Raw genomic sequence first — 57671 nt, forward strand, 5'->3', positions numbered from 1 at the left:
CGCTGCTAAAGTGGTCCTAAATCGCTATTTACGCGAATTAGAGCAAGCGGCATAAGTAATTAATCAGGTTCGGGCAGAGCCGTAGCGTCTGTGAAGTGAATTGCATTAGCAATCAGCAGCAGAAAGTAGATGATAAAGTAATTTATTATCGCCTGTATTCAGGGATCCCCGTCATTCATGGCGGGGAGCATGTCAAATTGCGTGAATTTGAGCCTTAGGGGCGTACAAAGACATGAGGGAACTTATGCAACAACAATTAGCAAAAACAATACCGCAAGAAGCGTTTGACTGGTATGACTCCTATGCGCATGGCGGGATGGACCGACGTACGTTTATTGCAAAATTAGGCTCGTTAGTGGCGCTAGGCTACTCAATGAGTGTATTAACCTCTGCTTTATTACCTAATTACGCGCTGGCTGAACAAGTGTCGTTTAATGATGCAGATATTAAGGCCAGGTACGTCAATTTTGATTCGCCCTCAGGACACGGTAAAGGGCGAGGATATTTAGTTGAACCGACTCATATTGATAACGATAAAGAAGGGCGCTTACCTGTGGTGCTAGTCGTACATGAAAACCGTGGATTAAACCCCTATATTGAAGATGTTGCAAGACGCCTGGCAAAAGCAGGTTTTATTGCTTTAGCGCCCGATGCATTATTCCCCTTGGGTGGCTATCCAGGTAATGATGATGAAGGCCGTCAAATGCAGAGCACGCTTGATAGAAGCAAAATAGAACAGGACTTTGTCGCAGCGGCTGAGTTTTTAAAAGCCAATTCACGCAGTAATGGCAAATTAGGCGCGGTTGGATTTTGTTTTGGTGGTTACATTGTTAATTACCTTGCAGCTTATAAACCCGATTTATTGCAGGCTGGGGTGCCGTTTTATGGCACACCTGCTGAAAAAACATTAAGGGCTAATATTAAAGCGCCGTTACTCATTCAGTTAGCTGAACTTGATGAACGTGTTAATGCAACCTGGCCAGAATACGAGCAAGACTTAATCGCAGCCAAAGTGCCTTATACCTTGCATATGTATAACAAGGCCAATCATGGTTTTCATAATGATTCTATTGCACGATATGATGAGGAAAATGCAGAACTGGCGTGGCAACGTACCCTCGTATTTTTTAAAAAACACCTCAGTTGATCAACGGACGATAAAGGGCGAGAGCTTGCCCTTTTATCGACTTGCTTATTGCTATTAGCTAATTCCACTCAACCTTAGCCCGATAAAAATGCTGATAAGAATGAGCGTGGCATTAAATATTAAATTACCCATTCCCAGCTCACAATCAATAAAGGTTGATTGATAGTTTACTCATTCTGGTGTTCGTGGTTTACGTTAACAACGTAGAGTATTCGCCATTGTTAACGTAAAACCAATCAGCAATCTCTTTTTACTTATTTATCCTGATTGGTATCACCTTAGTTCGATTCAGCGGGTTTAGCGGGTTTTTCGGTTTCTGTTTCAGTTTTAGGTTCTGCTGGTAAATCGGTTTGGTTTTCTTTTTCAGTGTCAGATGAAGCTTCTTTATCTGTGTCAGATTTGGGTTGTAAATAACTGATTAGCTTTTGCTCTAACACCTTGTAATTTAATGGCTTTAAAATGTAGCCCGACACACCGGCGCTCATTGCCTGTACAATTTGCTCCTGTGAACCATTGGTGCTCATAATAAACACATCTGTATTGGCCAATGCTTCATCTAGTCTAATTTCTTTTAATAAATCGATACCGCTTTTTCCTTCCATATCATCATCTGTTAACACTATTTTAAAGGGTGTACCCGCCTATGCGGCTTCCTTAAGCTGTGTTATTGCTTTTTCTGCACTTAGCACCGCAACCACTTTAGTAAAACCAATTTTATATAAAATATCATCAACTATTGTTTGTACTTCATCTACATCGTCAACAATAAGCACTCTAGGGATCTGTGGTTTGTTCGCGTTTGCAAACTGACTTGCATGGTAATTAGTTAGTTTGTTGTTGATTGAAACAAGCTGCATTAGCCTACTGTCAGTTTCGTCTGAAGCACCAGCCTGGCTATTTTGTCTTTGTTGTTTGATCATTGACTCAAAAATCTCTAAACAAATTTGTACTTCAGATAATGTGAACATTTACTACCTCATACTTAAGAAAAATCGTTGTTATTAATATAAATTTAGCCTAGCAATTGCAACGTGTCACACTCAGTTAGTTGTTATTGTTGCGAACATGACGGTTTGAAGTAATTTTTTTACTCTCAGTAGCAGCAATAATCATTTTATTTCTTAGCCATTTATTGGCGGGCTCTTTGTCGACATTAACGTGCCAGTATAAATGCACGCCAAGTTCGGGCAATTCAACTGGCATAGGGTAAATCGCAATATCGAGCATATTGGCGTACATTTGCGCTGCTGTTTTGGGCAGTGTGAGCAACATATCATTATTTAAAATAACCCGACATGCTGATAACGCATGTTGACAACGCAGGGCAATTTTTCGATGTAGACCAATGCGTGACAGTTCAAAATCTTCCAAACTTGGGCCTGTTGAGCGCGATGAAACTAATACATGGCCAAGCTTTAGGTAGGTTTCTAAATCTAAATCAGGATTAATCGCGGGATGATTTTTTCGTGCAACAACCACAAGCCGGTCAAGCTCTAATTGGGTATGCATGATGTTATTGCTAACCGGTATGAGGGTATCGATGGCGAGATCTATGTCTCCACTGGCGAGTTTATTTTCAAGTTCTGTTCGTCTTACTCTTTTATTGCTACGCAAATTAATGGCCGGCGACTCTAGCGATAAACTTTCTTGTAATATTGGCAAGTAGTATGGCTCCAACGAGCCATGCAATGACAACGAAAAGCTTTTGCGAGACGTGAGCGGTTCAAATTGCCTAGACTGCACTAAACATACCTGTAATTGATGTAATGCTTCACGCACATCGTCAATCACATTTTTGGCCACAGGAGTTGGCCGCATTTCATTACCCTGGCGAATAAATAAGGCGTCATCAAAATGATCCCTTAATTTTCCTAGTGAGTGGCTTACAGCAGGTTGAGATAAGTTCAGTACCGATGCGGCCTTGGTGATATTGCCTTCACAATAAATAGCATCAAAAACCACAAACAAATTCAAATCAATTTTCATACTTACTCCGTGTATCTCACCATGTCCATTGTTATAGCCAATGGCACTCATCAACTATTAAAAATATAAATAGTAGGGTATTAGAACTATTCATTTGTTCAATTTAGATGTTGATATTAGCATAGTCAAGTAGATTTAATTTAGTCGTTAGTATCCTTAGAACAGGTATTAGTCATGGCCTTGTAATGCATTTTCAGTGAGTAACCCGTTAAGGTTAATTACAACAAGGTGATCCCTGTATTTACGCCCAGTTAAGGCATCACATATTCAGTTAGAGACTCTTCATGGCAGCTATTTATTTGATAAGACACGGGCAGGCATCATTTGGCAGTAATGATTATGATCAACTGTCTGAAAAAGGAAGTCAGCAAGCAGCCATATTAGGGCAGTATTGGCGCGCTAGACCTGAGCCGAGTAAATTTTTTTGTGGTGACTTATTGCGTCATGGCCAAACATTAACTGGCTTTATGAAAGGTTATCAAGGCGAGACAACACCGACTGTTATTCACTCAGGTTTTAATGAGTTTGACCATGTTGATATTTTGCAAAAGTACAATGCGCAGTGGCACAACTTTGCAAAAATGAATGAGTCACTCAATCAATTAAGTGATCCGAATAAAGCGCTACAAAAAGAGTTTCTTCAGGCTTTAAATCGTTGGATATCGGGCACCCACGACCAAGATTACAAAGAGAGTTGGGTTCAGTTTAAGGCGCGCTGTATACGGGCGCTGCAAAATGTGATTGAACAGGAGTTGGCTAAAAAACGTCAACCTTCACGCGACAGCCAAACTAGCAAATCAAAAGATATTTTAGTGTTTACCTCAGGTGGGACCATTTCGGTGATTGTGCAGCACATACTGCAATTAAGTGATCAACAAACATTAGCCTTAAACCAGCAAGCAAGAAATACGGGGGTCACTAAATTGTTGTTTTCTGAAAACATGCTAAGTATAGATTATTTCAATAATTATAGTCACCTAGAGCAAGTTGGTGAAGAATGGGTGACATTTAAATAAACATTTTACGTTCAAAAAATATAAAGGAATGAATATGAACAACAGTAATTTATTTGATTTAACAGGGAAGGTTGCATTAGTGACAGGTGCAAGCCGTGGCATTGGTGAAAGTGTGGCAAAAGTATTGGCGCAGTATGGTGCGCATGTGATTGTGTCGAGTCGTAAAATCGATGCATGCCAAGCTGTTGTTGATGAGATTGTAAAAGCCGGTGGTAGTGCACAAGCAATAGCATGTCATATTGGCGAATTAGATCAAATTGATGCCATTTTTGCGGCCATTACGGAGCAACATGGCAAGTTAGATATTCTGGTTAACAATGCTGCTGCAAACCCATATTTTGGCCACATTATCGATACTGATTTAGCCGCATTTCAAAAAACTGTTGATGTGAATATTCGCGGTTACTTTTTCATGTCGACTCAAGGCGCCAAGTTAATGAAAGCCAGTGGCGGCGGTTCGATTATTAACGTGGCTTCTGTCAATGGTGTTATCCCTGGTGATTATCAAGGCATTTATTCAGTCACAAAAGCCGCTGTCATTTCAATGACTCAGGCATTTGCCAAAGAATGTGCCCAATTCAATATTCGTGTTAACGCCTTACTCCCTGGTGGTACCGACACCAAGTTTGCTTCAGCGCTCGTTGATAACCCAGCCATTTTAAAACAGATGATGCACCACGTGCCGATGAAACGGGTAGCCCAACCTGACGAAATGGCCGGTACTGTGTTGTATCTAGCCTCAAATGCATCAAGTTATACCACAGGTACTGCCATCAATGTTGATGGTGGTTACTTGATTGGTTAACGATTCAAAACAAAAACAAAAAACGAATATCACGCATAGGAATTTATGATGACTAGCACTCAAAACACCAGCATCAACAAGCTATTTGAAACGTTTTCAAATAAATCGTTATCGCTTAAAAACAAAACGGTAATGGCGCCAATGACTCGCGCGTTTTCGCCTAATTATGTCCCAAATGATGAGGTTGCTGGTTATTACCGCCGCCGTGCCGAAGGGGATGTGGGCTTAATTATTACTGAAGGCACTTTTATTTCGCATAAAGCCGCCAACGGCTATGAAAATGTACCGGCCATTTATGGCGAAGCCGCATTAGCGGGCTGGAAGCATGTTGTTGATGAAGTCCACGCAGCTGGCGGCAAAATTGCGCCACAGCTTTGGCATGTTGGCGCGGTGAGAAAACCCGGTGTAGGGCCAGACAAAGAAATGCCTGCATACAGCCCTTCTGGATTGTATAAACCCGGTGCACCTAATGGTGTTGCCATGACACAAGCTGACATTGATGAAGTGGTTGCTTCATTTGCCCAAGCAGCACTTGATGCCAAAAACATAGGTTTTGATGCGATTGAAGTGCATGGCGCCCATGGTTACTTAGTGGATCAATTTTTTTGGGAAGGCACCAATCAACGCGATGATAAATACGGTGGCACGCTTGAAAACCGTACTCGCTTTGGCGTTGAAATTGTTAAAGCCATCCGCGCAGCAGTGGGCGATGACTTTACCATTATCTTCCGTTTTTCGCAGTGGAAACAACAAGATTACACGGCAAAGCTGTGTCAAACCCCAGAAGAACTCGCCATCTTTTTAGGCTTATTAAGCGATGCTGGTGTGGATATTTTTCATGCGAGTACCCGCCGCTTTTGGGTTCCAGAATTTGAAGGTTCTGAGTTAAACCTTGCTGGTTGGACTAAAAAACTGACTAACAAACCTGTGATCACCGTGGGTAATGTGGGCCTTGACGCTGACTTTATTGGCGAAGGCAATGCTGATTTATCGGGCACTTCAAACCCTACTGGTATTGATGAATTATTGGTGCGCTTAAATAACGACGAGTTTGATTTAGTCGGTATTGGCCGTGCGTTATTGGTTGATCCTCAGTGGGTGAACAAAATTAAAACCAATGCAATTTCAGAAATTAAACCGTTTAATAAAAAGTCATTAATGTCGCTTAGCTAAGTTGTTGATTAAGAGATGGTAAACCATGCAATCGCGCCAATGATGACGCACTAGGATCCAATACAAGGACAGCATATGAATTTTGAATACAGTGAAAAAGTTCAAGGATTAATCGACCAGGTTAATGCGTTTATGGACTTACATGTTTATCCGGTTGAAGAAGAAATGCATCGTCAAGTTGAGCGCGATCCGTGGTCAACGCCCCCATTAATGGAAGAGCTTAAGGCCAAAGCAAAAGCGCAAGGTTTATGGAACCTGTTTTTACCTGTGGCATACGGCAAGTACAGTGGTGGGTTGACCAATTTAGAATATGCGCCATTAGCTGAAATTATGGGTAAAGTGATGTGGGCGCCTGAAGTATTTAACTGCGCGGCGCCCGATACCGGCAATATGGAAGTATTAGCCAAATACGGCAGCGAATCTCAAAAAAAGCAGTGGTTAGAGCCACTGCTTGAAGGCAAAATTCGCTCGGCATTTGCCATGACAGAACCCGAAGTTGCCTCAAGCGATGCAACCAACATTGAATTAAGCATTGTCCGTGATGGTGATGAATATGTCATTAATGGCCGTAAGTTTTACATTAGCGGCGCGTGTCGTAAACAATGTGAAATTATGATTGTGATGGGTAAAACCGACCCTCATAACAGCAACCGCTATATTCAACAATCTCAAGTGCTTGTACCCATGAAAACCCCAGGTGTTAAGGTGGTTAGGCCAATGAAAGTATTTGGCTACGATGATTCACCAGAAGGCCACGCAGAAGTGACCTTTAACGATGTGCGTGTACCAGTAGACAACATTATTGTGGGTGAGGGTAAAGGCTTTGAAATCGCCCAAGGTCGCTTGGGGCCGGGGCGCATTCACCATTGTATGCGTTCAGTTGGGATTGCACAGCGTGCGTTAGATTTAATGTGCAAACGTGTGAGTGAGCGCATTGTGTTTGGTCAACCTATGATTAAACAACAATCTGTACGTGAAGATATTGCCAAATCGGCCTGCCAAATTGAACAAGCGCGTTTAATGACGTTAAAAGCCGCGCAAAAAATGGACACCGAAGGTAATAAAGCCGCTAAAGACCTCATTGCCATGATAAAAATCGTGGCGCCTAGTATGTCGCTTGATGTAATAGACCGTGCCATTCAATGTCATGGCGCTGTTGGTGTGAGTCAAGATACCTTTTTAGCCCATGCCTGGGCAGGCCAGCGCACTCTGCGTTTAGCTGACGGCCCTGATCAAGTTCATATGATGCAACTTGGCCGTGATTTAGTGAAAAAAGTAACGCAATAACCTTGCAGGCAGGCCAATAATTTCTGGGGTGAGTTGGCCTGCCATTATCATTTTATGACTGTCATTAATCTAATCCAATCTATTCAATAATAAGAGTATTTAGAAATGCCACATACGTTTCCTATTGATAATGAAAAGCTGAGTGCTTATTTGCAGCACCATGTTGAGGGCTTTCAAGGGCCAATTACACTTGAAAAGTTCTCGGGTGGGCAATCTAATCCTACTTATAAAGTGACCGCTCAGTCGGGCGTTTATGTTTTGCGTCGTCAGCCACCCGGAAAATTACTCAAGTCAGCTCATGCAGTGGACCGAGAATATCGCGTGTTACATGCATTAAATGGCACAGATGTGCCGGTTGCAAAGGTGTATCACCTGTGTGAAGACCTGAGCATTATTGGCTCTATGTTTTATGTGATGGAATATTGCGACGGCACTGTGTATTGGAGCGCGTCATTGGCTGAAATTGACACCAACGAGCGACGTGGGGCCATGTACAGCGAGATGAATAGAGTGCTTGCAGCGTTACACAGCATTAATGTAGATGACATTGGGTTAACTGATTACGGCAAAGCCGGTAATTATTTTGAGCGTCAGTTAGGGCGTTGGACCTCGCAATATCGACTCACCGAACTTCAAAATATTCCTGCTATGGATGTACTTATTAAATGGCTAGAAGACAACTTACCCGTCGATGACGGTCGTGTGTGCCTGGTTCACGGTGATTTTCGTTTAGACAATATGATGTTTGCAAAAGATAAGCCCAGTGTTATTGCCTTGCTTGACTGGGAGTTATCTACCTTAGGCCATCCTTTTGCCGATCTTGCCTATCAATGCATGCAACTGCGTATGCCTGCTGGCATGGGAACCATTGACGGTTTAAAAGACATTGATAGAGCCAGTTTAGGCATTCCGAGTGAAGAAGACTATGTGGCGCAATATTGTCAACGCATGGGCATTGACCGAATCGACAATTGGCCATTTTATCTTGCTTTTAGTTTTTTCCGTTTAGGTGCAATTGCACAGGGCGTGGCTAAACGCGCAGCCGAAGGCAATGCTTCAAACGAAAATGCCAACAAAGTAGGCGCTTTTGTTGCACCGCTGGCGCAAATGGCATTGCAAGTGATTAACAACGCAAAATAATCAATGACAAAAACAATACAACAAGACCATCAATTACAGGAGTTACTCGCATGGATCCATTATTAGATTTTACTGGCAAAGTTGCTGTTATTACTGGCGCTGCACAGGGTTTTGGTCAGTTACTAGCACAAGAATTGGCAAAGCGTGGCGCAAAACTCGTCATCAGCGACATTAACGAAGCCGGTGTTCATCAGGTGGCTGACGATATCGCGGCTACTGGCGCTGAAATTGTCGCTATGAAATGCGATGTATCAAAAGATGAATCTTGTAAAGCCATGGTCGACACCGCGCTTGAGTATTTTGGCCGCGTTGATATTGGGGTTAACAACGCAGGTATTGCCCATGAATTTATGCCGCTGCACATGATTGACGAGTCAATCATGGACCGCCAATTTGCGATTAACGTTAAAGGGGTTCAATTTGGCATGCGCCATCAAATTGCCCAAATGCTTAAGCAAGGCGAGGGCACCATTTTAAATGTCAGTTCAATGGCTGGTTTAGGTGGGGCAGCTAGAGGCAGTGCTTATGCAATGGCAAAACATGCGGTGATTGGCTTAACCAAAACCGGTGCAGTGGAATATGGCCGCGACAACATTCGCATTAATGCCATTTGCCCGTTTTTTACCTTAACTCCTATGGTCACCAATTTTGCCGATGAAGAAAAGCAAAAGAAAATGGCCCGTGGCACACCGATGAACCGCCTTGGTGAGCCCAAAGAGATTGTTGCTGTAATGCTGATGATGTTGTCGCCAGCAAATACTTACATGACAGGGCAATGTATTGCCGTTGATGGTGGTGTGTCAGCCTTTTAAAGGCAGGTAATTTAGCCATCACCATTGGGTTACGCATTAAAAGATAAGAAGAGAATATTATGCCAGCAACATTAATGAATGAACGCGATCTTGAATTTATGCTTTATGAGCTATTTGACAGTGAAAGCTTAGTTAATCGGTCGCGTTATCAGGATCACGATCGCCAAACCTTTAATGAAGTGGTTAGCACAGCAAAAACCATTGCCGAAAAGTACTTCCTTCCGATCAGGCAAAAATTAGACACGCACCAGCCCACGTTTGATGGCAAAAAAGTGCATATCATTCCAGAGCTTAAAACCGCAATCGATGCAGTTAATCAATCAGGTATAGGCTCTGCTACTGCTGATTATGATTTGGGGGGAATGCAACTGCCGCCAATTATTGCCAGTGCTGCGGCATCTTATTTAACCGTAGCTGGCGGTGTGGGTATGGGTTACAACATGCTCACCACAGCCAATGCCAATTTATTACAAGCTCATGGTAGCCCTGAGTTAATCAATACCTGGGTTAAACCCATGCGTGAAGGCCGATTTATGGGCACCATGGCGATGACAGAGCCAGGCAGTGGCTCGTCATTAGGTGATCTCATCACTAAAGCCGTAAAAGCAGATGATGGCACGTATCGCATTAGCGGTAATAAAATTTATATCTCAGGTGGCGATCACGATTTAAGCGAAAACATAGTGCATTTAGTGCTTGCGCGCATTCAGGGTGCACCAAAAGGGGTGAAAGGTATTTCGCTATTTGTGGTGCCAAAGTTTTTACTCAATGAAGACGGTTCTACTGGTGCAGATAACGAAGTGGCCCTTGCAGGGTTATTCCACAAAATGGGGGGCCGCGCTCAAACCTCTACGGCGTTGAGTTTTGGTGAAAAAAACGGATCAGTGGGTTATTTGGTCGGTGAAGAAAACTGCGGCTTAAAGTACATGTTCCACATGATGAATGAAGCCCGCATTATGGTGGGTACTAGCGGTGCGGTACTGGCTGTGGCGGGTTATCAATACTCTGTTGATTATGCAAAAAATCGCCCTCAAGGGCGTTTACCCTCATGTAAAGATCCGCAATCACCCATGGTCAATATCATTGAACATGCTGATGTAAAGCGAATGCTTTTAGCACAAAAAGCCTATGCCGAAGGAGCTTTAGCATTGGTGCTATACGGCACGCAGTTAAGTGACGATGAACATACCGCCGAGACCGAAGAGCAGCGTCAACACGCCCATACCTTATTAGACTTTTTAACCCCAATCATTAAAACCTGGCCGTCAGAATATGGGCCTAAAGCCAACTCGTTGGCAATACAAGTGATGGGTGGGCACGGTTACATTAATGAGCATCCCGTTGAAATGTTTTACCGCGATAATCGGTTAAACCCAATCCATGAAGGCACTACCGGGATCCAATCGTTAGATTTGCTCACTCGTAAAGTGCCGATGAATAACATGCAGGGCTATAAAGCAACCCTACACGAAATCGCAAAAACCATAGAAAGTGCTAAGCAATACAATAGTTTACAGGAATACACTCACAAACTCAGTGATGCACTAAACACACTTAACAGCACAACCGATGCGGTAATGACCAGTATGGCAACCAAGAATATTGATTTAGCCTTGTCTAACTCGGTTAAATACCTTGAGCTATTTGGCCATGTGATTATCGCCTGGTTATGGTTAAAACAAAGTATGGTTGCCACTGATGCCTTATCGCACCAACCTCACCAGGACGACTTTAATTTTTATCAGGGCAAGTTACAGGCAGCTCAGTATTTTTACCGATTTGAGTTACCTGAAATTGAATTGTGGTCTAGGTTACTTATTAACACTGACAGCACCAGTTATGACATGCACAGCGATTGGTTTTGATAACTTACCCTGAGTTGAAGTTATCACAGCCAACTTTTTCAGCAACGCTGAGTTGCGTAGGGGCATTTAGCTCAATTATGTAGCTCAAACATGCAGATCAATGATCTAAAAAATAACCAGCATCATTTATGTTAAATGGTGCTTTTTTTTATTTTTCACCCCACCACTATTCATTTGGTTAATATCCAGGTATCAAAACTATTCATTTGTTTAATTAACTTAGCCCAATTAGCATGAGTTATCGCTTAATTTTCATTCATGGATTGTGTTGCGAAAGCAAACGAGGACAGGATAATGCCAACAGTGATTAATCGAAATAACATTGCAAATTATATTGGCCATCAAGCCGCACCCACTCAGTGGCATCAAATCAACCAACAGCAGATTAACCAATTTGCTGATTGCACCTTAGATCACCAGTTTATTCACGTTGATGAAGAAAAGGCAAAAGCCACGCCTTTTGGCTCAACCATTGCTCATGGCTTTTTATCGTTATCTATGCTGTCGCATTTTGCGGAAGAGTTTAGCGTTATTATCGACGGTTTTTACATGGGGCTGAATGCTGGGTTCGATAAAGTACGATTTTTGCAGCCGGTAACGGTTAATAGTCGCATAAGAGCCCATGCCAAAACCTTGTCGATAGAAGAAAAAAAGCCTGGTCAATTTCGTATATCAACCGAAGTCACCATAGAAATCGAAGGTATAGATACGCCAGCCTTGGTTGCTGAGTGGATATCGGTGCAAATGGTCAAATAACGAGGGTTTATAGGGTGTAATAGTCATTAATAGTAAATGCCACACTTAGCCCTATTAACTATTAGCTATTCATTTGGTTTCATTTTAGTCAGTAATCACACAACTAATAAAACTGCGACAACAAAGATAACAATAAAATAATCAGCACAGTGAGAGGTTCAATATGACTATCAGTTTTGCAGGGCAAGTTGCCATAGTTACAGGTGCAGGTAATGGATTAGGCCGCTCACATGCGTTGGAGTTGGCTAAACGTGGCGCTAAAGTCGTGGTCAATGATCTTGGCGGTGCACGCGATGGTAGCGGCGCTTCTTCTGCTGCCTCAAAAGAGGTGGTTGAATTAATTCAAGCCATGGGTGGAGAGGCCATCAGTCATGGTGCAAATGTAGCCAATTTTGATGAAGTCCAAGACATGGTGCAGCAAACCATGGACAAATGGGGGCGTGTTGACATTCTCATTAACAATGCTGGGATTTTGCGCGATAAGTCGTTTTCTAAAATGACCTTAGATGATTTTAAACTGGTGATGGACGTGCATGTAATGGGCTCAGTTAACTGCACTAAAGCCGTTTGGGAAATCATGAAACAGCAAAATTATGGCCGAATTGTTATGACAACGTCATCAAGCGGCATGTACGGCAATTTTGGACAGTCCAATTATGGTGCCGCAAAAATGGCAGTCATTGGGTTAATGAACACGCTAGTACTTGAAGGTGCAAAAAATAATATTCACATTAATGCATTAGCGCCCACCGCTGGTACCCGTATGACAGAAGATTTAATGCCAGAAGAAATCGTTAAAGCCTTTGCGCCAGAGGCGGTTACTGCAGGCATGTTGACCCTGTGTGATGAAGCCGCACCTAACCGATTTATTCTATGTGCAGGCGCTGGCGGTTATTCAAGCGCAAGCATTTTTGAAACAGACGGCTGCTTTATTCCAACTGCTAAACAAAGCCCTGAAGCGGTACGAGAAAATTGGCCTAAATTAACGGCGCAAGACAACCAACAGGCGCTGGTATCGGGCGCTCAACAAGGTGAAAAATTTATCATGAAAGCCATGGCGTTCATGAAATCACAACAGGCATAACACGTTACCTGTTCATGATAAATCATTAACCGGCCGTTGTATTAGCCCTAATTTTAAACAATAAGAATAAAAGGACCTTGTCATGAGAGAAGCCGTTATTGTATCTGTCGCACGAACTCCAATAGGCAAAGCCTACCGTGGTGCATTTAATGATTTATCTGCGCCAACCTTGTCAGCAGTGGCAGTTAACGCCGCCGTTGAGCGTGCTGGGATCGACCCAAATGAAATTGACGATTGTATTTTTGGCGCGGCATTAACTCAGGGCAACCAAGGCATGAACTTTGGACGCCAGGTCGCAATGGCAGCTAACTTACCTGTTTCTGTGCCAGGCATGACAGTTGATCGCCAATGTTCATCTGGCCTAATGTCAATTGCCATTGCCGCAAACCATATTGTGGTTGACGGTGCCAAGGTGGTCGTCGCTGGCGGGTGTGATTCAATCAGTTTGGTGCAAAACGATAAAATGAACATGCACCGCGCCGTAGACCCAAGTGTAAAAGCTTATCGTCCTGCGATTTATATGCCCATGCTTGATACGGCCGAAATTGTGGCAAATCGATATGATATTTCCCGTGAACGCCAAGATGCCTATGCGCTTACTTCACAACAACGCACTGCAGCAGCACAAGAAGCCGGTAAGTTTGATGATGAAATTGTGCCGGTTTCCTGCACTAAATTAGTCATGGACAAAGACAGCGGAGCAATCAGTAAGCAGGAAGTCACTCTGACTCAAGATGAGGGTAATCGTCCATCAACTAACCTTGAAGGCTTAGCCGGTTTAAAAGCGGTAAAAGATAACGGTTCTATTACTGGTGGTAATGCATCGCAATTGTCTGATGGCGCAGCGGCCGTCGTTGTAATGGAGCGATCATTAGCCGAACAGCGCGGCCTTAAACCCTTAGGCGCTTATCGAGGCATGGTGGTTGCTGGTTGTGAGCCGGACGAAATGGGTATTGGGCCAATTTATGCCATTCCAAAGTTGCTTGAACGCAATGGCTTAACCATGGATGACATCGGCTTATGGGAAATCAATGAAGCCTTTGCGGTACAGGTGATTTATTGTGCCGACAAACTCGGCATTCCCGCTGATAAATTAAATGTCAATGGAGGTGCTATATCGATTGGGCATCCTTATGGTATGAGTGGCACACGCATGGTGATGCACGCATTAATTGAAGGCAAACGCCGTGGGGTTAAATACGTTGTCATCAGTATGTGTATTGGTGGCGGGCAAGGCGCAGCTGGTTTGTTTGAAGTCTTGTAAAACTAAGTGTAGGTTAAAGCATTGTAAAAAAGAAAAACAATAACAATGACAGTAGCTAATTAAATGGCTACAGATCATTTTGTCAACATTGGGGAGAGTATTATGGAAAGGATTTGGCTAGAAAAGAGTTATCCACCTGGGGTTGAGTTTGAAATAGATCCCGATAAATACCGCTCTTTAGCAGAATTATTTTTTAAATATACCAAACAATACGCAAGTAATACGGCATTCATTAACATGGATGTGAGTATCACTTATCAACAGCTTGAACAGCAAGCTACTGATTTTGCAGCCTACTTACAACATAATTTAGGGTTAGTAAAAGGCGATAAGTTTGCCATTATGATCCCCAATACTTTGCAATATCCTATCGCTTTATTTGGTGCACTCATCGCAGGGCTAACCGTTGTTAATGTCAATCCATTGTATACAGCCCGTGAACTAGAACATCAATTAAAAGACTCTGGTGCAAAGGGCATTCTAATTCTTGAAAACTTTGCTCATGTATTGCAGCAAGTTATCAATAAAACGGATGTAAAGCATGTTATTACTACTGGTGTAGGCGACCGCTTAGGGCTTATCAAAGGCGCGTTAGTTAACGGTGCAATTAAACACGTTAAAAAGCTTGTCCCTGCGTTTGATATCCCAAATGCGGTTAAATTTAATGATGCCATGGCCAAAGGCAGCAAACACACTTTTACACCTGTAGACATCAATGGTGAAGATTTGGCTTTTTTACAATATACCGGTGGCACCACAGGCCCATCAAAGGGCGCAATGCTAACTCACCGCAATATGGTTGCTAACCTCGAACAGTCCAATGCTGTGACCAAAAATGTGTATGAAGTCGGCAAAGAACTCATTGTTACTGCACTACCGCTTTACCATATTTACGCATTGACCTCTAATTGCCTGGCCTTTTTACCCTTTGGCGGCATTAACTTATTAATCACTAATCCGCGTGATATGCCAGGCTTTGTTAAAGAGTTAGCCAAGTATAAATTTACCGTTATTACTGGGGTAAATACGCTATTTAATGGTTTGCTTAATACGCCAGGGTTTGATCAACTCGATTTTAGTGCATTAAAAATGGGTTTTGGTGGCGGAATGTCAGTACAACGCCCTGTAGCAGAACACTGGGAGCGCGTGACCAAAAGCCGTTTACTGGAAGGTTACGGTTTAACAGAATGTGCGCCACTGGTAACCATGAGTCCCTATAATCAAAAAAGTTACAATGGCTCAATTGGCTTACCAGCATCATCGACAGACGTTCGTTTAGTGGGTGCAGACGGTGAAGATGTGGCTTTAGGTGAACCAGGTGAAATGTGGGTTAAAGGCCCTCAGGTGATGAAAGGTTATTACAATCGCCAAAAAGCCACCGATGAAGTATTAAGAGACGGTTGGCTAGCCACGGGCGATATTGCCACCATGGATGAAAACGGCTTCTTTAGGATTGTTGACCGTAAAAAAGACATGATTATTGTGTCTGGTTTTAATGTATTCCCTAATGAAATCGAAGAAGTGATTGTGGCACATGAAGGCGTACTTGAAGCCGCTGCGGTGGGTGTGTCTTGTGATGCAACCGGTGAGCGGGTAAAAGTGTACATTGTGCGTAAAGATCCTAACCTAACCGAGCAAGATATCTTTGACCATTGCAACAAAATGCTCACTAACTATAAACGCCCTAAAACTATTGAATTTATGGATGAATTACCAAAAAGTAATGTGGGCAAAGTATTGCGTAAAGACTTACGCAGCAAGGCATAGTTAATCCTTAGTACTGAGTCGGTGCCATGCCGACTCAGTGTATCAATCAACTTCAGTTAATCTCTTTTCTATGGCGAATCGTCATGTTTTTAATTTAAACATGGCATTTGAGTAGCTGTTTGAGTATGAAATAAACAATTTATGTTAGAAATTTATGCCGGTGATACGGCGTTAAAAACAATACAAAGAGATGGATTTTCTCCTGATCTATTTAACGCTTTTTTGGGTGCCAGTGGCGGCCCGAAATGGTTTACCTTGTTTGGTTTAGATAAATATTTATTTGGCGAATTTTTTAATGGCAGGCAACAACCTTTAAACTTAATTGGGTCAAGTGCAGGGGCTTTTCGTGCTGCCTGTTTTGCCCAAAATGATCCCGTAGCCGCAATAGAGCGTTTGGCAAAAAACTATAGTGAGACAGTCTATTCAGACGATAAAAAGCCTCAACCTGTTGAAATCACCACTAAAGCCTTTGAGTTACTTGAAGCCTTATTTGGCAATACAGGGGCAGATGAAATCATTAATAACCCCGTATTTAAAGCCCATTTTATTGTGGCAAAATGCAATGGCTTGGTCGCTTCAGAAAACAAATTTAAGCAGGGTCTTGGTCTAACCAAAAGTTTTATTAACAATGCATTACGTCGGCCATTACTCAAAAAACAGTATGAGCGGTATATTTTTCAACATAATCAGAGTGATCTGTTATTAACCGATCCAGATAACTTACCTACAACCTCAGTCAGTTTAACGACAGATAATATCAAACGAGCATTGCTAGCGTCGGGCTCAATCCCGATGGTAATGCAAGGCATTAACGACATTCCTGATTGTCCTAAAGGCATGTATCGTGACGGCGGCATAATTGACTACCACTTTGATTTTAATATTCAAAATGACGGCTTAACCTTATATCCGCATTTTAGTTCAACGTTAAAAGCAGGTTGGTTTGATAAAAATTTGTCTCGTAATGTCAGATTACAGCATTACGATAAAACCGTGTTGCTGTGTCCATCTGCCGAGTTTGTTGCCTCTTTGCCCTATCAAAAAATACCCGATCGCAAAGACTTTGTGGAACTAGCGCCACAGCAACGAATTAAATACTGGCAACAAGTGTTTGTAGAAAGCGAAAAATTGGCCTTGCACTTTAAACACTTTTATAAACACCAACGCATTGATCAAATTAAAAATATTAAACAGTTAATGTAAAGCAATACGATAAATACAACGCCATTGACGGCGAAACAACTAACCACTGAGAGAGAAAACCATGAGCACATTTACCGCAATCAATCTTATCGCTCGTCCACAAGGCGGCCCAGTTGGTCCTGAATTATTTGAAGTAGTGCAAAAGCCAATGCCAATCGTAAGCGATGGCCAATTTCTGGTGAAACAAAGCCATATGTCCCTTGACCCAGCCATGTTTGGTTGGATGAGCCCCGACACTGAAAGTTACATTCCGCCAGTTGAGTTAGGCGAGGTGATGCGCAGCTCTGGCATTGGCGAAGTGGTTGAAAGCAAACACCCAGATTTTAAGGCCGGTGATCGCGTAATGGGCATGATGGGTTGGCAAGAATATTTTTTAAGTAATGGCCCAGGGTTAAACAAAGTCACCGCGCCTTTACCCGACGAAGCTATTTTATCTGTATTTGCATTACCAGGGTTAACCGCCACCCAAGGGCTTTTTAATGTGGGTAAACCTAAGCCAGGCGAAACCATTGTGGTGTCAGGTGCTGCGGGTTCAGTGGGCTCTATTGTAGGGCAACTGGCTAAAGCTGATGGTTTAACGGTGATAGGTGTTGTTGGTAGCGATGAAAAAGCAGATTGGATTGTCAATGAGTTAGGTTTTGACGGAGCGATAAACTACAAAACCGATGATATTGCCGCCAAGCTCGCTGAGTTAACGCCAAAGGGCGTTGATATTTATTTTGAAAACACCGGTGGTCCTATTCAACACCATGTATTTGCCAGAATGAATGCCCACGGGCGTATTGTGGTGTGCGGCATGATTGCAGATTATCCAAAATCAGTACCTGATCTTGGGCCAAACTGGATCCAAGTAATAAAAAAACGCTTAACCATTCAAGGTTTCACCATGCCAGATCACTTTGGCGACGTACCGGCTTTATTACAAAAACTAACACCCTATGTCATGAACGGCCAGATTAAACATCGCGCGCATGTGTTAGAGGGGCTTGAATCAGCGATGACAGGGCTTAATTTGTTCTTTACCGGTGCGAACAAAGGCAAATTAATCGTTAAAATTTAACCCTTAATCCATCAGCACAATTGCTACCGATTGTGCTGTTTTTACATCTGGCCAAGCAGGTAAACAATATGAGCGAAATCAAAAGCCATTATCGAAATTGCAATATCTGTGAGGCCATGTGTGGCCTAGACATTAGTTACCAAAACGGGCAAATTATTGCCATAAAAGGCGATCAACTTGACCCATTCAGCCAGGGCTATAACTGCCCTAAGGCGTTGGCTTTAGAAGATTTTTATACCGATAAAGACCGCTTAAAAACCCCAATAAAACGTACCGCTGAAGGTTGGCAAGCCATCAGTTGGGATGATGCGTTTAGCGAAATCGTCGACAAATTCAAACATATTCAGCAACAACATGGCAAAAATGCATTAGCGGTGTATTTGGGTAATCCAAATGCCCACAGTTTAGGTAATGCGTTATTTCTCAAACCGTTTATGAAATCCCTTGGCACCCTTAATCGGTTTAGCTCAGCTTCTGCCGACCAATTACCGCATCATGTTGCGGCTAATTTTATGTTTGGCGCAGGTATGTTAATTCCGGTGTCTGATATTGACCGCACCGACTTTATGCTCATTATTGGCGCAAACCCTGTGGTGTCAAATGGCAGTATGATGACAGCCCCTAATGTGATAGGTCGCTTAAAAGCCATTCAAAAACGCGGTGGTAAAGTGGTGGTGGTTGATCCGCGCAAAACCCGCACCGCCAAAATAGCCGACCAACATGTGTTTATTCGCCCCGAAAAAGACGCTTTTTTATTGCTGGCATTAATCCATTGCGTGTTTGCGCATAACAAGGTCAATATACGCCATTTAAGCGATAAAGTTGATGGGTTAGGTGACATCGAAAATCTAGTAAGAGATTACTCGCCACAAGTTGTTAGCCCATTGGTAGGCATTGAGGTAGAAGTCATTGAAACCTTATCAGCGCAAATGCTTGCAGCCGACTCAGCAGTTTGTTATAGCCGCATGGGTGCATCAACCCAGAGCTTTGGCGGCATTTGTTTATGGCTCACCAATGTGCTCAATATTATTACCGGCAACTTTGATAGAGCAGGCGGAGCAATGTTTCCGCAACCGGCATTTGATTTATTGCGTAATCACCAGGCGGGTCATAAAAGCTCATTTGGCCAACACCAATCCCGTGTGCGCAAATTACCGTTTTTTAATGGTGAGTTTCCGGTTGCAGCATTAGCAGAAGAAATTCAAACCCCAGGAGAAGGGCAAATTAGAAGCATAATTACGATTGCGGGTAATCCTGTGTTATCAGCGCCCAGTGGCCATAAATTGGCTGAAGCATTTAGTGAGCTTGAGTACATGGTATCGATTGATATTTACCTCAATGAAACCACTCAATACGCTGACATCATTTTACCGGGCACCACGGGCGTCGAAAACTCGCACTTTGATATTTTCTTTAACTCGTTCTCAGTGAGAAATACGGTTAAATATTCAGCGCCATTATTTGAAAAGCACAGCGAGCAACGCGGTGATTGGCAAATATTGAAAGAGATTGCTGCGCGCATGCTTAATGTGCCAGCAGATGACCCAATGCAACAAATTACCCCTGAAATGATCTTGGATATGGAGCTTAAAAAAGGACCATATGGTAAGCAGGGCATGAGTTTGCAAACGTTAATTGATAATCCACACGGTATTGATATTGGCCCATTGATGCCGTGTTTATCAGAGCGGATTAAAACCGCGAATGGCAACATTGATTTATTCCCGCAGGTTTATCAAGACGATTTACCGCGATTGCAGGCGTTTATGACTCAAACTACACGCGATAATCAATACCCATTTGATTTAATCAGCAGGCGCTTAGTGAAAAGCCACAATACCTGGACCCAAAATTCAGAGCGGCTCATTAAAGGTAAAAACCCGTGCACCTTAGAAATGCATCCGCAAGATGCACAAAAGCTTGGCGCGCACACTGGCCAGCAGGTAATAGTAAGCTCAGCGGTTGGTGAAATTAAAATAGACATTGTGATTACCGATGATGTACAACCCGGCGTTGTTACCATGCCGCAAGGTTGGGGCCATAATCAACCTGACACCAAAATGTCGGTAGCCGCCACTCAACCCGGTGTGAGTATTAATGATTTAACAGATGCTAAACGAGTTGATATGCTCACAGGTAATGCGGCTTTTAATGGCACACCGGTAGCGATTAAACTTGCTTAATAATTCAACGCATTATCAAAAACAACGAATAAATATAAAGGTTGACCATGTTTAAAAGTACCAACAACTACATTGCCTCAAATGAACTCACACTCGCGGTTAATGCCGCCATTGCGCTCGAAAAACCCTTATTAATAAAAGGGGAGCCAGGTACAGGCAAAACCCAGCTTGCTGAAGAGTTAGCTCGCTCGCTTAACTGTAAACTGTACCAATGGCACATCAAGTCGACCACCAAAGCCCAACAAGGGTTATACGAGTACGATGCAGTATCACGCCTGCGTGACAGTCAATTAGGCGATGCCAGAGTGCATGATATTGGCAACTACATTGTCAAAGGTAAGTTGTGGCAGGCGTTTGAAGAAGAACAACGTCCCATTTTATTGATTGATGAAATCGATAAAGCCGACATTGAGTTCCCTAACGATTTGCTGCAAGAGCTCGATAAAATGGAGTTTTATGTGTATGAAACTCAACAATTAATCAAAGCTAAACAGCGCCCCATTATTATCATCACGTCAAATAATGAAAAAGAACTGCCCGATGCTTTTTTACGTCGTTGTTTTTTCCATTACATTAAATTCCCAACCAAAGATGAAATGGCAAAAATCATCGACGTGCATCACCCTAACGTTAAGCAAACCCTGTTAACTCAGGCTTTAGAAGTATTTTTTGATCTGCGCGACGTTAATGGCATTAAGAAAAAGCCGTCAACATCTGAGCTCATCGACTGGTTAAAACTACTGATCTCCGATGATATTGCCCAAGACACATTACTTGATAAGCAATCTGATATTATTCCGCTGTTTGGCGCATTATTAAAGAATGAACAGGATGTGTCCTTAATTGAAAAACTGGCCTTTATGAGCCGCAGAAACAGGTAGTATTGCTGTGTTTATTGATTTTTTTCTCACCCTAAAAAAACACAAAGTACCCTGTAGTTTGCGTGAACTACTGGATTTAATTGCATTATTAAAAGCTGGGGTCGTGTTTGCCGATGTGGACGCGTTTTATAACTTAGCCAAAATTGTCATGGTGAAAGACGAGATCCATTACGACAAGTATGACAATGCCTTCGCCGAATACTTTAAAGGCATAGAAAGCATTGATATATTTGATAAGATCTTGCCAGAAGATTGGCTTCGCAAAGAGTTTGAAAAACACTTAAGCCAACAAGAGAAAGACCAACTTAAGGCGCTTGGCGGGCTAGAAGCATTAATGAAAGCGTTAAAAGAGCGCCTAGAAGAACAGCAAAAACGCCATGCCGGTGGCAATAAATGGGTCGGAACTGGCGGCACATCGCCTTTTGGTGCTTACGGTTATAACCCAGAAGGCATAAGGGTTGGTCAGGATAAAAACCGCAATAACCGCGCGGTGAAAGTATGGGACAAACGTGAGTTTAAAAACTTCGACCAGGACCGAGAACTGGGTACCCGTAATATCAAATTAGCATTAAAAAAATTGCGAAAATTTGCCCGCACAGGTGCCAGCGAAAAACTCGATATTAATACCACTATTCGTTCTACCGCCCAAAATGGCGGCTTACTTGATGTGCACATGGAGCCAGAGCGTCACAACGCGGTAAAAGTGCTAATGTTTTTTGATATCGGCGGCTCAATGGATGATTACATTCATACCTGCGAAGAGTTATTTTCAGCCGCACACAGCGAATTTAAACACCTACGCTTTTTTTATTTTCATAATTGTGTGTACGACAAAGTTTGGCAAGACAATCGTCGCCGTTTTGATAACATGATCGATTTAGAAGAAGTCATAAGAACCTTTGGCTCAGACTATAAAGTGATATTTGTAGGTGATGCCACTATGGGCCCTTACGAGATCATCGCCAAAGGCGGCAGTGTTGAACATTGGAATGAAAAGCCCGGCATAGATTATATGAATCGGCTACTCGGTCATTTTCATAAAGTCGCCTGGCTTAACCCACAGCCAGAGCAATATTGGCATGTACATCATTCAATTTCGATTATTCAAAAGCTGGTTGGCGACAAAATGTACCCGTTAACTGTAGATGGCATAGGCCGGGCCATTAAAGACTTAAGTTAGTCTCGTATTATTTTAGAATTGTTAATTCATATTAAGGACAGCGATGTTATATCAAGGAGTGTCACTTATTTTATCGCCACTGTTGATTGCTCAAGGGCTCAAAGTGCGTCGCACAACACCAAAGTTGCCAGAGCCAGAAGGCGAACGAGTGGGGCAAACCGGGCCAAACCCAACATTAAATTTATTGATTTTAGGCGACTCAGCCGCCGCGGGTGTTGGGGTTTCTAATCAAAGTGAGGCACTTCTTGGCCAGGTTATTGAGCAATTAAGCCCAACACTAGATGTGAATTACGCCTTGTTTGCCAAAACTGGTGCGACAACATCTACAACCTTGGAGGCGCTCAAGCAGCAGTGTACACCGGCACACCCAATATTAGGGCAATCAACATTTGATGTAATTATCACCTCACTTGGTGTAAACGACATCACCTCATCGGTAAGTTGCGATAAATGGTTGCAGCAACAACAGCAATTTTTTGAACTTATCCGTCAGCGTTATCAGCCAAAACTCATACTCGTTACAGCATTACCGCCACTGGGATTATTCCCGGCTTTACCCCATCCTCTGCGGTGGAGTTTAGGCCAACGTGCTAATCAGTTTAATGAGCGCTTAGCGCAATTAATCCATAAACTTAATCAGCAAGGCAATCAAACAAGCCGTTTTGCTATAATTAAATTACCATTAGATAACCCGCAACCCGAATTAACTATGCTCGATTTTATGCGACAAGTGATGGCCAGTGATGGGTTTCACCCAGGAGCACCGATTTACAATGCATGGGCGAGTTTAGCGGTAGAGCAGATCCTTGATGGTGCTGTTGCTCCAACGTTTGTTTAGCCACTAACACGTAAGGTAAGCATGAGATTAATCGGTATAGATTTAACAGGGCTGTATTACTGTTTGATACTTTCTAAAAATTGAATAAACTCTGCTGCCGATACATACCAAATATCATCTTTGTTTGAGACCGTCCGAATAAGCTTTTCGGCGTAATCCCAATTATTATTTTTGGTATTTTTATCAAACTCCCAAGCGTGGCCCCATATCATCATCACGGTCAGTTTTTCGCTTTTAAGTGCGATATATTGTTTAACTAATGGCATCGCTTTTTCATGATGAACTGTAGGGTTCCACTCCATATGGTTTTTGGGTAGTTCAAAATCAAGGGTATCGTTTGTGGTTCTTGCGTTGGTCAATCCTGCTTGTTTAACTAATTGCATGGCGGCGTTATCGTACGAACCTAAAGGGTAAGCAAATGATTTTAAAGGGCTGCCTTTAATCGGTGCTAAAATTTGCTGATCGCGAGACAGTTGAAATTTGAGTTCCGCTTCGTTTAACCCAGCAAAACCAGGATGTGAGTAACTGTGACTTGCAATTTCATGGCCTTTATAAAGCGACTTTATTTCATCAAGGTTAATGTATTCACCTTGTTTACCAGTGAAGGCTTCCATCCAAGGTAGTTTTTTACCAAACAACCCTGAATTTAAGTTAAATGTGCCCACCACATGATATTGGTTAAATAATTCAACCAATTTTCTATCTTGAATAACACCATCATCATAACTGAATATAACGGCTTTTGTTGCCCCGTTTGGATAGCTGTGTATGGGTTTTTCATCTGCAAGGCATAAATTTATCGCCAAAAAATAGAGTATAAAAATATACTTCATTTTAACTCTGCCATTATTGGAGCCAGTTGCTCCGCCCATAGTGCGTAGCCTGCTTGATTTAAATGTGTCCCATCGGTAGTTAGAGAGCTGTTCATTGTGCCATTTGAGGACAAAAATGCAGAATGTAAATCGATATAGGTAAAACGAGCGTGTTTAATCGTTTTGATTTGTTGATTAACGGTTTGCACCATGTCAGTGATAAAATCTCGATGATCAGGCAGAATACTTTGCACAAAAATAGGCGTATTGGGCAGGGCTTCGTTTAGTTGTATCACGATGTTTTCGATGTTTTCACTGACAGATGATAAGTTTTTTATTTGTTTAATATAATAAAAATTAAAAATATCGTTTACACCTATTTTTAAAAATATCGCCTTAGGTTGTGCCATTTTCAGTTCGTCTAAGCGAGCCAAAACACCATAGGTCGTGTCACCGCTAATACCACGGTTTCTCACTCGCAGGTCGTTAAACCTTATTGCCCAATTTAGCCCTTGCTCAGTAATACTGTCGCCAATAAATACAATATCACCAGATCTCAGAGGCTGTATTGTAAAATGAGCAATTCGTTCTGCGTAATGATTTTTTAACCAGTCAGATTGATAAGGGATTGGTTCTGAACCGTATGCATTCCCCCCGACAAGAGCAGCCCACATAAAAACAAAAAAATGAACCGTCGCGGTGTATTTGTGTCGGAGTTTGTTTTGTTTAAAACCCATAAAAACCTGTACTTGTAGATATTCGTTTTTACAATGTATCGATTAATACCATTTTATGTAATGTACTGCATTCGTATTCAAGCACTAAAAAATTTAGTGGTGTCAGGTTAACGTTTATTAAACAAGTTCAAAACTTGCCCCTTTAGCTAATATCTGTCAAAAAATGCATTAAATCTTTTAATGACAAACAAGGTTAAATCGAAGATATCCATACAGCTGATGTCATCGCGGCTATGACCTAGAGCGCCCATGGATTGGTCGAGCTACATGGATGTACTTGCGCGTGTTGGTAAGTGAATGCCATGTTGACGCCAAATAAAACCTTACAGTTACATGCTTTACAATTGGCGAGGCACCACGACGTTAGTGCCGCAGGCCATAAGTACAAAAGTAGAAGCAAACACCTGGATCCCGGCTCAAAAGCATTACCGGGACGACGTTAAGTTGCCATATTTTAAACACAATCTGTGTACATGGATAAGTTACGTATATTGCTTGCAAACAGCCCAAATTCAACTCTGAACTTGAGGCCGTTGAAGACATTTTACAAAAGAATACGTGACCTGACCAACGCATGCACCTCACTAAACTATTCTTTAAAACTTGCTGATAAGACAAACATTGACAGCTTCATCATGGTGGTTTGCGAGCCGACCGTCCGACCCACGGACGGGTCGGTCGAGCTACATGGATGTACTTGCGCGTGTCGGTAAGTGAATGCCATGTTGACGCCAAATAAAACCTTACAGTTACATGCTTTACAATTGGCGAGGCGCCACGACGTGAAAATTAGGACGACGAGAAAATAGCTAACAAGCTTCTATCCAAAAATGCGTTAGATCTTCCCATTACAAACAAGGTTAAATCGAAGATAACTATACGGCGGATGTAATCGCGGCTATGACCTTCGAAAACACGGATGTTTTCGCAGAGCGCCCATGGAGGGGTTTACCGCGTGTCATAGAAGTGATTTCATTGAGTATTGCCACCTCACCCCCTAGTTTTGTTTAGTTAGATAGCCTCAACCATTCTTGATCTGGTGTGGGCGCAGACCATAAAAAGTACAAACACCTGGGTCCCGGCTCAAAAGCATTACCGGGACGACGTGAAAATTAGGACGACGTGAAAATTAGACGATGAGAAAATAGCTAACAAGTTTTTGTAAAAAAATGCGTTAGATCGTTCAACCACAAATAAGGTTAAATCGAAGATACCCATACAGCTGATGTCATCGCGGCTATGACACAGAGCGCCAAGGGATGGGTTTACCGCGTATCAAAGAGTTGATTTCATTGAGTATCGTTGCACAGTGGTTAAGTTAAACCTTAACGCTACTGGGTATAACTCACCCGATAAATTGCATTGGCAAAGTCATCTGATATCAAGATAGAACCATCTGCCAGAGTCATTACATCAACTGGACGCCCCCAGCTTTGTTCGCCATCAAGCCAACCTGTGGCAAAGGGTTTGTAATCTATCACCTTATTGCCTTCAAGTACGACTTGCATTACACGGTAACCGACTTTGTTTGTGCGGTTCCACGAGCCATGTTGTGCAATCAAGATTGAGTGTTTATAAGCGGCAGGAAATTGCTTGCCTTGATAAAACTCCATGCCTAATGCGGCAACATGAGCGCCTAAAGCTAATACTGGAGGCGTGTTGAGTTTGGCAATGGTAGGGTTAGTAAAATCGGGGTCATTGATGTCAGAGTTGTGAATAAAAGGAAAACCGAAGTGTTGGCCAGTTTGAGTGACATGATTAAGCTCATCATCAGGTAAATCATCGCCCATCATGTCGCGGCCGTTGTCGGTAAACCATAAATCGCCGGTAACGGGATGAAAATCAAACCCAACGCTATTACGCACACCTTTAGCCACAATCGTGGTTTGTTTAGTGTCGACATTGAGTTTTAAGATGGACGCAAAAGGTAAATCACTTTCACATACATTGCAGGGTGCGCCAACGGGAATATATAAATGGCTATCGGGTCCAAAGGTAATAAATTTCCAACCATGGTGGGCTTTATTAGGTAGCTTATCGAAAACTAATTCTGGTTTAGGGATGCTAGGTAAGGTGTTTTCAATGTTAGGGTAACGCCAGATTTTATCGACCTCTGCAACATACAAACTGCCATTATGAAATGCTAATCCTGATGGCATAAACAAATCTTTCGCAATAACGATCTGTTTGTCGGCTTTAAAGTCATTATTACTGTCTATAAGCGCATATACATTACCAGCCTTGCGACTGCCCACAAATACCGTGCCTTTATCGCCCAGTGCCATTTGGCGTGCGTTTTCGATATTGTCAGCGTAAATATCAATACTAAATCCCTGAGGGAGTTGTATTTTATCTAACGGTAACGCGAACACAGAAAAACTTAATCCCAAGCCACAGGTAAGGGCGGTTAACAATGTCGTTGGCTTTAGCATTGCACACTCCTTTTATTGCTATTTAATCAACACCGACTATTGCTGTTACCAATCTTTAATAATCTCTTTGACCATGGCAGCAGTGTTTTCGGGCTGTTCTAATGGAAACATGTGGCCGCCCTTAGGTAACGTCATTAAATCGATGTCGTTTAATTTAGCAAAACGCTTAAAATGTTTAATTGGAAAGATAGTGGTTTTTTCACCGTAAATGAGTTTAGCGGGTACCGTTAGTTTATGTTTAAACTGAGATAAATTAGTGGGTAAGTGCCTAAAAATATCAGCTTCTACAGCGGGCGAAAAACTTAGCTCTAACCGATTATTACGCTGCACTGCACAAGATGAGGCGTAGTCTTGCAAGCAACGCGGGTCAAAATCTTTAAACAAACTTTTCTGTGAAAAATAATCAACCAAATTTGTGTTTTCTGGCCAATGGCTTTGCCGTGTTTTTGCTTTTCCAGCCGGTGAAAGCTTGTCTATATATGGAGTTCGTTTGATAAAACTCAGTAAATGTGAAAAAGCACCGGTGACAACAGGCGGGTCTAGCATGACTAAACCGCGAAACAACTCAGGGTGTTGGCAGGCGGCAATAAATGAAATAACGCCACCAAATGAATGGCCAACACAAATGACTTTTTCATCTTGTTTCTTTATAAATTCAGCAAGTTCTGTTACCAGATGCTGCCAGTTACTGTGAATTGGATATAAGGCATTATGGCCAAACTGATTGTGGGCAACGGTTCGGTAATCGTTTTCAAACTGATGTAAAAATGTTTTATAGCTGCCAGCAGGGAAGCCATTAGCATGCACGAGATTAATTAATGGTTTTGTCATAATTTGCTCTAAGGGCTCAGCGTCAATTACTGTTAAAATAATTCATCCAGTGCGGTTTACGCAAACCCATTACTTATATCTATCAGAATAAAAAGTGATCATGCTTACAGGTTAATATCGCTTATAACGTCGTTAAACATGTTGAAGGTAGAACAAGGAGTACGCTGAAATTTCTACCTTATTTTAAACGATTTACACTCTATACGATTTTCATTAGGCAATCGCTGATCACTTATTTTCCTGATTGATATTAGAATATTTTTACAGGGTCGATGGGTGTTAACTCTTCAAATTCAGGAGCGCGATTTTGCGCCTTAGCATTAAAGACTTCCATCATGTCATTTTGCGGTTGAAACATACCGCTTTGCCAAACCGACATATATTGTAGACTGTCGGCGACACTGTGATCGCGGGCATAATTAATCATTTCTTTACAGCCGGTAACCGCCAGCGGCGAGCGCGCCGCAATCTCTTTTGCAATATCAAATACCGCAGCAAGCATTGTTTCATGGTCTGGATACACCTGATTAACTAAGCCTGAATCTTTAGCCTCAGCAGCGGTCATTCTGCGGCCTGTGAAGGCTAACTCTTTCACTAAGCCCATGGAAATTAATTTGGGTAAACGTTGTAAGGTACCGACATCTGCTGTCATACCGAGTTTGGTTTCTTCGATGCTAAAAAATGCATCATGAGTGCAGTAGCGGCAATCAGCGGCGCTGATCATGTCAAGCGCACCACCAATACAACCACCATGAATGGCCATGAGTACCGGCATTCGGGCAGTTTCAAGTACAGTAAAGCAATCTTGAAGTTTAAGGACTAAACGGCGTAAATGATCGTGCTTGCGGCCCAATTCAATAGTGTTATCAGCGCCTGTGGCTGTAAACACGCCTAAGTCCATGCCGGCGCAAAAATGCTTACCAGTAGATGAAATCACAATGGCACGCGCTGCAGATTGATTGTTGATGTCATGTATGACACTAGGAAATTCATGCCAAAAGTCGACATTCATTGAATTCAATTCATTTGGTCGATTCAGCACAATGTGAGCCACTTTGTCGGTAATGTCGACCGTTAAGGTTTGGTAGGTTTTGTGCGATAGCATCGTGATGTCCTTATAAATTAAGTGTGATGTGCTTATCTTGCTCTATCGCCTCATCCAATGAGGCGAGTATCGACTGTCGCTCTTTTAATTTGGTGCCTAAATGTGCTGGCATATTAAGCGTTTGCATGTGTTTAGCCACCATATGAGCTGTGTTCATGAGTTGATCAGGCTCAACCACTTGATCAAGAAAGCCTGCTAACACGGCTTGTTCGGGGGCAAATAATTCGGCATTGATCACCGCACGCGTTAGGTAATGTTGCGGGATGCGATTACGAGCAATTTCAATGCCTGCTTGGTGCATAGTCATGCCAATAGCCACTTCATTAAGGCCGATTTTAAAAGGACCATGACAGCCAATGCGATAGTCGCAACTGAGCATTAAAAAGGCACCTTTCGCAATCGCATGGCCAGAGCAGGCGCCAATTATCGGTGTAGGAAATGACAACATTCTGCGAGCTAATGTTGACCCCGCAGTCACAAGTGCAATGGCGGCTTCAGGGCTGTGCTTCATTGTTTTAAGATCGTAACCGCCAGATAAAATCCCAGGTTGCCCAGTTAAAATAACCACGGCATTTTGTTGCTCAGCCTCATCTAATGCACGATTAATTTGGCTAATCACCTCAGGAGATATTGCATTGACTTTACCGTTATTAAGGGTAATGACATGCACGTTGTTTTCGATTGTTACACTGACAAGTTCCATTTTTTACCTTTGTTATTATGATGAGTTAGGCTAATTATTTTGCAGTAGCACCTGCAAGCTGTTTCGATTTTACATACTTAGAATTTAACATACCCGCTAGAATCCCTGCGGTAAAGAACATTGTGAGAGTGTATATTGCTGGCGTAAAAGACATTTTGTAATTACCTAACAATGTTAACGCCATAAACATTGATAAGGTGCTGTTTTGTAAGCCACATTCTATTGTTATTGATGTTCTTTGTGCAAAGTTAAGCCCAAACCATTTACTTGAGTAATAACCCAACAGCATGGTTGATAAATTAAGAATAATCGACACTGGACCTGCGGCTATTAGTGCAGGGATAACAATATCTTGTTGGATATAAGTAAGAAAAATCATCAACAAGGTTAAAAACAAAATACCAAATCTAGATACATGAACCTGAGTGCTTGCAGCAAGGTTAGGGGCAAAGCGTCTTATTAACATCCCTATACAAATGGGCACTATGGTGAGCTTCATTAAACTTATCATGGTCGCAATAATGGGTAATTTAAACTCACTGCCAGCACCCATAAAATGAATTAGAGAATAATTAAGCACCACAGGAATGGTAAATACGGTAATTAAACTGGCCACCGCTGTCATAGTAACCGATAGCGCTACATCGGCTTTGGCTAAATGTGAAAACATATTGGAGGTGGTGCCACCAGGACACAAGGCTAACAACATCACACCTACAGCATACTCAGGCTCTAACGGCATGATATTGGCCAAGGCAAAACCAATAATGGGTAGCAGAATTAATTGATTTGTGAGCCCTATTGCTGCCGCTTTAGGGTATTTAAAAACTCGTTTAAAATCATTTACGACCAGTGATAGACCCATACCCATCATAATCAAAAAAATACACACTGGGATAATTTGAGTATTCACTAAGGTAATCAATTGCATATTGTCCATAATAACCTCTTAAAATAGGTAATGTGCTTAAGGTAAACATCCATTGTTAAGCAACATAAGTTAGCCATTTGGGTGAACAACGATGCCGACAGATGCATTGGCTTGTCCGGCAAGTACCGCTTGGTATGCAGGATCTATTGCTTCAAAATCATTAATGTGTGCAATCGAAATGCTGTTTTTACAAAAATCGATATAACCTAATAATGCCGTGTTAATGAGTGTCATTGTGGCCGTTGCGCCATGTTCTTTGCTGCGTTTGGCAAGCTGCGAGGGCGCAAAGAAAAAACTCGGGACAGGACCAGGAAGAAGGGTGTTGTTGTCATTGATGTCAATGTCTTGATGATGAGTTAGGCCAATGCGACAAGAGTATTTAAGTTGCTCGCTAAAGTGATGATGGATCAAAGCCAGTGTGGTTTTGCTGCCCGCCATATCCACTAAAATGGTCGCGGCAGTGTCTAATTGGCTCACTTGGTCATAACTAATCACCTTGTCATAACAGCCCAACGAGGCAACAAACGCTTTATTTTCATTTGATGTCACGCCAATAACTGGCCTTTGTGCTTGCTGCTTAATGCAAAAGGCAAGGGCGATACTGGTTTTACTTGAAGCGCTGGTAATTAGGTATTGCTCAGCACCAAAATACTGATTGTCGCTCATGTAATCATTGATTAACCATGAGGTAGTAAACAGGCCTCTCAGTAAAATGTCATAGTCTTCGTTTTGGGGCAGATAAAAAGGATTAGCATTTACACGATCAAATCGGCTGTATAAAGGGGATAATCCCTCTCGGCATGGGCTAATATCACTGAAGCTATTTTGTGAGACATTGCCAGCCACAATCATAAAATGGCTCGCCATTGGCATGAAACCCCAAACTCGCTCACCCACCAATATTTGATCATTTTTAGATTTAATCACTTCGGCATAGCCCATAACAGGCAATCGCCCCCAATGAACGGGATCGGTAGAGGGGAAAAATCGCCAATACCCTAATGAATCGCCCATAATGCCGTAGCTGATGTTGTTAGCTGTTAATGCAAATTTATCTACCCGTAATAACACATCGTTATGAGCCATGGGCGCCGTAAACGCGAGTGGGTTTACGCGGGTGTTTTGTAAGCTATGTTTATTGACTTCAAATACGGTTGCACTTTTTGGTATCGCATCATGCGAAGCTTCATCGGTTGTCATGCTATATCGCCTTTTTGGTTTTTATTGTAATGACGTTAAAAATTCACTGATCGCGTTATTAACCTCGTTTGGCCGCTCATGTTGGATCCAGTGGCTTGTATTAGAAAATCGTTTGATGGTGCAATCTGTTACGTAATCAGTTAATCCATCTAAGTTTTCATTTACAAAGGCTAAATCTTGCTCGCCCCAAAGCACTAGCGTGGGAATATTAATGCGAATATTGGGGATTTTTAGGGCCGAAACCGGTTTAACCTGATGACTTAACCTAGTATCGCCGTGGCCTACATTATCGTTTGTGTCATCATGGGCCAGTTGTGGCATGGCGCGATAATATTGCAACATGCCATTTATCGCCCCTGGCTGTTGCCAAACCTGGCGATACGAGGCTAATAACTCATCTGTAAACAGAGCAGGTAACTGGCTTTGCATCAATTTATCGACCAAGTATTGGTAGTTATTTTGGCTGAGTAGGCTATTTGCCCCAGAAGATATCAGTTGATGAATATAAGCACTTTTAGCTCGCTGATTTGGATTATTAATCATTTCACGGGTAAAGGTGCTAGGGTGCGCAGCATTTAAGATAACTAGTCGACTTAATAACGAGGCGTTAAATGCGGCTAATGGCCAAGCAATGGCGCCGCCCCAATCGTGGGCAACTAAAGTGACTGGCTTATGTGGGCTAATGGCACTAATCAATTTTGCAATAAATGCGATAAGCTTGGGTACAGTGTAAAACTCAAGATCTGTAGGTTTATCGCTGAGGTTATACCCAGGTAAATCGGGCGCGATGACTCGATAATTAGGGGCAAAAAATTCAAGTTGTTTATGCCAAGTACCCCAAAACTCAGGAAAACCATGTAAAAATACTAAGGTTTCAACCTGAGTTGGCTTACCCATTGGCACAGACTCAACATAATGAATATTAGTGTGTTCTATATTGATATAATGATGGGTGAGTGTCATTGGCATTCTCAGTATCGCAGGTGTTCGATTGCGTTAGTCAAAAAAGGCAACAGCGTTATCGAGTGACTCTCGCTCAGTGCGAGTTTGATTAACCGGTGCGTTTTCATCGGCATAACCAAACGACATACCAAATAAAATTCCACGCTCTTCTGGTAGGGCTAAAATTTCACGAACAGGATCAGGGAATTGCCCCAGCGCGCCTTGCATGCAATTTGCTACGCCGTGCTCTGCCATAACTAATGACAATGTTTGCGCATAGATGCCTAAATCTACTGCGCCCATAATGTCTAAGTATTTATCCATAGTAAAAAACACCGCATGTGGCGCATCAAAAAACTGCCAATTACGTACCATCGCCATTTGACGGGCTTTTTTGTCTTCACGAGCGATACCTACCGAGCTATAAAGCGCATTAGCTGAGCCAAATTGACGGTCGCGGTGCACCCCTTGATATTGTGGCAACCAATTAAAATCGGGGTTAGGTGTGGCGCCGCTCATTAAGGTTTCGATAAATTTGGCTTTTAATTTGTCTTTAGTTGCCCCCGATACCACGCACGTTTGCCAGGGTTGCACGTTACAGTTTGAGGGGGAAAGTTGCGCACTAGAAAAGATTTGTTTGAGCACATTTTCTGGTACAGGTTTAGGCTGAAAGGCACGAACGGAATAGCGATTTTTTAAGATTGATTCTATAGACATAGTGACGACTCTTATTGTTATTCATCAGGCTACACCTGATGTTGAGAATGTAAATCAAGCAGTAACGCCAGCAATCTACTGCCTGGCGTTACTATTGTGGTGATTAAAATTGGTACGACACGTTTGCACCAAAAGTACGTGGTTGATTAGGGTAGCCGTTAAAGCTGCCAGACTGGATTGGTGGTGGGAAAGCCGACAATAAATACTCGTCATTGGTTAAGTTACGTACCCAAAGCTGAACACTCACACCATTATCAAAGGCAAGCCCTGTACTGGCATTAACGGAATTGACTTCACGCGTTAATGACTCTGGTGTGTTTTCAGCCACTTTAACGTCGCTTTCATATAAATAATCAGCACGTACATAACCATCTGCGCCGTTAAATACCTCAAAGTTATACACCACTCCAGCAGTAATACTCACTTCATGAATACCTGCAGGTTTTTCACCAGACAAGTCTGTAGGGCCGTCTATACCTGATGCGCCTTCAAACGAATCGTAAATAGGATCAAGGAAGGTGCCTGCTAATGTAAATGACCAGTCATCGGTTAAGTTGTAATTTGAATCAAATTCAAATCCTTGGGTACTTTGCTTACCTGCATTAGCCAGTACATAGCCGGTGCCGATAAAGATTGATGATTGAAAACCTTCAATGGTTTGGTCAAAAATCGTGGCATTAAACGAGCCGTTTTCAAATTGGGTTTTAATACCAATTTCATACACCATGGCTTCTTCAGGAGAGGCATAGCGGCCACCGTAAACTTGATTGGGTTCTTCAATGCCTGCTGTGGCGAGTGCGGCTTGATCGGCAGCAAATGGGCTAGAGTATCGCGATAAGTTCCACGATGAAGCCTTAAACCCTGTTGCGGCAGTAGCAAACACGTTAATGTTGTCGTTAATTTCGTAAGATAAACGCAACGACCAAGTGGTTTTACTGTCATCGGTTTTGTTGTCTTCAACGCCATTTGGTAAACCTAACATGGGCGGTAAAAACTGTAAGCTTTTTAATGTAGGTACAGCCGGCGCTAAAGTGGGAATACTGCCAATAGGCACACCAAATAGCGTAGACTCAGTGTCTAAGTCTAAAGATGAAAATACATCGGTGTTATTTTGCGAAATCGTGATTTCTTTTTGGTCGTTGGTATAGCTCACTCCAAAAATAGCGGTAAATTGATCTGTAATGTGATAATCAAAACTGGCGAATAATGAGTAGGCATCATTGTCTTGTTCAAAGTCTGAACTCACCGCAGATGTATTAGGGCTTGTTGATCTTTCGTGATGGATTATTAGACAGCATGATGGGCTGGTATAATTACTTTCGCCAAAAACTAACCATGACAACCCATCATGCCAAGAACAATGTTAACAGACGAGTACTGGTCAAAGCTAATCAGATTGATGCTTAAAACGGGCCGCGTATATGACAAGCCCGAACACAGAAATACTTTCGAAGGCATTTTGTATCGGATGCGGGTCGGTTGCCCTTGGCGCGATGTGCCAGAAGCTTTTGGAGATTGGAGCGCCATCTACCGGCGTTTTAACCTGTGGTCTAAAAAAGGCATTCTAATGCAGCTATTCGCAGAGTTAAGGCAATTGGCTGATTTAGAGTGGGAATTTATAGACGGCAGCATCGTCAAAGCGCATCAGCATGCGACAGGTGCTCGCTCAGAAGATAAAGAAGCGATTGGGAAAAGTCGTGGTGGTAACACGACGAAAATCCATATGGCAGTGGATAGTTGCGGCTTGCCAATAGATTTTATTGTGACAGGCGGTGAGGTTCATGACAGTAAAGCTGCCATAGAGTTACTAAAACAGCTGCCTGATGCCGAACACGTTATCGCTGACCGGGGCTATGATAGCGAGAAGATACGAGAGCAGATCCGAGAGAAAAAGGGCGTCCCTAACATACCGCGCAAGCGTAATTCGAAGATTGGGAATGGCGATATTGACTGGTGTCTGTACAAATATCGCCATCTGGTTGAGAACGTGTTTGCCAGGCTAAAACATTACCGCTCAGTAGCAACAAGGTATGATAAATTAGCCCGGAATTATGCAAGTACACTGGCCTTGGCTTGCTGCCTTATATGGCTGCCAATGTGGGTTGGCTGAATTATGAACAGCAAAGATCAACAGGCCCTAGAAAAGAAAGTACCTTGATCTAAGCCATAAACCCCTTCAACGCCACTGAGTAATCCTGCAGCGCCACCAGCCGCCATTAACATATCAAAATAGTTTCTGATATCGTCGCCATAGTACAAAGTGTCACCTGTGGTTACTTCCTCATGAAAAAGGTAAGCACCGAACATCCATTCTAGGGTGCGATCACCCGTAGATGTTAGACGAAACTCTTGTGTCATGGTGTCAATATCTGTGTATCCACCTTCAGTGAGAATATCTAGAGTGGTGTAATCAACATCGTTCATAAAGTCAGATTCGTTGTTACGTATCGCACTGATTGAAGTAAATGAATACCCATCAAAATCGATATCGAGCTGCAACGACACGCCACCGTCTTTAACGTTGTTGATGGGGTCTGAATTTAAAGCCGATTGATAGGCAAATGAACTGGATTCATCGATGTCTGTGCCGCCCAGCGCGCGAACAACAGCAGTGGTTGGGCCGTTTACAGAGTTCTCGACGGTACAGCAGGCCTCTTCAATTTCGCTGTAATCAGCAATTAAGCGTAATTTAACCGCGTCTGTGGGCTCAAACAGGGCTTGACCGCGTACATTCCAACGATCTTTGTCGTTAACATCATCTAATCCAGAAACCGACTCGGTATAACCGTCACGAGTATTAAAACCACCCGATACACTAAAGGCTAAATTATCTGTAATGCCATTGGTGTAATAACCTTTCATCACTCTTTGATTAAAGTTGCCAATACCTGCTTCAATTTTACCTTCTTGATAATAAGCTGGCTCACGGGTTGTCACACTTATCACACCCGCAGAAGCATTTTTACCAAACAGAGTACTTTGCGGACCACTTAATACTTCGACTTGCTGAAGTCTTGGTAAATCACCTATTTGAGCCGCAGCACGCGAGCGATAAACACCGTCAACAAATACCCCAACAGAGGGTTCAATCCCGGTATTGTTAGTCCCGTTACCAAAACCACGAATGGCAAAGTTGGTATTGGTTGAGCGTTGTAATGGAGTGACTCGCAGCGTAGGAACTAAAGTTTGTAGATCGTCAATGTCCATCACCTTTGCCTGATCAATGGCTTTACTGCTGACCACAGTGACTGCCACGGGCGTTTCTTGTAAACCCTTAGGTCTTTTAGACGCTGTAACGACAATACGTTCCATATCTTCATCTTGCTTGACGGGTTTTGCATCATCTGCATAAGCGGCTGTACTGAGTACACCTAGTACCGCAAATGAGACGATAGAGTACTTGAAAATTTGTGATTTATTATTCATTTATTTCCCCAGATAAAGTCGAATCAAAATTAAACAAGCTAACTAATACGTTGAATTACCAATGATATATACGACGATTAAGCGTTCTTGTTTGTACAGTGTAAATATCGATCTTTGTAAAACAGCTATATTCAATAACGACAAGGGGATTCAACAGCACATCATTTTCGCTATGAAAATGTATCCTGAAAATACGAAATGACCACTTATAGTGAACAATTAACCGTAAAATCATGCTAGGACGAGTTACAACATTAAACAAATCAATTATTTTAATATGCAACTATTCGTAATACGAATAAGGCAAACATAAACTAGTGTTTTTACTCAAATTTTGTGTCGCGATTCAGTATAAATGCGCTTTATGATCATCAATGGTTGGTCACTCACCAAAGCGAAAACGGCTAAATACACCCAGCACTATTAATAATGCGAATGTGAACATATAAGTAATATGCATTTGGATAATACTTGCAGTTAACTTAGCATCAGTAATCTGAGATGAATTGCTTTATCTAAATAAACACTTGATAGACGCTGAAAAGACATGGAGAGTAACAACAATGCCTGAATATAAAGCCCCCATACGTGATGTAAAATTTGTAATGCAAGAACTGCTTGATTGTGAAGGGCACTATCAACGCTTGGGTTACCATGACGCCAGTATTGATATGGTTGATGCCATTATTGCAGAAGCGGCTAAATTAACCGAACAGGTCGTTGCTCCATTAAATCAAATTGGTGATCAGCAAGGATGTACCTTCAAAGACGGTGTTGTCACTACGCCAGACGGATTTAAAGCCGCATACGACAAGTATGTAGAAGGCGGATGGCCAACGTTGTCTCAAAGTGAAGAATTTGGCGGTCAGGGTTTACCACATTCATTAAACATTAGTATTGCAGAGCTTTTCTCAAGCGCTAACCACAGTTTTGCCATGTATCCAGGCTTAAGCCACGGCGCATTAGCCACCATTGAAGCCCATGGTACCGAAGCCCAAAAACAACAATTTATGCCAAACCTTGTTGAAGGTAAATGGACAGGTACCATGTGTTTAACTGAGCCTCATTGCGGCACAGATTTAGGCATGTTGCGTACCAAAGCAGAATTACAGACCGACGGCACATATTCGTTAACTGGCACAAAAATCTTTATTTCTGCCGGTGAGCACGATTTATCTGACAACATTGTGCATATCGTTATTGCACGTATTCCTGGTGCTCCTGAGGGTAACAAAGGCATATCGTTATTTATTGTGCCTAAATTTAACGTTAATGCAGATGGCAGCATTGCCGACAGAAACGGGGTAACCTGTGGTTCAATCGAACACAAAATGGGAATTAATGGTAACGCGACCTGTGTAATTAATTTCGACGGCGCAACAGGGCACTTAATTGGTGAGCCAAATCGTGGTCTTAAATGTATGTTTACCTTTATGAATGCAGCGCGTATTGGTGTTGCCAGTGAAGGTGTTGCCGCCGCAGAAGCCTCATTCCAGGGGGCGTTAGCGTATGCTAAAGATCGCTTGCAAATGCGCTCTATCAGTGGCGTTAAAAATCCTAATGGCCCAGCCGACCCCATTATTGTGCATCCCGATGTACGTAGAATGCTGTTAACTCAAAAATCTATTGCTGAAGGCGGACGTGCACTGATTTCGTATCTTGCCCAGCTTGTAGATATTGGCCATGCAGAAAAAGATGAAGCCATTAAAGCCGATGCCGAAACCAAACTGGCTTTATTAACCCCAATAGCTAAGGCATTTTTATCTGAGCTTGGCTTTGAATGTACAAGCCACGGTGTACAGGTTTTTGGTGGCCACGGCTTTATTAAAGAGTGGGGCATGGAACAGCTAATGCGCGATACTAAAATTAGCTGTATTTATGAAGGCACAACCGGTGTGCAGGCCTTGGACTTATTAGCCCGTAAAATTATTGGCACACAAGGCGAAGTATTAAAGCCGTTTTCTAAAGATGTCACTGCATTTTGCCAGCAAAACATGGACAACCCTGCTATGGCAGAGTTTATTAAACCGATTATGGCCTATGCTAAAGAGTGGCATGACTTAACCGTGCTCATTGGCGGAAAAGCCATGAAAAACCCAGATGAAATCGGCGGCGCATCGGTTGACTACCTAATGTACGCAGGTTATGTCACGCTGGCGTTCTTTTGGGCCAAAATGGCTAAAGTGGCGCAAGATAAACTGGCGGCAGGTACCACAGAAGCAGCGTTTTATGAAGCTAAAATCAAAACCGCGCAGTTCTACATGCAGCGAATGTTACCTAGAGCAAAAGGCCATGCAGCGTGTATCGCAAATGGTGTTGACTCTATGATGGCGCTAGACAGTGAAGATTTTGTCTTTTAATTTTACTACCGTTTTATCTTTGTAAAATAATAGTAATTTAATCTTAATCCTCAACCCAAAACCGCAACCAAACGTTGCGGTTTTTTATTACCTAGCTTCAGTCTAATTTTAAGTAATTCCAAGCAGGATAAATAAGTGTTCAGAGATTGCGTGGGAAAAATCGCTTAGATAAGGCAGAAATTGCAGCTAGCGAGTTGTTCTAACTTCAACATTTCTAACGATGTTATAAGCGGTTTTAACCAGTAAGCATGATCATATTCTTGTGCTGGTTGGTATAAAGTACCCATGATAATTATTGGTTACAGATTAGTTAATCTCTTGATAATCACTTTAGCGGATGATTCAGCTATAGTAATTGCTTCATATCAAAAAAGGATTTAGCTAATGTCAGGTAAACTGCTCACTTGTGTGATCCCATTGCTGGCTGTTGTTCCATTTGCATCTTCTGCTCAAACCTGGGTTGAGATCAGTAATGAATACACTAACAAACAAATTAATATTAACAGTCAATTTCAACCCGAAATGGCAAGCTCATTTGGTATTGTTGAAGCCGATAAGCGATGTAGCAACATTACAAAGGCACAACAAGATAAGTATTTAAACACCCTTAAAAGCAGTAAACAGACGTTATTAAAAGCACTAGATACTGAAACATTGCTGCCAGTACGCCAAGACTTAAACATCATTATTGACGATATAGATCAAACCATTGCCAGTGCAGCACTAGAAGACAAATACATGCTGCCCTGGGTAGATGTGCCTTTAATCATATTCAGAGGTGTATCGGCACTGCTTGATGATCAAATGTCAGATACGCGCAAGCAAGACGCAAATAACCGCCTTGCATGTTATGTCGGTAAAGCCGGGCAACCTGCATTAACCGAGCAAGCCAAAGCCTTATATGAAGCCGCGTTAGCCAACAAGTCGTTAATGGGACCAACAAAAGAAGAAGTAGAACAGGCGCTTGCAAGAACCGACACCCTAATACAAGGTTTGCAGCAGTTATTTGAAAAAAATGATTTTATCAAAGCAGATGACAATTTAGCGCTGTTAACACAACAAATTACAGATTACCGTCAATGGGCTGAAAAAACGGTCATTCCGACAAGTCGAGAAGATTTTCGTTTACCGCCAGAAATGTATGCACTAAATCTTAAAACTGTGGGTATCGATATTGAACCAGAGTTATTAATTGAGCGGGCCAAAGCAAGTTACATGATAACAAAGGCCAACATGCAAGCTTTAGCGCCATTAGTGGCTAAAAAGTTTGATATGCCATCAAGTGATTATCGAGATGTTATCAGAGAACTTAAAAAAGACTCGTTAACCAATGATAAGATTGAAGGCCATTACCATGCCATCAATAAACAACTCGAAGCCTTAATCAGTAAACAACAGGTGGTTAATTTACCTGAACGCGACATGATAATGCGTCTTGCAAGCGACGCCGAAGCCGCTGGAAGTCCTGCACCTCACATGTTACCGCCACCGTTTATTGGTAATACAGGTGAACAAGGCCAGTTTGTGCTTACCACCGGCAACCCCGCGTTAAAGGGTGATGCCGCTTACGATGACTTTAATTTTAATGCGGTAGCTTACACCTTAAGCGCTCATGAAGGCCGCCCAGGGCATGAACTGCAATTTTCGGTCATGTTAGAGCAGGGCGTGTCACTGGCACGAGTTTATTATGCGTTTAATAGTGTAAACGTTGAGGGTTGGGCACTGTACGCCGAAGCAGAAATGCTGCCGTATTTACCTATTGAAGCACAATTGATTGCACTGCAGCACAGGTTATTACGTAATGCCCGTGCCATGTTAGACCCAATGTTAAATCTTGGACTTACCACCAAAGAAAATGCATATGCATTATTGCGTAATGAGGTGGTGTTTTCTGAGGCGGCGGTAAAACAAGAAGTAGACCGTTACACCATGAGAATGCCTGGCCAAGCGGGCAGCTACTTCTATGGATTATCACGTTTACTCGAAATCAGGGCCGAGGTAGAAATTGCCTTAGGTGATAAATTTGACCGCTTAGCGTTTAATAACTTTGTATTAGAGCAGGGGTTAATTCCACCCAATTTAATGGCACAAGCGGTTAAAGAACGGTTTTTAACGCCAGCGGTAAAAACAAACTAAGCCATTATTATTAAAGCCTTAATTAATATACGTAAACATCCCATTGAAATCTAATTTGAATGGGATGTTTTTATTTGGTAATGACTATAAAAAACAAGGTTATTTTTTTGCGTAAGGTAAGCGCGCTAATTTATTCGTTGTGTGATAGCTATCAAGCCCAGAGATAGCCACAGTATCAATGGCATGTAAATCAATAAAACCATCATCTTCAACGGCGTTATCATCAACATACACATCAATGATTTCACCTATTACCAATTCGGTTCCATTCACGGCTAGATGTTGTTGTTCAACCAGTTTGACAGAATACTTAAGGCGGCTTTGTTTAACAAAAGGTGCATAAAAACCCGTTAGGTATTCAACAGTTAACCCCGTGGCATCAAATTCTGATTCATCTCTGTCATATCGAGCCGACGTTTGGTGCGCTTGTGAAAAAATAAACTGATTTACCTGATTAATGGTGTAAAAACCTGTTTGTAGAATATTTTCAAAGGTGTGCCTAGGCACACTGTGAGGTCGTATTATCATGCCCACAAGTGGCGGATTAGCGCCTAAGTGGAACACCGAACTCACTATCGACAAGTTGGTCTGGCCTTGAGCATCTTGCGTACCAATAAGATTGGCATTTTTAAACCCCGACAACGAATTAATAAAATGTGCACGTGTGCGTGTATCGAGGGCGTCGATACGCTCTTTAGTAAAATGCATAGGGATCCTTTACCTTGCCTGATTAACCTGATGTAAAATCTTCAGTTTAAATGGAAATATCCCTGTTATTACGTGACAGGCAATTGAATGGATCTGCTTACTAATCGATTAGCACATTATATTCATCTAAGGTGGTGTGGCCTCTTGAGGCTAAAAAAGATAACAAAGCCGCAGGGTTACGATTTAATAATCGATCTAGAGGAAAATCGACCGACTCAATGACCTCAATGGATTTATCAAACTCGCCTAGGCTAAATGCCACATGAGAGTCAGAGCCCATCACCAATAATCCGCCTGCATTTTTTACCGCTCTGGCGATGTCAGTACAGTTGTGTAGACTGCCATTACGTGATGTTAAAAATGACGAATTATTAATTTCAAGCGCAACATTATGTTTTGCTGCAGCCTGCGCCACTTTATCTATGTCGATAGGGTATTTGGGATTGCCAGGATGGGTAATAATATCCACGTGGCCACTTTCGATACAATTGATTAGCGCTTTTGTATGCGCCTCTTTGGTTGACGGGGGAAACACCGGCTCGTGAAAACCAGCCAGTACAATATCGAGCTCTTGTAAATAACTGCCAAAATAATCTATCTCGCCGTATTCATTTTTAATATTGGCTTCAATACCTCTAAGCAGCCCAATACCATCAACTATTCTGGGCAGTACTCGCATATTCACAAAGTGCCAAAAATGCGGAGCGTCGGCCATATCTGGGCCATGATCGGTTATGGCAAATAACTTCATGCCCTTTGATTTTGCCACAGATAAATAATCGTGAACTGTACTGTATGCGTGAGTTGAAGCTATAGTATGGGCGTGAATATCAACAGTGTATTTCATAGTTTGCTCACAAGAGGACTCATACCAATTAGCACAAAAATGTGATCATGCTTACTGGTTTTCATCGCTTATCACTTTGTTAGAAATGTTGAAGTTAGAACAACTAGCTCGCTGCACTCTCGGCCTTATTTTAAACGGTTTTTGCTTCGTAATCTCTGAATACTTATTTATCGTGTTTGGTATAAACAGATCGAAAGTTTATGCATAGCTTTTGAAAATATAGCCATTAAAAAATGGTCATTAGCTTGCCATTACGCTCTCAAAATAACATATCGTTCCCGCGATAGAAAACCCATCGACTCATTAATGGCTTTACGCTTCGTTATGATGTTGATTTAAGCCTTAACATTAAACCTAATCGTTAAAAAATGGCGTTGATAAAACTGGTTTTGCAATAAAAGGGCGCCTTTGCATAACGTTACCTTGTTACCCCAAACGGATACAAGCAGCGTCAATAAGCGGGATAGAGTAAATAACTGTAAGCCGTTACTGCACCAGCAAAAGAAAAGCCATTGGGTAAGCAATGGCTTGATGTGGTGTTTAACGCAGGTTAAATATTACTCAATATAAAACGGATTAAGCTAAAAGATTGTATTGATTTACAAACTGAGCTAAAACCGCTGTAAAAACACCATTTAACATCAACCTGCCAGAGTATTTATTTGCTTGCTTTTAGTAAGTAAGCATCTAAAAATTCGAGATATTTATTAGATGCACTAATTCGATTATTCTTTTTAGAAAAACCATGGCCTTCATCATCAAAAAGCAGATAATCAACATAGGTACCACCCGAGCGAATGGCTTGGACCATTTCATCACTCTCAATTTTAAGTACCCGTGGGTCATTAACACCTTGCACAACTAAAACCGGGTTATTAACTTTTTCACCAAAAAATACTGGTGAAATACGGTGTAACCTTTCTTTATCTGTTGCGGGATCGCCTAATTCATCGTACAAACTTTTTCTAAAAGACTCCCAATATGGCGGAATACTTTCGAGGGTACGCACCCAGTTCGTCACACCAAAAATATTAATACCAACCTTAAACTCATCGGTAAATGTCATTGCAGCCATAGTCAGGTAACCGCCGTAACTGCCACCCATCACCCCAATTTTTTCAGCATCTACCCAATCTAATGTTTGAAGATACTTTTTGTTATAAACGACATCTTGTAAGTCATCTTCACCATGGCGCTTATCATCCAAATGGAAAAAGGTTTTTCCATAACCACTTGAGCCACGATTGTTAATCATGATGATGGCATAACCGTTATTAACAAGATGTTGGATCGTTGCACTGTATCCTTTACGTGACTGTCCACCAGGGCCACCATGAATAAACACCAATGCAGGGACTTTATTTATCATGCTCGCTTGCTTGGGTTTATACAAAATGGCTGGAATGACTATGCCATCAAAACTCTTAAACCGCACCACCTCACCAGTAACCAAATTTTGCTCTTTTATGTTGGGATTACCCGAGTTAGTCAAGCGCGTAATCGAGTCTGAACCCAGTGTGTGAACATATAAATTTGAGGGAGAAGTATCTGAGTTGAGATAGAACACCATAGATTTAGAATCATTACTAAAATTAACACCACTTAAATCACCACTAGGTAATGCAGGTAATGTCAGCTCTGACTGGGTTTTTAAGTCTTTAATAATTAATTGTGTTTGCGCATCAGCATTAACACCAATAATTTGGTATCTGCCGTCTTTTGAAAAATAACTAAAGCTAACATCCCAGTCAGCTTTATAATTTAACGTACTTTTACCCGTGTCTAAATCGTAGGCCCAAGCCTGATTAAACTCACCAAACTCATCTGTTGCATATAACAACTGTTTATTTTTTTTTGAAAAGGTATGAACATAATATGAAACATCGCCACTATGCGGGGTGATCAATGTTGGCTTTGCCATTGTTGACTGTAAATCAACCAAGTAGAGATCTGAGTTACTATTTGAATGTGTTTTGCTCAGCGCAATAAATTGCCCATTCGGGCTGATATTTTCAACATTAAAACCTGAATCATTTTTAAACACTAATTCACGGCTATAATTATCAGCATTGTATTGATAAACATCAAAAAACTTTGGATCTCGCTCATTAGTGGCAACAAAAAATGAGCGGTCATTTTCATGCCAAGTTAACATTAAGGCTTTTAAACCTTCACCTGGGGTTAAATCGAGCTGTGAACCATCTAATTGTTGAACATAAAGATGGTCTAATTCATCACCGCCTTTGTCAGCGCTAAATAAAAACCGCTCATCGTTAGGAAACCAAGACGCAACAAAAATTGATTCTTTGGTCGAGAAAGTAAGTTGTTTTGCAGGTCCGCCATCTACCGGAACGCGGTAAGCATTAAAAATCCCACTGGCATCATTACTCACTAACACAGCATCACTTGAATGATTTATAGAAGAACCGTACACACTCGTTGTTTTATAAAACTCTTCAGCACTATAGGTTTCAAAAGCAACTGAACTCACTGGCGCAGACAGAGCAGTTACAGCATTGGGTTTATCCACCGTCGAACAAGCGCTGAGTACAGCGAATGCAACGACAGTTGTGACGACAAACTTATACATAAAAATATCCTTTTTTTATTGATCATATTAATCGAGAACGCCCGCAAACACAGACGGGAGCAACGTCATCCCAATCACCCAGTAAAAATCCTTAATAATAGGCAAGTTCAGCCTGTTATTAATGTTGATTATTACCGTATTCAAGCTAGTCGTAAAAACGGATATTAACAAGGAGGGTCGCACCACGAAAATTTGGACCTAGCAAACTTAAGGCGGCCAATTGGGGCTGATAAGATTTTTAACACTGTATGTTGTAAGTGTTAAAAAGTCTTTTAGAGTGAAAACGCAGAACTTTATGATGTTAATTTTGTATCTGCATGTAATTATTGGTGATTTCACAAATATGTGGCAAACTAATTTCAATTACAGTTTGTTGCTGTGCTAGAAGGAACTAGAATTCATATGAGCATCAATAAAGCCAAGCTTACCGAAACCGATATCATCTCCAAATACAGTTCCAACTTTAGATGTTGCAGCATTTGAAACGTTTAGAGGTTTTTTTGAGTTCATTACGGAAATTATCACTCCTGATACGGCACATTAATGGAATATCAACAATTTAAGCATAGGTATTGTATGGAAACATCTGAAAGAATTGAAATATGGAACGCATTTCTAACTGAGTGTTCATACCCTGGTTTTGCGCGTGACCATATCATTGCAATAGGCGATAACCCACCAGAAGTTATACAATTTGTTGGGGCTGTAGGTAATGCATACCACAGACTTTACACACCTTTGATGTCATATAAAGATGAACTTCAGCTCTTGAAAGGTTAATTTAATTGGAGCACCTTGATGACAATGCCAAGACCTGTTCGTTTGTTCCATATTACTGCGTTAGATAATTTGGCTATGATATGCCAGCAAGGGGAATTAACCAGTAAAGCTAAAAACGCGGGTTTAGGAATTAGCTATCACAATATTGCTCATACAGGCGCGCAACAGACTCGATCTTATAAAACTGTAATTAATCCACCTGGTGGTGGTATTCATGAATTTGTGCCGTTCTATTTTGCGCCTCGCTTACCTATGTTGTCGGCCATTCATCATGGCCGTGTAGTAGGGTGTAACTATGCTCAAATTGATATTATTTACTTTGAACTCACTATTGAAGGTGCTTTAAAGCAAGGGCTTAGTGAATTTGTTTTTTATGATCGAAATGCCACAAAAGCGTATAGTCAAGCATACACAGAGTTAACCCTATTACATTCTGTTATCGATTGGCAGACGCTAACTGAAGCCCCCACATTAGATGGATTTTGTAAGTATTTTCAAGATGTTCACAGCAACCCACGCTACATAGACCGAATGGAAAAGCGCCAAGCTGAGTTTTTAATAAAAAATGAAGTTCCACTCACTTGGATAACCCGGATAGGCGTTGCAAATGAAGCCAAAGCACAACAAGTTCATGCTATTTTGCAACAATTTGGGGTAAACTTGCCGGTAATGATAATGAAAGATTGGTATTTTTAGGAAATAACATGGTGATTAAATCAGTAGAAGGTGACTTACTACAGCAACAAGACGTTGATGCCATTGTTAATACCGTTAACTGTGTTGGTGTGATGGGCAAAGGCATTGCGCTGCAGTTTAAGAAAAAGTGGCCAAATAATTTTAAAGCTTATGCAGCCGCTTGTAAGGCGGGTGAAGTCAAGCTAGGGCAAATGTTCACTTTTGAGTTAGGCCCAATGGCGACCCCTCAATTTATCATTAACTTTCCCACTAAAGGCCATTGGCGCAGCGCCTCACGGATTGAGGATATTGAAAGCGGGCTTGCTGATTTAGTTAATCAAATTACATTACACAATATTGGTTCAATCGCTATACCGCCATTAGGCTGTGGCAATGGCGGTTTGCTTTGGGCTGACGTAAAACCCCTGGTTATACAATATTTATCAGCGTTACCTTCATTAGAAGTGCGTTTATTTGAACCAACAGGATTAATTAAACCCACATCACTAATTATTAATACCTCTAAACCTAAAATGACAGCGGGTAGAGCAGCCATACTTGCACTACTGGAAACCTATAAAAGTCTCAATTACGGTTTGTCTAAAATTGAAGTGCAAAAGCTTGCATATTTTCTACAAGTCGCCGGCCAAGATTTAAGACTCAAGTTTGTAAAACATCACTATGGTCCTTATGCAGATGCATTAAGACATGCGCTAGAACGTATGGATGGACATTTTATTCAGGGTGTCGGTGATGGTGTTGTTGAGGCTGAAATTAAACCTGATGAACAAGCGCTGCAACAGGCTAAACAATTTTTACAAGATGCTGACTCAACAATCAATTCACACATTGAACGAGTTGCGAATTTAATTGATGGTTATCAATCTCCCTATGGAGTTGAGTTGTTGTCAACTGTGCATTGGGTTATTAAAAACGAAGGCGCGCAAACACCAGAGCAAGCATTTCATTTGATCCAGCAATGGAATGCGCGTAAAAAACAATTGATGACACGACAACATATCGATGCCGCTTGGAACCAATTAGCAGATCAACACTGGATTTAATAAGTAACAATTGCAGTTAGTTATTAATGAAAGTGTATTTAGATATTCCACGAAGTGAGACAAAACTCATTTGGTATGAGAAACCACACACAGGTGATTAACCAATAAAACACAAATAGCGTATTTAACATAATATACATTGTGCGCATAATTGGTTTTGGTTATACATGCGCACATTTGTGGCTATGTTAATTAGCATGACTGATTGGTATTTATGTCTGTTTGATGGTTTTAGCCCATTACACCTTGATTATCGATTAAATCATAAGCTTTAAATCGTGCTGACATTGCATGCTTTTGGTTTTTAGCACTCATGCCAGCCAATTATTCAATTTGAGCAAGATGATTTAACGGTTTGTTTGCTGCACTTTGATGACGTTCGGTTTGTGTGGTGTGTAAATACTGTGACGTGGTGTCGATACTTTCATGGCCTGCATCTGCTTGTACATGTGACAATGGCCGACGGTTGATGTTGATATCGTGTGTAATACCGGTGTGACGAATATTATGTGCGGTGAGTTTTCTCATGAGTTGACTGTCGTGTTCAAAGCCATCCTTTGCGGCGTTGTCGGCGGCCAGGCTTATTAACTTGTCTATTTCATCTCGTATTTGTCTAATGCCTAAGTTTGCATTAACAATACCGGATTCTCTGCCATGAGCTGCGGCTTTATGCCGAATAAAAATAGGATGCTGGTCATTAATACTCGGTAAATCTGATAGGCCCAAATGCTGTCGGTATTGGATAAGGCTTTGCAGTAGCACTTTTGAAATGGCGATATTGCGAGCTTTTCCACTTTTAGAAAATGGCACATGAAAATACCAAACCCCGGAATGTGGATCTTGCCTAAATTGACTCATTATGGGTGCGTAACCAGCGCGAGCGCTGATCTCTGATATACGCAAATAGCAGCTATATAATAGTGTGATTAAAAATAAACTACGCTGATGTTGTTCTGGTTGCTGTGTTGCTAATGCCTCAACGGTACTGACAACATATGACCATTGTAACTCGGTAAAGGCATGATGGTTGTTATCTTCATCTAGAGTAAACTTGCGCTTTATCGCAAAGCGACTGTGTTTGAGCCACAGTTGTGCTGGGTTACGTTCTGTGTATTCTTCGCTAATGAGATAACCATAAAACGATGATAAAATAGCGATTTTGGTTTTTAATGCATTATCACTTAGCTGATATGGCAAACATTTACCGAGGTTTTTTTTACCAATAAATGGTCGCCATTGGCTATTGGGGTTCCGTTCGCCGCTGGCTTTGTCTAGTTTAAATTGTGCAACGTTGAAATATCCAATTAACTCTTGTGGTGGCGATTGGCAGTAGTCGATGTACTTTGCAATGTCTTTACGTGTGACTGCACTTGGCGATAATGCCACTACGTCAAAGCACCAATGTAAGTATGTTGTGAGCTCACTGCGGTAGGCTTTGTAGTTGTTTTCAGACTGTTTTTGCTCAAATAACCAGTCTGCACAATGTTCAATTACCAGCCCTGCGTCGGTTACTTTGTTGATTGAAATACGAGTAATGTATTGATTAACAATTGGATTACCTTGCAATACGTATTGAGCTGAATCAAATAATGGTAATACTGGTGGCAGTGGTTCTGTGATCATGACCTTAAACTTATACTATTGATTATACTAATATTATAGCTAAATATGTTTAATGCCGATAACGTTATTTATCGGCATTAAACCAGGTGAAAATTGGTTAGCAAATATCTTTGTCGTGGATCACTTGATATGCTGGTTGCTTAAGCCCAGCATAACTGCAGGTTTGCTGACACTGAGATTTTTGACAACCAATGCGATTTTGGCAACTCCAAAGACACAATTGCCACAGGGTTTGTTTACTGCTTTTATCTAAACAATGTAAATCTGCGGCACATAAATGCCCTGCTCTTATCAGCTGAGCCACTTTATGACTGTCGATAGCTACATTTATTTTGGCCATGTTACCTTCCCATTCAAAACTGATATGAGATCAATAATACATTGTTGAGAATGATTATCAATTAGGTTTTGTTTATGACCAGCCTTTTTGTGCGCTAGCACTCGTTTGTTGGGTCTGCCCTATCTTAGGCTCATAAGATTAGCTGATAGAAAAGTTGAGCTTAATCCAATCATGTAAGTTAGCACTACAATGTCCTTAATTAACGATAGGTGAACACGATGCCCTGCCCGTCGACACTCAAAGGCCAATATTTATTCGGGGCTGTCGGCTAAAAAGTCGTACGTTAGCGTTCGTGTTTGCCCTTGATAATCAAATGAAACAAATGCACGCCAAACCATGTAATTACTGCTGCATGATCCATAAATCAGTGTGCCTTGTGCTTGATTGTTCGCCGTTGAGGATAATGCAACCGGTATGATGCCCATAAACATATCTCGGCCTTCTACCCTCATCGCAATATTAGTGATCGCTTGTGAAAAGTTAAGCGTAATATTAAGTGGTTTTTCACTTGGTGTACGAACCGGATCTATCATCAAGCCGACGGTTAAATCGGCAACTTTTTGGTAACATTGGCCGGCTGAAAATTGACATAAGCTGGGGTCTTTTTCAAATGTGGTTTGTTGACTGTTTTTTGTATTGTCACATGCTATTAAAAAGATTGAAGAAATTACTAAAATGAATATTTTGGTTATTTTGTGCACAATAATTAACCTTTACCCTGTTGTTGATAACATTATCTTGCAGACCTTGATCTAGATCAACTTTGATGCATGTTGCGAAGTATCTTTTTTGACTCAGCTCAAGTATCATTAGTCCGCCTCGTGATAGAGAGCATAAAAACGAGGTAACACCTTGACAAACTGTTGTAAAAATAGCCTTTATGGTTGGTTTTGTAACCATTTGTCAACTTAACTGGTAAAGCTCGCTTTACTAAATATTAAAAGTATAAGTAATAAGCCGTGGAAGCATTATGATGAACCATTCCCAGTCTACAGGCGCTGATTACAATTACACTATTGTCCGTCAATTCGCACTCACCACAGTACTGTGGGGAATCGTTGGTATGGCAGTGGGTGTATTGATTGCGGCTCAGTTAATCTGGCCACAACTGAACTTTGAAACTCCGTGGTTAACGTTTAGTCGTTTACGACCTTTACATACCAATGCGGTGATTTTCGCGTTCGGAACATCAGCTCTTTTCGCTACATCCTACTATGTTGTGCAACGCACTTGTCAAATCCGTCTATTTGCGCCTAAATTGGCCGCATTTACGTTTTGGGGTTGGCAAGCAGTTATTATTGCAGCTGCAATCACTTTACCAATGGGTTACACCCAGGGCAAAGAATATGCAGAATTAGAATGGCCTATTGATATCGCAATTGCGGTGATTTGGGTCAGTTATGCAATTGTCTTCTTTGGCACAATCGCTAAAAGAACTACCTCACATATTTATGTGGCTAACTGGTTCTTTGGTGCCTTTATTATCACTGTTGCTGTACTGCACATTGTTAACTCAATGGCTGTACCTGTAAGCTTATTTAAGTCTTACTCACTGTACTCCGGTGCCGTGGATGCGATGGTTCAGTGGTGGTATGGTCACAATGCTGTAGGCTTCTTACTTACCGCTGGTTTCTTAGGGATGATGTATTACTTTGTACCTAAGCAAGCTGGTCGTCCTGTTTATTCTTATCGTTTATCGATTGTTCACTTTTGGGCATTGATTGCGCTGTATATTTGGGCCGGTCCTCACCACTTACATTACACTGCCCTTCCTGACTGGACTCAGTCTTTAGGTATGGTGATGTCATTAATCCTATTCGCACCTTCATGGGGCGGTATGATTAACGGTATTATGACCCTCTCTGGTGCTTGGCATAAGCTACGTACTGACCCAGTATTGCGTTTCTTAGTTGTTTCATTGTCTTTCTATGGTATGTCTACCTTCGAAGGCCCAATGATGGCAATCAAAACGGTAAACGCGTTATCTCATTACACTGACTGGACCGTTGGTCACGTTCACTCTGGCGCGCTAGGCTGGGTTGCAATGGTCTCTATTGGTTCGTTATATCACCTTGTACCTGTGCTTTTTGGCCATGGTCGTATGTTTAGCACTTCGCTAGTTAACGTACACTTCTGGTTAGCCACTATTGGTACTGTGTTGTATATCGTAAGTATGTGGATTTCTGGTGTTATGCAAGGTCTTATGTGGCGTGCAGTAAACTCTGACGGTACCTTAACGTACAGCTTTGTTGAGAGTTTAGAAGCATCTTACCCATTCTACTTTGTACGCTTTCTTGGTGGTTGTTTCTTCTTAACCGGTATGTTGATTATGGCTTATAACGTGCTTCGCACTGTGAAAGCGCCTAAAGATTCATTACCTGCGTTAGCAGAAGCTTAAGGAGCAGATTCGATGAAATTTAATCATGAATTAATTGAAAAGAATGTGGGCCTGCTAGCCATTTTCACCGTAATCGCTATTAGTTTTGGTGGTTTGGTGCAAATTACTCCGCTAATTTTCCAAAAAGACACTACTGAAGCCGTTGAAGGTTTGATCCCTTACACTGCACTGCAGATTGAAGGTCGTGACATTTATGTTCGTGAAGGTTGTTACAACTGTCACAGCCAAATGATCCGTCCTTTACGTGCTGAAACTGAACGTTACGGTCACTATTCTGTAGCGGGCGAATCAGTTTGGGACCACCCTTTCCAATGGGGTTCTAAGCGTACAGGGCCAGATCTTGCTCGTGTTGGTGGTCGTTATAGTGATAAATGGCATGAAGTGCATTTAATCAATCCACGTGATGTGGTACCACAATCAAACATGCCTGCTTTCCCATGGTTAGCTGAAAACACGCTAGACGGCAAATTGACTGGTGACAAGATGTCTATCCTACGTAACCTTCATAAAGGTGGTTACAAAGGTGGCGACTTATACACCGACGAAGAAATTGCTGGCGCTCAAAAAGCGGTTGAAGGCAAAACTGAATTACAAGCACTAATCGCGTATTTGCAATCTTTGGGTCATGCACTCAAGTAGGAGCAATGATGGATTACGGTACTTTTCAAGGCATTTTAACCATTATAGTAATGGTGACGTTTGTTGGAATTTTTTACTGGGCATACAGTAAGCACAGCAAGTCTAAATTTGACGAAGCGGCTAACTTAGTATTTTCAGAAGAAGAACTGGCAAAAATGTCTAAAGACTCGGGAGATCAGAAGTAATGATTATGAGTAACTTCTGGAGCATTTGGATTTCTGTACTGACTATTGTGGTCATTGTTGGTTGTTTTATTCTTCTTAAAGTGGTGAACAAAAATTACACCGGTGTTGAAGAAGGTAAATCAATGGGCCACGAGTTCGATGGTATTGAAGAACTTAACAACCCACTGCCAAAGTGGTGGGCTTACATGTTCTACCTAACCATCGTGTTTGGTGTGATCTATTTAGCTCTTTATCCAGGCCTAGGTAACTACAAAGGTCTGTTTGGTTGGACAAGCTCTAACCAAAGCATTGGTACTGAAAAAGGCCTAAAAGCCGACTCAGCTGCAGCATTAGAAGCGGCAAAAGCAGAAAATCGTTTATCTCAGTATGACCGCGAAGTGGCTCATGCTGACGAAAAATACGGTCCAATTTTTGCCGCGTATTTAGCAACTCCTTTAGAAGAGTTAGTTAAAGATGAAGAAGCATTGAAAGTGGGTGGCCGTTTGTTTTTACAAAACTGCGCTCAATGTCATGGTTCTGATGCACGTGGCTCAAAGGGCTTCCCTAACTTGACTGACAGTGATTGGTTATATGGTGGCGATTTAGCCACGATTAAAACCACATTGATGAATGGTCGCAACGGTATGATGCCGCCTAAAGGTGGTTTACCTATCGAAGACAGTGAGATTAAAGGTCTTGCTGAATATGTGATCAAACTGTCTGGTGGCGAGCACGACGAAGCCTTAGCTGCACAAGGTCAAGGTTCATTTATGAAAGGTTGTTTTGCGTGTCATGGTATGGACGCAAAAGGTAACAAGTTCATGGGTGCACCAAACTTAACTGACAATGTGTGGTTATATGGTGGCAGCCGCGGCAGCATTGAAGAGTCAATCATCAATGGCCGTGCCGGTGTTATGCCAGCATGGAAAGACATTCTTGGTGAAGAGAAAGTTCATGTAATTGCAGCTTATGTTTATAGCTTATCAAACAAATAGTTAGCAATACCTAATAAAAGGCCTCGAGTTTATCGAGGCCTTTTTTTTAAGTGATTATTAAGCACTAACGCGCTAAAATAGCGCAGTAATTTTTAGCGAATATTTAGGATGTATCATGTCTACTCAACTCCCTTGGTATAAACAGTTTTGGCCATGGTTTTTAATCGTTTTACCAATGTGTGCCGTTGTTGCCAGTATCACCACATTAAAAATTGCTTTAGACAATTCTGACTCCTTGGTGGCTGAAGAATATTATAAAGAAGGCAAAGGCATTAATATGGACTTGCGTAAGATAAAATACGCACAGCAAATTGGCATGAAGTTTTTGGTTAAAGTGTCAGATCAAGAATTACAAATAACACAACAAGGTGGGCCTGAATACCGCGCAGCACTTAATGTGCAATTTTATCACCCAACCATAGAAGAAAGAGACTTTAGTCTGAATGCTACGGCCGATGCAAGTTATGTGTATCGTGTACCATTGTCTGAAGCCATTAAAGGCCCCTGGGAAGTACGTATAGAAGGATTTGATGGCAAATGGCGTGTTCAACAACGCATTGATATTAAAGATGATGTTGAATATTGGCTAAATTAATCTATGACATCTTGCTTTCATTGTAATGAACTTGTCGTTACTGGCGACCAATTTACCACGACAATTAACGGGCATGCACAACCCATGTGTTGCCCTGGTTGTCAGGCGGTTTCACAAGCTATTATTGATGCTGGATTAACCAGTTATTACCAGTTCAGAAGCGAACCCGGTAATCGTCAAACTGCGCTGGTGCCTGAGCAATTAACTCAATACAGTGCTTATGATCTCCCTGAAGTGCAACAGGATTTTGTTCATAAACAAGGTAACGTGGACACCACTTCGTTATCGATTGACGGCATAACATGCGCCGCTTGTGCCTGGCTGATTGAACACAAATTAAAACCTGTTCAAGGTATTGATAAAGTGCTGGTTAACTCAACCACGCAGCGGGCTTTGGTGAGCTGGAACAATGACACCATTAAACTGAGTGAAATTTTACAATTAATTAGCCAAATTGGTTATCAAGCCGCGCCCTATCAAGTCGATGAGCAAGAAAAACAATCAAAAGCCGATAGCCGTAAATTTTTATTACGCCTTGGCTTAGCGGGCTTTGCTACTATGCAAGTGATGATGTTTGCCCTTGCTTTATATACTGGCTATTTTACCGAGTTAGACATTGAGTTTAGAGATTACTTTCGCTGGGTAAGTTTAATTTTTGCAGCCCCTGTGGTGCTGTATTCTGCACAGCCATTTTACTTTAGTGCCATGCGAAGCTTACTGAGCGGCAAACTTAACATGGATGTGTCTGTCTCAATTGCCATTGGCGGCGCGTTCATCGCCAGTTGCGTTGCCACAATTCAAGGTAACGGAGAAGTGTATTTTGAATCCGTGTCGATGTTTACTTTCTTTTTATTGCTTGGCCGATACTTTGAACAAACCGCCAGGCAAAAAGCCTCTGTCAGCTCAAGCAATTTACATAAGTTAATCCCATTAACGGCTCACCTGCTAAAAGATGGCCAAGTGACAGAAATCGCCGCAAAACAATTACGCATAAACGATATTATTTTGGTTAAACCTGGTGAGGTTATTGCTGCCGATGCGGTTGTTGTGTCTGGTAAATCCAGTATTAATGAGGCCATGTTAACAGGCGAGCAAATGCCTATTACCAAACAAATACACGATAATGTGTATGCCGGCACGATTAATGTTGAGCAGCCATTACAGGCTAAAGTAACCGCCTTAGGCCAAGATCAGCTTGTTGCTGAGATTATTCGTTTACAAGAATTAGCATCTAATAACAAACCCACCATTGCGTTAGTGGCAGATAGATTAGCCAGGTATTTTTCGGCTACCATTTTATCGATTGCGCTTGTGACTTACATTGTTTGGTCTTTTATATCGCCTGAAGATGCTTTTTGGGTGACTTTATCGGTACTAGTGGCAACCTGCCCTTGTGCCCTCGCCTTAGCAACCCCAACCGCAGTTACCTGTGCAACTGCAATATTTACCAAGTTGGGTATTATCACACGTAAGGCTGGTGTATTTGAAAAATTAACCCAAATTGATCATGTGGTATTTGATAAAACGGGCACGTTAACTTGTGGTCATTTGACTATCGGTGACATCAACATTGAACAACCCTATTCACAACAACAAGTATTAGCTATTGCAGCGGCCATTGAACAAGGCTCGTTACACCCGATAGCTCAAGCATTTAAACCGTTTTTTGATAACCGCTATGTTGTCACCGATATTCAACATCATGTTGGCCAGGGGATTGAGGGCATAATTGATCGCCAAAAGGTAAAAGTGGGGAAGCTTTCGTTTGTGTTACCTGAGCATAGCGAGCCTTCTCGTCAGCACCATTCTCAACACATTTATATGTCGATTGATAATAAGCTCGTTGCACAAATAGAAATGCTAGATCAAGTTAGATTAGATGTTAAAGATACTATTGCTAAGCTGTCTGGTGCAAATATCGGCTTAAGCATTGCCAGTGGTGACAGCTCTGGCCATGTTGAATATTTAGCTCAAAAACTTGGCATCAAGGATGTACATTCTGGCTTATCGCCTCAAGGCAAGTTATCGCTTATCAATCGATTACAGCAAGCCAAAAAGGTTGCCATGTTTGGTGATGGCATTAATGATGCCCCGGTACTGGCCGGCGCAAATCTCTCTGTTGCGATGGGGAGCGGCAGTGCAATTGCTAAAAACAGTGCAGATTTAATCTTACTTGGCGATCACTTGTCTCGGTTTAACGATGCAATTAGTGTGGCTAAACAGGCCCAAAATATAATTCATCAAAATTTATTATGGGCTTTTGCTTATAACGTTATTATTTTGCCTCTTGCTGTAACCGGACATGTTGCCCCTTATATTGCAGCAATTGGTATGTCTGTTAGCTCACTCATTGTTGTGAGTAACAGTTTAAGGCTACTTAGGATAAAACTATGAGTATCATTTATGTGCTAATCCCTATTGCTATGTTGTTTGTACTCATTGCCGTTGCCATCTTTTTTTGGGCGGTAAAATCT

General features: G+C 41.8%; 52 protein-coding genes (1 of these 52 running past the window's edge). 31 read left to right on the plus strand and 21 right to left on the minus strand.

Going from position 1 to position 57671, the window contains the following annotated elements; all coding sequences use genetic code 11:
* The first annotated feature begins 244 nt into the window (after window positions 1-244).
* The gene (locus IEW93_RS15785; RefSeq protein WP_188740260.1) at window positions 245-1147 is read left to right on the plus strand and encodes a dienelactone hydrolase family protein; all 903 of its coding nucleotides are present in this window, start codon (window positions 245-247) and stop codon (window positions 1145-1147) included.
* 278 nt (window positions 1148-1425) lie between these two features.
* On the opposite strand, the gene IEW93_RS15790 is transcribed toward IEW93_RS15785, so the two are convergent.
* From IEW93_RS15790 to IEW93_RS15800, 3 genes are all read right to left on the minus strand, one after another.
* Window positions 1426-1767 (minus strand): response regulator, encoded by a 342-nt coding sequence (locus IEW93_RS15790; protein WP_223417376.1) that lies wholly within the window; start codon window positions 1765-1767, stop codon window positions 1426-1428.
* 21 nt (window positions 1768-1788) lie between these two features.
* A complete protein-coding gene (locus IEW93_RS15795) occupies window positions 1789-2115 on the minus strand; it encodes a response regulator (RefSeq protein WP_188740262.1) in 327 nt (108 codons plus the stop codon).
* A 76-nt stretch (window positions 2116-2191) separates the two neighbouring features.
* Window positions 2192-3133, minus strand: coding sequence for a LysR family transcriptional regulator (locus IEW93_RS15800; RefSeq protein ID WP_188740263.1), 942 nt, complete (start codon window positions 3131-3133; stop codon window positions 2192-2194).
* Window positions 3134-3417: 284 nt separating this feature from the next.
* Between IEW93_RS15800 and IEW93_RS15805 the strand changes: the two genes are divergently transcribed.
* The 17 genes from IEW93_RS15805 to IEW93_RS15885 all read left to right on the plus strand — a co-directional run bounded on the left by IEW93_RS15805 (window position 3418) and on the right by IEW93_RS15885 (window position 23447).
* A complete protein-coding gene (locus IEW93_RS15805) occupies window positions 3418-4149 on the plus strand; it encodes a histidine phosphatase family protein (protein WP_188740264.1) in 732 nt (243 codons plus the stop codon).
* A gap of 34 nt (window positions 4150-4183) precedes the next feature.
* Window positions 4184-4954, plus strand: coding sequence for an SDR family oxidoreductase (locus tag IEW93_RS15810; RefSeq protein WP_188740265.1), 771 nt, complete (start codon window positions 4184-4186; stop codon window positions 4952-4954).
* A 48-nt stretch (window positions 4955-5002) separates the two neighbouring features.
* Window positions 5003-6127: an NADH:flavin oxidoreductase gene (locus IEW93_RS15815; RefSeq protein WP_188740319.1), complete on the plus strand. Its 1125-nt coding sequence runs from the start codon at window positions 5003-5005 to the stop codon at window positions 6125-6127.
* 75 nt (window positions 6128-6202) lie between these two features.
* On the plus strand, window positions 6203-7414 hold the full coding sequence (locus tag IEW93_RS15820; protein WP_188740266.1) for an acyl-CoA dehydrogenase family protein: 1212 nt from the start codon (window positions 6203-6205) through the stop codon (window positions 7412-7414).
* 105 nt (window positions 7415-7519) lie between these two features.
* Window positions 7520-8554 carry a phosphotransferase family protein gene (locus IEW93_RS15825; protein ID WP_188740267.1) on the plus strand — a complete coding sequence of 345 codons (1035 nt, stop codon included), beginning with the start codon at window positions 7520-7522 and terminating at the stop codon, window positions 8552-8554.
* 50 nt (window positions 8555-8604) lie between these two features.
* Window positions 8605-9366 carry an SDR family NAD(P)-dependent oxidoreductase gene (locus tag IEW93_RS15830; protein WP_188740268.1) on the plus strand — a complete coding sequence of 254 codons (762 nt, stop codon included), beginning with the start codon at window positions 8605-8607 and terminating at the stop codon, window positions 9364-9366.
* 59 nt (window positions 9367-9425) lie between these two features.
* A complete protein-coding gene (locus IEW93_RS15835; protein ID WP_188740269.1) occupies window positions 9426-11231 on the plus strand; it encodes an acyl-CoA dehydrogenase in 1806 nt (601 codons plus the stop codon).
* Window positions 11232-11525: 294 nt separating this feature from the next.
* Window positions 11526-11987: a MaoC family dehydratase gene (locus IEW93_RS15840; protein WP_188740270.1), complete on the plus strand. Its 462-nt coding sequence runs from the start codon at window positions 11526-11528 to the stop codon at window positions 11985-11987.
* Between the two features lie 163 nt (window positions 11988-12150).
* Window positions 12151-13071: an SDR family NAD(P)-dependent oxidoreductase gene (locus IEW93_RS15845; RefSeq protein ID WP_188740271.1), complete on the plus strand. Its 921-nt coding sequence runs from the start codon at window positions 12151-12153 to the stop codon at window positions 13069-13071.
* 82 nt (window positions 13072-13153) lie between these two features.
* A complete protein-coding gene (locus IEW93_RS15850; protein ID WP_188740272.1) occupies window positions 13154-14335 on the plus strand; it encodes an acetyl-CoA C-acyltransferase in 1182 nt (393 codons plus the stop codon).
* A 102-nt stretch (window positions 14336-14437) separates the two neighbouring features.
* On the plus strand, window positions 14438-16102 hold the full coding sequence (locus tag IEW93_RS15855; protein WP_188740273.1) for an AMP-binding protein: 1665 nt from the start codon (window positions 14438-14440) through the stop codon (window positions 16100-16102).
* Window positions 16103-16243: 141 nt separating this feature from the next.
* Complete coding sequence (locus IEW93_RS15860) at window positions 16244-17305, plus strand: patatin-like phospholipase family protein (RefSeq protein ID WP_188740274.1); 1062 nt, start codon at window positions 16244-16246, stop codon at window positions 17303-17305.
* A gap of 61 nt (window positions 17306-17366) precedes the next feature.
* Window positions 17367-18365 carry an NADP-dependent oxidoreductase gene (locus tag IEW93_RS15865; RefSeq protein ID WP_188740275.1) on the plus strand — a complete coding sequence of 333 codons (999 nt, stop codon included), beginning with the start codon at window positions 17367-17369 and terminating at the stop codon, window positions 18363-18365.
* 68 nt (window positions 18366-18433) lie between these two features.
* On the plus strand, window positions 18434-20548 hold the full coding sequence (locus IEW93_RS15870; protein ID WP_188740276.1) for a molybdopterin-dependent oxidoreductase: 2115 nt from the start codon (window positions 18434-18436) through the stop codon (window positions 20546-20548).
* Window positions 20549-20595: 47 nt separating this feature from the next.
* The gene (locus tag IEW93_RS15875) at window positions 20596-21429 is read left to right on the plus strand and encodes an AAA family ATPase (RefSeq protein ID WP_188740277.1); all 834 of its coding nucleotides are present in this window, start codon (window positions 20596-20598) and stop codon (window positions 21427-21429) included.
* Window positions 21430-21436: 7 nt separating this feature from the next.
* A complete protein-coding gene (locus IEW93_RS15880) occupies window positions 21437-22609 on the plus strand; it encodes a vWA domain-containing protein (RefSeq protein ID WP_188740278.1) in 1173 nt (390 codons plus the stop codon).
* A gap of 43 nt (window positions 22610-22652) precedes the next feature.
* Window positions 22653-23447: an SGNH/GDSL hydrolase family protein gene (locus IEW93_RS15885; protein ID WP_188740279.1), complete on the plus strand. Its 795-nt coding sequence runs from the start codon at window positions 22653-22655 to the stop codon at window positions 23445-23447.
* Window positions 23448-23503: 56 nt separating this feature from the next.
* On the opposite strand, the gene IEW93_RS15890 is transcribed toward IEW93_RS15885, so the two are convergent.
* From IEW93_RS15890 to IEW93_RS15940, 11 genes are all read right to left on the minus strand, one after another.
* Window positions 23504-24280, minus strand: a complete 777-nt coding sequence (locus IEW93_RS15890) for a polysaccharide deacetylase family protein (RefSeq protein ID WP_188740280.1) — start codon at window positions 24278-24280, stop codon at window positions 23504-23506.
* Window positions 24277-24996 (minus strand): GDSL-type esterase/lipase family protein, encoded by a 720-nt coding sequence (locus tag IEW93_RS15895; protein ID WP_188740281.1) that lies wholly within the window; start codon window positions 24994-24996, stop codon window positions 24277-24279. Before IEW93_RS15895 ends, IEW93_RS15890 begins: the two co-directional genes overlap by 4 nt.
* A 1331-nt stretch (window positions 24997-26327) precedes the next feature.
* Window positions 26328-27428: a PQQ-dependent sugar dehydrogenase gene (locus IEW93_RS15900; RefSeq protein ID WP_188740282.1), complete on the minus strand. Its 1101-nt coding sequence runs from the start codon at window positions 27426-27428 to the stop codon at window positions 26328-26330.
* A 45-nt stretch (window positions 27429-27473) separates the two neighbouring features.
* Window positions 27474-28259: an alpha/beta fold hydrolase gene (locus IEW93_RS15905; protein ID WP_188740283.1), complete on the minus strand. Its 786-nt coding sequence runs from the start codon at window positions 28257-28259 to the stop codon at window positions 27474-27476.
* Window positions 28260-28509: 250 nt separating this feature from the next.
* A complete protein-coding gene (locus IEW93_RS15910) occupies window positions 28510-29370 on the minus strand; it encodes a crotonase/enoyl-CoA hydratase family protein (protein WP_373284938.1) in 861 nt (286 codons plus the stop codon).
* Window positions 29371-29374: 4 nt separating this feature from the next.
* Window positions 29375-30067: a crotonase/enoyl-CoA hydratase family protein gene (locus IEW93_RS15915; protein WP_188740285.1), complete on the minus strand. Its 693-nt coding sequence runs from the start codon at window positions 30065-30067 to the stop codon at window positions 29375-29377.
* A 34-nt stretch (window positions 30068-30101) separates the two neighbouring features.
* A complete protein-coding gene (locus IEW93_RS15920) occupies window positions 30102-31007 on the minus strand; it encodes a bile acid:sodium symporter family protein (protein ID WP_188740286.1) in 906 nt (301 codons plus the stop codon).
* 60 nt (window positions 31008-31067) lie between these two features.
* Window positions 31068-32198 (minus strand): DUF2855 family protein, encoded by a 1131-nt coding sequence (locus tag IEW93_RS15925; protein ID WP_188740287.1) that lies wholly within the window; start codon window positions 32196-32198, stop codon window positions 31068-31070.
* Between the two features lie 21 nt (window positions 32199-32219).
* Window positions 32220-33161 carry an alpha/beta fold hydrolase gene (locus IEW93_RS15930; RefSeq protein WP_188740288.1) on the minus strand — a complete coding sequence of 314 codons (942 nt, stop codon included), beginning with the start codon at window positions 33159-33161 and terminating at the stop codon, window positions 32220-32222.
* A gap of 33 nt (window positions 33162-33194) precedes the next feature.
* Complete coding sequence (locus IEW93_RS15935) at window positions 33195-33857, minus strand: nitroreductase (RefSeq protein ID WP_188740289.1); 663 nt, start codon at window positions 33855-33857, stop codon at window positions 33195-33197.
* A gap of 103 nt (window positions 33858-33960) precedes the next feature.
* Window positions 33961-35199: a TonB-dependent receptor domain-containing protein gene (locus tag IEW93_RS15940; RefSeq protein WP_263283547.1), complete on the minus strand. Its 1239-nt coding sequence runs from the start codon at window positions 35197-35199 to the stop codon at window positions 33961-33963.
* A 6-nt stretch (window positions 35200-35205) separates the two neighbouring features.
* Between IEW93_RS15940 and IEW93_RS15945 the strand changes: the two genes are divergently transcribed.
* Window positions 35206-35967, plus strand: coding sequence for an IS5-like element ISSpu10 family transposase (locus IEW93_RS15945; RefSeq protein WP_011789342.1), 762 nt, complete (start codon window positions 35206-35208; stop codon window positions 35965-35967).
* Window positions 35968-35984: 17 nt separating this feature from the next.
* On the opposite strand, the gene IEW93_RS15950 is transcribed toward IEW93_RS15945, so the two are convergent.
* Complete coding sequence (locus tag IEW93_RS15950; RefSeq protein WP_223417379.1) at window positions 35985-37283, minus strand: TonB-dependent receptor; 1299 nt, start codon at window positions 37281-37283, stop codon at window positions 35985-35987.
* Window positions 37284-37846: 563 nt separating this feature from the next.
* On the opposite strand from IEW93_RS15950, the gene IEW93_RS15955 reads away from it, so the two are divergent.
* Together IEW93_RS15955 and IEW93_RS15960 are read left to right on the plus strand one after the other, a co-directional pair.
* Window positions 37847-39643, plus strand: coding sequence for an acyl-CoA dehydrogenase C-terminal domain-containing protein (locus IEW93_RS15955; RefSeq protein ID WP_188740290.1), 1797 nt, complete (start codon window positions 37847-37849; stop codon window positions 39641-39643).
* Between the two features lie 384 nt (window positions 39644-40027).
* Window positions 40028-41779, plus strand: coding sequence for a DUF885 domain-containing protein (locus tag IEW93_RS15960; protein WP_188740291.1), 1752 nt, complete (start codon window positions 40028-40030; stop codon window positions 41777-41779).
* Window positions 41780-41878: 99 nt separating this feature from the next.
* Here IEW93_RS15960 and IEW93_RS15965 read toward each other — a convergent pair whose 3' ends face one another.
* From IEW93_RS15965 to IEW93_RS15975, 3 genes are all read right to left on the minus strand, one after another.
* Window positions 41879-42487: a flavin reductase family protein gene (locus IEW93_RS15965; protein ID WP_188740292.1), complete on the minus strand. Its 609-nt coding sequence runs from the start codon at window positions 42485-42487 to the stop codon at window positions 41879-41881.
* 100 nt (window positions 42488-42587) lie between these two features.
* The gene (locus tag IEW93_RS15970) at window positions 42588-43334 is read right to left on the minus strand and encodes a phosphatase (RefSeq protein WP_188740293.1); all 747 of its coding nucleotides are present in this window, start codon (window positions 43332-43334) and stop codon (window positions 42588-42590) included.
* A 658-nt stretch (window positions 43335-43992) separates the two neighbouring features.
* Entirely contained in the window at window positions 43993-45924 is a 1932-nt protein-coding gene (locus tag IEW93_RS15975; protein WP_188740294.1) for a S9 family peptidase, read from the minus strand.
* A gap of 576 nt (window positions 45925-46500) precedes the next feature.
* On the opposite strand from IEW93_RS15975, the gene IEW93_RS15980 reads away from it, so the two are divergent.
* The 3 genes from IEW93_RS15980 to darG are packed head-to-tail and all read left to right on the plus strand — an operon-like array spanning window position 46501 to window position 48443.
* Entirely contained in the window at window positions 46501-46704 is a 204-nt protein-coding gene (locus IEW93_RS15980; RefSeq protein ID WP_188740295.1) for a hypothetical protein, read from the plus strand.
* An 18-nt stretch (window positions 46705-46722) separates the two neighbouring features.
* Complete coding sequence (gene darT / locus IEW93_RS15985) at window positions 46723-47400, plus strand: type II toxin-antitoxin system toxin DNA ADP-ribosyl transferase DarT (RefSeq protein ID WP_188740296.1); 678 nt, start codon at window positions 46723-46725, stop codon at window positions 47398-47400.
* Between the two features lie 8 nt (window positions 47401-47408).
* Window positions 47409-48443, plus strand: a complete 1035-nt coding sequence (gene darG / locus IEW93_RS15990) for a type II toxin-antitoxin system antitoxin DNA ADP-ribosyl glycohydrolase DarG (RefSeq protein ID WP_188740297.1) — start codon at window positions 47409-47411, stop codon at window positions 48441-48443.
* A 324-nt stretch (window positions 48444-48767) separates the two neighbouring features.
* On the opposite strand, the gene IEW93_RS15995 is transcribed toward darG, so the two are convergent.
* The 3 genes from IEW93_RS15995 to IEW93_RS16005 form a co-directional block, all read right to left on the minus strand.
* A complete protein-coding gene (locus IEW93_RS15995) occupies window positions 48768-50066 on the minus strand; it encodes a tyrosine-type recombinase/integrase (RefSeq protein ID WP_188740298.1) in 1299 nt (432 codons plus the stop codon).
* A gap of 97 nt (window positions 50067-50163) precedes the next feature.
* The gene (locus IEW93_RS16000; RefSeq protein ID WP_188740299.1) at window positions 50164-50406 is read right to left on the minus strand and encodes a hypothetical protein; all 243 of its coding nucleotides are present in this window, start codon (window positions 50404-50406) and stop codon (window positions 50164-50166) included.
* 251 nt (window positions 50407-50657) lie between these two features.
* Window positions 50658-51107 carry a hypothetical protein gene (locus tag IEW93_RS16005; RefSeq protein WP_188740300.1) on the minus strand — a complete coding sequence of 150 codons (450 nt, stop codon included), beginning with the start codon at window positions 51105-51107 and terminating at the stop codon, window positions 50658-50660.
* 269 nt (window positions 51108-51376) lie between these two features.
* Between IEW93_RS16005 and ccoN the strand changes: the two genes are divergently transcribed.
* The 7 genes from ccoN to ccoS all read left to right on the plus strand — a co-directional run.
* Complete coding sequence (ccoN, locus tag IEW93_RS16010) at window positions 51377-52804, plus strand: cytochrome-c oxidase, cbb3-type subunit I (RefSeq protein ID WP_188740301.1); 1428 nt, start codon at window positions 51377-51379, stop codon at window positions 52802-52804.
* 12 nt (window positions 52805-52816) lie between these two features.
* Complete coding sequence (gene ccoO, locus IEW93_RS16015; RefSeq protein WP_188740302.1) at window positions 52817-53443, plus strand: cytochrome-c oxidase, cbb3-type subunit II; 627 nt, start codon at window positions 52817-52819, stop codon at window positions 53441-53443.
* Window positions 53444-53451: 8 nt separating this feature from the next.
* Window positions 53452-53628, plus strand: a complete 177-nt coding sequence (locus tag IEW93_RS16020) for a cbb3-type cytochrome oxidase subunit 3 (RefSeq protein WP_188740320.1) — start codon at window positions 53452-53454, stop codon at window positions 53626-53628.
* Between the two features lie 5 nt (window positions 53629-53633).
* On the plus strand, window positions 53634-54602 hold the full coding sequence (gene ccoP, locus IEW93_RS16025; protein ID WP_188740303.1) for a cytochrome-c oxidase, cbb3-type subunit III: 969 nt from the start codon (window positions 53634-53636) through the stop codon (window positions 54600-54602).
* A 115-nt stretch (window positions 54603-54717) separates the two neighbouring features.
* Window positions 54718-55197 carry a FixH family protein gene (locus IEW93_RS16030; protein ID WP_188740304.1) on the plus strand — a complete coding sequence of 160 codons (480 nt, stop codon included), beginning with the start codon at window positions 54718-54720 and terminating at the stop codon, window positions 55195-55197.
* Window positions 55198-55200: 3 nt separating this feature from the next.
* Window positions 55201-57591 (plus strand): heavy metal translocating P-type ATPase, encoded by a 2391-nt coding sequence (locus IEW93_RS16035; protein ID WP_188740305.1) that lies wholly within the window; start codon window positions 55201-55203, stop codon window positions 57589-57591.
* Window positions 57588-57671 carry the 5' end (the start) of a cbb3-type cytochrome oxidase assembly protein CcoS gene (gene ccoS, locus IEW93_RS16040; protein ID WP_188740306.1) on the plus strand. The gene runs 111 nt beyond the window's last position, so only the first 84 of its 195 coding nucleotides appear in the window; its start codon is at window positions 57588-57590; the stop codon falls past the right edge of the window. The genes IEW93_RS16035 and ccoS overlap by 4 nt, the downstream gene beginning before the upstream one ends.

Source organism: Shewanella inventionis, from assembly GCF_014641855.1.
Lineage (GTDB): Bacteria > Pseudomonadota > Gammaproteobacteria > Enterobacterales > Shewanellaceae > Shewanella > Shewanella inventionis.

Coding starts and splice junctions, on each gene's coding strand:
- IEW93_RS15785 (WP_188740260.1), top strand. CDS start 245: ATGCAACAACAATTAGCAAAAACAATACCGCAAGAAGCGTTTGACTGG.
- IEW93_RS15795 (WP_188740262.1), bottom strand. CDS start 2,115: ATGTTCACATTATCTGAAGTACAAATTTGTTTAGAGATTTTTGAGTCA.
- IEW93_RS15800 (WP_188740263.1), bottom strand. CDS start 3,133: ATGAAAATTGATTTGAATTTGTTTGTGGTTTTTGATGCTATTTATTGT.
- IEW93_RS15805 (WP_188740264.1), top strand. CDS start 3,418: ATGGCAGCTATTTATTTGATAAGACACGGGCAGGCATCATTTGGCAGT.
- IEW93_RS15810 (WP_188740265.1), top strand. CDS start 4,184: ATGAACAACAGTAATTTATTTGATTTAACAGGGAAGGTTGCATTAGTG.
- IEW93_RS15815 (WP_188740319.1), top strand. CDS start 5,003: ATGACTAGCACTCAAAACACCAGCATCAACAAGCTATTTGAAACGTTT.
- IEW93_RS15820 (WP_188740266.1), top strand. CDS start 6,203: ATGAATTTTGAATACAGTGAAAAAGTTCAAGGATTAATCGACCAGGTT.
- IEW93_RS15825 (WP_188740267.1), top strand. CDS start 7,520: ATGCCACATACGTTTCCTATTGATAATGAAAAGCTGAGTGCTTATTTG.
- IEW93_RS15830 (WP_188740268.1), top strand. CDS start 8,605: ATGGATCCATTATTAGATTTTACTGGCAAAGTTGCTGTTATTACTGGC.
- IEW93_RS15835 (WP_188740269.1), top strand. CDS start 9,426: ATGCCAGCAACATTAATGAATGAACGCGATCTTGAATTTATGCTTTAT.
- IEW93_RS15840 (WP_188740270.1), top strand. CDS start 11,526: ATGCCAACAGTGATTAATCGAAATAACATTGCAAATTATATTGGCCAT.
- IEW93_RS15845 (WP_188740271.1), top strand. CDS start 12,151: ATGACTATCAGTTTTGCAGGGCAAGTTGCCATAGTTACAGGTGCAGGT.
- IEW93_RS15850 (WP_188740272.1), top strand. CDS start 13,154: ATGAGAGAAGCCGTTATTGTATCTGTCGCACGAACTCCAATAGGCAAA.
- IEW93_RS15855 (WP_188740273.1), top strand. CDS start 14,438: ATGGAAAGGATTTGGCTAGAAAAGAGTTATCCACCTGGGGTTGAGTTT.
- IEW93_RS15860 (WP_188740274.1), top strand. CDS start 16,244: ATGTTAGAAATTTATGCCGGTGATACGGCGTTAAAAACAATACAAAGA.
- IEW93_RS15865 (WP_188740275.1), top strand. CDS start 17,367: ATGAGCACATTTACCGCAATCAATCTTATCGCTCGTCCACAAGGCGGC.
- IEW93_RS15870 (WP_188740276.1), top strand. CDS start 18,434: ATGAGCGAAATCAAAAGCCATTATCGAAATTGCAATATCTGTGAGGCC.
- IEW93_RS15875 (WP_188740277.1), top strand. CDS start 20,596: ATGTTTAAAAGTACCAACAACTACATTGCCTCAAATGAACTCACACTC.
- IEW93_RS15885 (WP_188740279.1), top strand. CDS start 22,653: ATGTTATATCAAGGAGTGTCACTTATTTTATCGCCACTGTTGATTGCT.
- IEW93_RS15890 (WP_188740280.1), bottom strand. CDS start 24,280: ATGAAGTATATTTTTATACTCTATTTTTTGGCGATAAATTTATGCCTT.
- IEW93_RS15895 (WP_188740281.1), bottom strand. CDS start 24,996: ATGGGTTTTAAACAAAACAAACTCCGACACAAATACACCGCGACGGTT.
- IEW93_RS15900 (WP_188740282.1), bottom strand. CDS start 27,428: ATGCTAAAGCCAACGACATTGTTAACCGCCCTTACCTGTGGCTTGGGA.
- IEW93_RS15905 (WP_188740283.1), bottom strand. CDS start 28,259: ATGACAAAACCATTAATTAATCTCGTGCATGCTAATGGCTTCCCTGCT.
- IEW93_RS15915 (WP_188740285.1), bottom strand. CDS start 30,067: ATGGAACTTGTCAGTGTAACAATCGAAAACAACGTGCATGTCATTACC.
- IEW93_RS15920 (WP_188740286.1), bottom strand. CDS start 31,007: ATGGACAATATGCAATTGATTACCTTAGTGAATACTCAAATTATCCCA.
- IEW93_RS15925 (WP_188740287.1), bottom strand. CDS start 32,198: ATGACAACCGATGAAGCTTCGCATGATGCGATACCAAAAAGTGCAACC.
- IEW93_RS15930 (WP_188740288.1), bottom strand. CDS start 33,161: ATGACACTCACCCATCATTATATCAATATAGAACACACTAATATTCAT.
- IEW93_RS15935 (WP_188740289.1), bottom strand. CDS start 33,857: ATGTCTATAGAATCAATCTTAAAAAATCGCTATTCCGTTCGTGCCTTT.
- IEW93_RS15945 (WP_011789342.1), top strand. CDS start 35,206: ATGCCAAGAACAATGTTAACAGACGAGTACTGGTCAAAGCTAATCAGA.
- IEW93_RS15950 (WP_223417379.1), bottom strand. CDS start 37,283: ATGAATAATAAATCACAAATTTTCAAGTACTCTATCGTCTCATTTGCG.
- IEW93_RS15955 (WP_188740290.1), top strand. CDS start 37,847: ATGCCTGAATATAAAGCCCCCATACGTGATGTAAAATTTGTAATGCAA.
- IEW93_RS15960 (WP_188740291.1), top strand. CDS start 40,028: ATGTCAGGTAAACTGCTCACTTGTGTGATCCCATTGCTGGCTGTTGTT.
- IEW93_RS15965 (WP_188740292.1), bottom strand. CDS start 42,487: ATGCATTTTACTAAAGAGCGTATCGACGCCCTCGATACACGCACACGT.
- IEW93_RS15970 (WP_188740293.1), bottom strand. CDS start 43,334: ATGAAATACACTGTTGATATTCACGCCCATACTATAGCTTCAACTCAC.
- IEW93_RS15975 (WP_188740294.1), bottom strand. CDS start 45,924: ATGTATAAGTTTGTCGTCACAACTGTCGTTGCATTCGCTGTACTCAGC.
- IEW93_RS15980 (WP_188740295.1), top strand. CDS start 46,501: ATGGAAACATCTGAAAGAATTGAAATATGGAACGCATTTCTAACTGAG.
- darT (WP_188740296.1), top strand. CDS start 46,723: ATGACAATGCCAAGACCTGTTCGTTTGTTCCATATTACTGCGTTAGAT.
- darG (WP_188740297.1), top strand. CDS start 47,409: ATGGTGATTAAATCAGTAGAAGGTGACTTACTACAGCAACAAGACGTT.
- IEW93_RS15995 (WP_188740298.1), bottom strand. CDS start 50,066: ATGATCACAGAACCACTGCCACCAGTATTACCATTATTTGATTCAGCT.
- IEW93_RS16000 (WP_188740299.1), bottom strand. CDS start 50,406: ATGGCCAAAATAAATGTAGCTATCGACAGTCATAAAGTGGCTCAGCTG.
- ccoN (WP_188740301.1), top strand. CDS start 51,377: ATGATGAACCATTCCCAGTCTACAGGCGCTGATTACAATTACACTATT.
- ccoO (WP_188740302.1), top strand. CDS start 52,817: ATGAAATTTAATCATGAATTAATTGAAAAGAATGTGGGCCTGCTAGCC.
- IEW93_RS16020 (WP_188740320.1), top strand. CDS start 53,452: ATGGATTACGGTACTTTTCAAGGCATTTTAACCATTATAGTAATGGTG.
- ccoP (WP_188740303.1), top strand. CDS start 53,634: ATGAGTAACTTCTGGAGCATTTGGATTTCTGTACTGACTATTGTGGTC.
- IEW93_RS16030 (WP_188740304.1), top strand. CDS start 54,718: ATGTCTACTCAACTCCCTTGGTATAAACAGTTTTGGCCATGGTTTTTA.
- IEW93_RS16035 (WP_188740305.1), top strand. CDS start 55,201: ATGACATCTTGCTTTCATTGTAATGAACTTGTCGTTACTGGCGACCAA.